Origin of the sequence: uncultured Streptococcus sp. (assembly GCF_963511325.1) — a bacterium.
Lineage (GTDB): Bacteria > Bacillota > Bacilli > Lactobacillales > Streptococcaceae > Streptococcus.
This window is the reverse complement of record NZ_CAUPII010000012.1, coordinates 1-44535: the sequence shown is the minus strand read 5'-3', so window position 1 is coordinate 44535 and position 44535 is coordinate 1. Positions and strand designations below refer to the sequence as shown.

Annotated in this window: 45 protein-coding genes and 2 pseudogenes; 36 read left to right on the top strand and 11 right to left on the bottom strand. The window is 38.6% G+C overall.

Annotated elements, in window-relative coordinates; genetic code table 11:
- Positions 1 to 55: 55 nt before the first annotated feature.
- The 5 genes and pseudogenes from RQ973_RS05100 to RQ973_RS05080 all read right to left on the bottom strand — a co-directional run.
- Positions 56 to 1090 (bottom strand): annotated as a pseudogene (locus tag RQ973_RS05100) (site-specific integrase); the annotation flags it as partial.
- 3 nt (positions 1091 to 1093) lie between these two features.
- Entirely contained in the window at positions 1094 to 1288 is a 195-nt protein-coding gene (locus RQ973_RS05095; protein WP_000598356.1) for a DUF3173 domain-containing protein, read from the bottom strand.
- A 59-nt stretch (positions 1289 to 1347) separates the two neighbouring features.
- A complete protein-coding gene (locus tag RQ973_RS05090) occupies positions 1348 to 1734 on the bottom strand; it encodes a hypothetical protein (RefSeq protein ID WP_001096843.1) in 387 nt (128 codons plus the stop codon).
- 2 nt (positions 1735 to 1736) lie between these two features.
- Complete coding sequence (locus RQ973_RS05085; RefSeq protein WP_045616578.1) at positions 1737 to 2933, bottom strand: replication initiation factor domain-containing protein; 1197 nt, start codon at positions 2931 to 2933, stop codon at positions 1737 to 1739.
- 40 nt (positions 2934 to 2973) lie between these two features.
- The gene (locus RQ973_RS05080; RefSeq protein ID WP_311523015.1) at positions 2974 to 3447 is read right to left on the bottom strand and encodes a hypothetical protein; all 474 of its coding nucleotides are present in this window, start codon (positions 3445 to 3447) and stop codon (positions 2974 to 2976) included.
- 319 nt (positions 3448 to 3766) lie between these two features.
- Between RQ973_RS05080 and RQ973_RS05075 the strand changes: the two genes are divergently transcribed.
- The gene (locus tag RQ973_RS05075) at positions 3767 to 4213 is read left to right on the top strand and encodes a helix-turn-helix transcriptional regulator (protein WP_000287814.1); all 447 of its coding nucleotides are present in this window, start codon (positions 3767 to 3769) and stop codon (positions 4211 to 4213) included.
- 163 nt (positions 4214 to 4376) lie between these two features.
- Here RQ973_RS05075 and RQ973_RS05070 read toward each other — a convergent pair whose 3' ends face one another.
- Positions 4377 to 4703, bottom strand: a complete 327-nt coding sequence (locus tag RQ973_RS05070) for a multidrug efflux SMR transporter (RefSeq protein ID WP_049518302.1) — start codon at positions 4701 to 4703, stop codon at positions 4377 to 4379.
- 172 nt (positions 4704 to 4875) lie between these two features.
- Here RQ973_RS05070 and RQ973_RS05065 point away from each other — a divergent pair, with 172 nt between their 5' ends.
- The 16 genes from RQ973_RS05065 (at position 4876) to RQ973_RS04990 (ending at position 19069) form a co-directional block, all read left to right on the top strand.
- Positions 4876 to 5274, top strand: a complete 399-nt coding sequence (locus RQ973_RS05065) for a hypothetical protein (protein WP_049496811.1) — start codon at positions 4876 to 4878, stop codon at positions 5272 to 5274.
- A 369-nt stretch (positions 5275 to 5643) separates the two neighbouring features.
- Entirely contained in the window at positions 5644 to 6795 is a 1152-nt protein-coding gene (gene nagA, locus RQ973_RS05060) for an N-acetylglucosamine-6-phosphate deacetylase (protein ID WP_060956243.1), read from the top strand.
- Positions 6796 to 6934: 139 nt separating this feature from the next.
- Positions 6935 to 7993 (top strand): zinc-dependent alcohol dehydrogenase family protein, encoded by a 1059-nt coding sequence (locus RQ973_RS05055; RefSeq protein ID WP_311523012.1) that lies wholly within the window; start codon positions 6935 to 6937, stop codon positions 7991 to 7993.
- Between the two features lie 137 nt (positions 7994 to 8130).
- Positions 8131 to 8508 carry a DUF1033 family protein gene (locus RQ973_RS05050; RefSeq protein ID WP_007555701.1) on the top strand — a complete coding sequence of 126 codons (378 nt, stop codon included), beginning with the start codon at positions 8131 to 8133 and terminating at the stop codon, positions 8506 to 8508.
- 58 nt (positions 8509 to 8566) lie between these two features.
- Positions 8567 to 9508 carry a competence type IV pilus ATPase ComGA gene (gene comGA / locus RQ973_RS05045; RefSeq protein ID WP_311523009.1) on the top strand — a complete coding sequence of 314 codons (942 nt, stop codon included), beginning with the start codon at positions 8567 to 8569 and terminating at the stop codon, positions 9506 to 9508.
- Positions 9429 to 10472 (top strand): competence type IV pilus assembly protein ComGB, encoded by a 1044-nt coding sequence (gene comGB, locus RQ973_RS05040; protein WP_311523007.1) that lies wholly within the window; start codon positions 9429 to 9431, stop codon positions 10470 to 10472. The genes comGA and comGB overlap by 80 nt, the downstream gene beginning before the upstream one ends.
- Positions 10473 to 10796 (top strand): competence type IV pilus major pilin ComGC, encoded by a 324-nt coding sequence (gene comGC, locus RQ973_RS05035; protein ID WP_311523006.1) that lies wholly within the window; start codon positions 10473 to 10475, stop codon positions 10794 to 10796.
- Complete coding sequence (gene comGD, locus RQ973_RS05030) at positions 10759 to 11193, top strand: competence type IV pilus minor pilin ComGD (protein ID WP_311523005.1); 435 nt, start codon at positions 10759 to 10761, stop codon at positions 11191 to 11193. Before comGC ends, comGD begins: the two co-directional genes overlap by 38 nt.
- Positions 11156 to 11458: a competence type IV pilus minor pilin ComGE gene (gene comGE, locus RQ973_RS05025; protein ID WP_311523004.1), complete on the top strand. Its 303-nt coding sequence runs from the start codon at positions 11156 to 11158 to the stop codon at positions 11456 to 11458. Before comGD ends, comGE begins: the two co-directional genes overlap by 38 nt.
- The gene (gene comGF / locus RQ973_RS05020) at positions 11421 to 11882 is read left to right on the top strand and encodes a competence type IV pilus minor pilin ComGF (RefSeq protein ID WP_311523002.1); all 462 of its coding nucleotides are present in this window, start codon (positions 11421 to 11423) and stop codon (positions 11880 to 11882) included. The genes comGE and comGF overlap by 38 nt, the downstream gene beginning before the upstream one ends.
- Positions 11860 to 12297, top strand: coding sequence for a competence type IV pilus minor pilin ComGG (comGG, locus tag RQ973_RS05015; protein ID WP_075230218.1), 438 nt, complete (start codon positions 11860 to 11862; stop codon positions 12295 to 12297). Before comGF ends, comGG begins: the two co-directional genes overlap by 23 nt.
- Positions 12298 to 12355: 58 nt before the next feature.
- Positions 12356 to 13057 (top strand): histidine phosphatase family protein, encoded by a 702-nt coding sequence (locus RQ973_RS05010; protein WP_075230219.1) that lies wholly within the window; start codon positions 12356 to 12358, stop codon positions 13055 to 13057.
- A 189-nt stretch (positions 13058 to 13246) separates the two neighbouring features.
- Positions 13247 to 14953, top strand: coding sequence for an ABC transporter ATP-binding protein (locus RQ973_RS05005; RefSeq protein WP_311523001.1), 1707 nt, complete (start codon positions 13247 to 13249; stop codon positions 14951 to 14953).
- A gap of 1 nt (position 14954) precedes the next feature.
- Positions 14955 to 16721: an ABC transporter ATP-binding protein gene (locus RQ973_RS05000; protein ID WP_311522999.1), complete on the top strand. Its 1767-nt coding sequence runs from the start codon at positions 14955 to 14957 to the stop codon at positions 16719 to 16721.
- 137 nt (positions 16722 to 16858) lie between these two features.
- Positions 16859 to 17548: a gamma-glutamyl-gamma-aminobutyrate hydrolase family protein gene (locus RQ973_RS04995; protein ID WP_004251575.1), complete on the top strand. Its 690-nt coding sequence runs from the start codon at positions 16859 to 16861 to the stop codon at positions 17546 to 17548.
- A 171-nt stretch (positions 17549 to 17719) separates the two neighbouring features.
- Entirely contained in the window at positions 17720 to 19069 is a 1350-nt protein-coding gene (locus tag RQ973_RS04990; protein ID WP_000018239.1) for a glucose-6-phosphate isomerase, read from the top strand.
- Between the two features lie 133 nt (positions 19070 to 19202).
- On the opposite strand, the gene RQ973_RS04985 is transcribed toward RQ973_RS04990, so the two are convergent.
- A complete protein-coding gene (locus RQ973_RS04985) occupies positions 19203 to 20459 on the bottom strand; it encodes an ISL3 family transposase (protein ID WP_311522996.1) in 1257 nt (418 codons plus the stop codon).
- 216 nt (positions 20460 to 20675) lie between these two features.
- Between RQ973_RS04985 and RQ973_RS04980 the strand changes: the two genes are divergently transcribed.
- The 15 genes and pseudogenes from RQ973_RS04980 (at position 20676) to nrdI (ending at position 36416) form a co-directional block, all read left to right on the top strand.
- Positions 20676 to 21476, top strand: a complete 801-nt coding sequence (locus RQ973_RS04980; protein ID WP_038804195.1) for an SDR family oxidoreductase — start codon at positions 20676 to 20678, stop codon at positions 21474 to 21476.
- A 62-nt stretch (positions 21477 to 21538) separates the two neighbouring features.
- The gene (locus RQ973_RS04975; RefSeq protein WP_311523021.1) at positions 21539 to 23365 is read left to right on the top strand and encodes a PTS sugar transporter subunit IIA; all 1827 of its coding nucleotides are present in this window, start codon (positions 21539 to 21541) and stop codon (positions 23363 to 23365) included.
- The gene (locus tag RQ973_RS04970; RefSeq protein WP_001086644.1) at positions 23365 to 23862 is read left to right on the top strand and encodes a transcriptional regulator GutM; all 498 of its coding nucleotides are present in this window, start codon (positions 23365 to 23367) and stop codon (positions 23860 to 23862) included. Before RQ973_RS04975 ends, RQ973_RS04970 begins: the two co-directional genes overlap by 1 nt.
- Positions 23859 to 24404, top strand: coding sequence for a PTS glucitol/sorbitol transporter subunit IIC (locus tag RQ973_RS04965; protein ID WP_001106813.1), 546 nt, complete (start codon positions 23859 to 23861; stop codon positions 24402 to 24404). Before RQ973_RS04970 ends, RQ973_RS04965 begins: the two co-directional genes overlap by 4 nt.
- Positions 24405 to 24417: 13 nt before the next feature.
- A complete protein-coding gene (locus RQ973_RS04960; RefSeq protein ID WP_000120696.1) occupies positions 24418 to 25398 on the top strand; it encodes a PTS glucitol/sorbitol transporter subunit IIB in 981 nt (326 codons plus the stop codon).
- 97 nt (positions 25399 to 25495) lie between these two features.
- The gene (locus tag RQ973_RS04955) at positions 25496 to 25867 is read left to right on the top strand and encodes a PTS glucitol/sorbitol transporter subunit IIA (protein ID WP_033585537.1); all 372 of its coding nucleotides are present in this window, start codon (positions 25496 to 25498) and stop codon (positions 25865 to 25867) included.
- A 196-nt stretch (positions 25868 to 26063) separates the two neighbouring features.
- Positions 26064 to 26540, top strand: a pseudogene (pgi, locus tag RQ973_RS04950) (glucose-6-phosphate isomerase); the annotation flags it as partial.
- Between the two features lie 130 nt (positions 26541 to 26670).
- Positions 26671 to 28131 carry a glutamate--tRNA ligase gene (gene gltX, locus RQ973_RS04945; RefSeq protein ID WP_311522991.1) on the top strand — a complete coding sequence of 487 codons (1461 nt, stop codon included), beginning with the start codon at positions 26671 to 26673 and terminating at the stop codon, positions 28129 to 28131.
- Positions 28132 to 28680: 549 nt separating this feature from the next.
- Positions 28681 to 29895, top strand: coding sequence for a pyridoxal phosphate-dependent aminotransferase (locus tag RQ973_RS04940; protein ID WP_311522990.1), 1215 nt, complete (start codon positions 28681 to 28683; stop codon positions 29893 to 29895).
- Between the two features lie 253 nt (positions 29896 to 30148).
- Positions 30149 to 30733, top strand: coding sequence for a DUF2625 family protein (locus RQ973_RS04935; RefSeq protein ID WP_311522988.1), 585 nt, complete (start codon positions 30149 to 30151; stop codon positions 30731 to 30733).
- Between the two features lie 998 nt (positions 30734 to 31731).
- Positions 31732 to 32346, top strand: coding sequence for a DUF624 domain-containing protein (locus RQ973_RS04930; RefSeq protein WP_311522986.1), 615 nt, complete (start codon positions 31732 to 31734; stop codon positions 32344 to 32346).
- Positions 32324 to 33997 (top strand): sensor histidine kinase, encoded by a 1674-nt coding sequence (locus RQ973_RS04925; protein ID WP_311522984.1) that lies wholly within the window; start codon positions 32324 to 32326, stop codon positions 33995 to 33997. Before RQ973_RS04930 ends, RQ973_RS04925 begins: the two co-directional genes overlap by 23 nt.
- Before the next feature lie 2 nt (positions 33998 to 33999).
- Entirely contained in the window at positions 34000 to 35286 is a 1287-nt protein-coding gene (locus tag RQ973_RS04920; protein WP_311522982.1) for a response regulator transcription factor, read from the top strand.
- A 61-nt stretch (positions 35287 to 35347) separates the two neighbouring features.
- Positions 35348 to 35875, top strand: coding sequence for an ABC transporter permease (locus RQ973_RS04915; RefSeq protein WP_311519708.1), 528 nt, complete (start codon positions 35348 to 35350; stop codon positions 35873 to 35875).
- 73 nt (positions 35876 to 35948) lie between these two features.
- Positions 35949 to 36416 (top strand): class Ib ribonucleoside-diphosphate reductase assembly flavoprotein NrdI, encoded by a 468-nt coding sequence (nrdI, locus tag RQ973_RS04910; RefSeq protein WP_075231883.1) that lies wholly within the window; start codon positions 35949 to 35951, stop codon positions 36414 to 36416.
- A gap of 316 nt (positions 36417 to 36732) precedes the next feature.
- Here the strand turns inward: nrdI and RQ973_RS04905 are convergent, their stop codons facing one another.
- Both RQ973_RS04905 and argS read right to left on the bottom strand, forming a co-directional pair.
- Positions 36733 to 36981 (bottom strand): hypothetical protein, encoded by a 249-nt coding sequence (locus RQ973_RS04905; RefSeq protein ID WP_006146258.1) that lies wholly within the window; start codon positions 36979 to 36981, stop codon positions 36733 to 36735.
- Positions 36982 to 37384: 403 nt separating this feature from the next.
- The gene (gene argS / locus RQ973_RS04900) at positions 37385 to 39076 is read right to left on the bottom strand and encodes an arginine--tRNA ligase (protein ID WP_311522980.1); all 1692 of its coding nucleotides are present in this window, start codon (positions 39074 to 39076) and stop codon (positions 37385 to 37387) included.
- Between the two features lie 143 nt (positions 39077 to 39219).
- Between argS and argR the strand changes: the two genes are divergently transcribed.
- Complete coding sequence (gene argR / locus RQ973_RS04895) at positions 39220 to 39666, top strand: arginine repressor (protein ID WP_001231485.1); 447 nt, start codon at positions 39220 to 39222, stop codon at positions 39664 to 39666.
- 47 nt (positions 39667 to 39713) lie between these two features.
- Complete coding sequence (gene mutS, locus RQ973_RS04890; RefSeq protein ID WP_311522979.1) at positions 39714 to 42245, top strand: DNA mismatch repair protein MutS; 2532 nt, start codon at positions 39714 to 39716, stop codon at positions 42243 to 42245.
- Between the two features lie 40 nt (positions 42246 to 42285).
- Here mutS and RQ973_RS04885 read toward each other — a convergent pair whose 3' ends face one another.
- Positions 42286 to 42744 carry a DUF3021 domain-containing protein gene (locus tag RQ973_RS04885; RefSeq protein WP_248034808.1) on the bottom strand — a complete coding sequence of 153 codons (459 nt, stop codon included), beginning with the start codon at positions 42742 to 42744 and terminating at the stop codon, positions 42286 to 42288.
- On the bottom strand, positions 42741 to 43181 hold the full coding sequence (locus RQ973_RS04880) for a LytTR family DNA-binding domain-containing protein (protein ID WP_248034809.1): 441 nt from the start codon (positions 43179 to 43181) through the stop codon (positions 42741 to 42743). The genes RQ973_RS04885 and RQ973_RS04880 overlap by 4 nt, the downstream gene beginning before the upstream one ends.
- A 343-nt stretch (positions 43182 to 43524) precedes the next feature.
- Between RQ973_RS04880 and rpsL the strand changes: the two genes are divergently transcribed.
- The gene (gene rpsL / locus RQ973_RS04875; protein WP_001142333.1) at positions 43525 to 43941 is read left to right on the top strand and encodes a 30S ribosomal protein S12; all 417 of its coding nucleotides are present in this window, start codon (positions 43525 to 43527) and stop codon (positions 43939 to 43941) included.
- 19 nt (positions 43942 to 43960) lie between these two features.
- Positions 43961 to 44431, top strand: a complete 471-nt coding sequence (gene rpsG / locus RQ973_RS04870; RefSeq protein ID WP_000087876.1) for a 30S ribosomal protein S7 — start codon at positions 43961 to 43963, stop codon at positions 44429 to 44431.
- Positions 44432 to 44535 lie beyond the last annotated feature (104 nt).

Sequence of the window (44535 nt, the reverse complement as noted above, 5' to 3'; positions counted from 1 at the left end):
AATAGGCTCCATAATATCTATAGGGGATTTACCCACTACAAATATTATAGAGCCATCTTTCTTTTACGACAAGATAATCTTCTCCTTGGTTTATTAGTAGGGAAGCATGTGAATGCCTGAAGTCATGAATTCTTATTTTTTTTAAAGAACTATCTCTTTGTAATATTTTTTTATATTGTTTTTCGATTGAATCCTTAGTTATCGTAATCGGGCTATTTTGAAATATCTGTAGATCATCTAGGTTGGTTGTAAATTCTTTTAATCTTTCATGCTGTGTTTGCCTCCATTCTTCTAGTGTCTCCACTAGTTTGGTGTTCATGATGATTCTTCGGGTTCCAGCTTTTGTCTTTGTACTACTAATGTGTTCTTCACCTTTTTTAACGTATATTGATTTACTTACATGGATTGTATTTGTAGAAAACTCTATGTCCTTCCACGTTAGAGCAAGAGCTTCTCCGAGTCTTAGACCAGTAAAAAATAGAACTGTGAATAGTAATTTTATATTGTATTCATCGTTGCTAAATAGTGTTAAGAAATGCTTAAATTCTTTTACTGTCCAGAAATTTAATTTTACTTTTTCTATGGGTAATTTTTTCAGTAATCCTACGGGATGTTCCTTGTAAAATCCCTTTCTTAATCCAACATCCAGAATTTTCTTTAGTAAAATTATAATTTTATTAATAGTGTTTGGACTTAGCTTCTTTTCTGAGTTTTGAGTATTTTTATCTCTTAGATGTTCTCTGAATTGATAGATATCTTCATAAGTTAATTTAGCTACATCATCAACTTTTTCAAAATAGTTTTTTATATGCCTGTTATAGTTGTTTTCTTGTGTATCTATATAGCTTTGTTTTCTGTTGTTTATTCTATCCTCTTCTTTTAAGAGATCATAAAGGATATCAATTGATATTTTTGAGTTGAAACTTTTTTCTTTAAGTTCGACACTTCGTAAGTATTGTTCGGCCTCCAATGCTTCTTTTTTAGTTTTGAATCCTTTTCTTACAATTCTACGTTGTTTTAGAGATATTGGATTTATACCATTGGAAACATCAACAATCCAAGTTCCGTCTCTACTTTTACGTAAAGCCATAAGCTACGCTTCTTTCTGGAGTTCAATTCCTAATAGTTCTTCTGCGACACTGGCTGGAATTGTACCAATCCTTTTGTTATCGTAGATGTTAAAACCACGATTCACTAATAGTAATTTGCCGGTATGGATAATCTTTCTTGCAGTTCCTGGAGCAAATCCAAGTTCGATAAGGTCATCTTTTGTTACAGTTTTAATCATGTGATCTCCTTTTCTAATTAGATTAACTAAGGGGAGGATTAACTCCCCTTGTATTTTACTTATTTTTGTTTTACATCTACTAAATGGATAGCATCAGCCTTGTAATACATTGTCGTGCTAATCATAGTAGCTTGTAAATTGTCAAATGTAACTGGTACTTCATCCATTGCTTGGATATAGTCATTATCAACCAAGGCATCTGGATTGTCTACTGAGACTTGGGTTGATTTCTTTTTGAATTGTCCATCCTTGATTGTTACATTGTATTTCCAACCAATGATTTTATCGGTATTAAAACGTCTTTCGCTACCATCTCGGTTTTTGATAATTTCTCCGTTTGCATCTGCTCGGACTTCCGTTTCAAATTTTGGAATGACTTCATCCAATTCAAATTTTGTTCCAATGTTATTAAAATTCCAGTCATTTTGTGAAAGCATTTTTGCCATAGTTAATTTCTCCTTTTAATATTTTCTTTGATTGTAGGGATCAAATCCTCTCGTTTAAAGAGTATTGCTCTTTCTATTAATCCACTTGCTAAATCTGGTGGATATTCCATATTGTTGAGTGCGAGATAGTTAGCTTTCTCATACTCATGCAGTAAGTTATTGTCGTATAGAAATTTATACGCTTTTAGAATAGCTCCTGAACCTTTATAGGTAAACCATTCTAATTTTTGTTCTAGTTCTGTTTTTGATTTTGAAATAATGATAGAGACGGGTTTTGAATGGCCTAAAAACTTTTCCCAAGATCTCAAAGGTTTTGAGAAATAGCTATCACTATAGAACCTCACTTTTTCTTTGAGATATCCCTTGGTAAAGTTGAGAAGATCTATTTCTGAATGCAACCATTCTTGAATGAAGTAGTGAGCTTTTTCTTTCCTAAGTTCTAACTCAGTTCTTATCCAATTTTCTATATACCGCTTGCTGATACCGAGCTTCTCAGCTCGTTCTAAGCGTTTATCGTAAATTCTAAGTCTTTCGTCATCATTGGGTTTTCTCAAATATAAGGTCTGGCCGATTGTTTCATCTCCGTAGGTATTGTAGTAGGTGCTTTTTCCATATATAAAGCGTTTCTTCTGACAAATCTTTAGAAGCTGATTAGGAGTGAAATAGGGTGTTTCATTAAAATCATCTATTGCAATATCAATTCGTCTTACTGAAAAATGATTGTAATTGTAGTAGAGGTTGTTCAAAAACTGTCTTTCGGACAGACTATTTGGATCTAATACCATATCTCTATAGAACTCGAGTGCCTGTCCTGACATGACAAGCATGTAGGACGACTCTTTCGCTCCATAGTAGATACGGATATTCCCATAATGAAGCTGGCTATCATAGTTATAGTATTTAAGGCTCCCTTTATTCTCAATAAATAGGTCATAGTCAAGAAATAGAATGTCTTCGATTATTTCTCTTGGCGAAAATTCAGTCTTATCAAACTGAATTTGAATCCAGTCAAATACAGAACGTAAATGTTCATTTTTTGCCATAGATTTTGATTCAACTTTTTGCTTAATTTTGCCACCCTTAAAATCTCCGAAACCCTTGGAAATACTGAATTCTTTCGATGGTACACCTAACTTGCAGAGGGTGGTGTTACTACACACCCTATCGGTCAAAAATGGTCCGTCCGCATCTACGCTCATTTTCGGCTTTCTGCCTCATGGCTCAGCCGAAAACTCGCTATTAGCCGAACCTATTTTTTGACCTCTTGTTAACAAACCCTAGTAAGCCGGTTTGCATCGACTCTTCAATATCTTGGATTTTCTTTTTTAGGTTGGAATTCTCAATTTTTATCAGTCGTATTTCTCGTTTAAATTCCTGTTTCAAGGCGCTCAGTTCATCGTAGAGCTCATCTATTACTTGGTTTAGGGATTCATGTTCATTGTCTGCTAGACTCCCAAATACGGCTTGTATAGCCTCTTTGAGACCTATTTCAAGTTTTAGGTTAGCTAACTTTTGAAATTGTCTAAGGTCTTCGTCTGTAAAGTCATAGGCAACTGTATAACTTAATTGATGAGTTCTTGGATTTCTACTGATAGGAATTTTAATTTTCTTAAATTCCTTGCCACTTATCTCTCTAATCAGTTGAATCCAATTTTTAAGAGTAGAGGTAGAGTTTAGGCCAGAAATTTGATTGACTAACTCTTTATTGGTCATCTTTTTGTGAAACCTCCGAAATTTTCTTGTGCAACTGAAGAGTTTTCTGTGGTATAATTGTTACATAATATGTTTTGATCTTGGAACGAACGGCACATTTGTTTCAAGATTTTTTATTTTGTCGAATCCTACCTCCTTTATTAAAATTTTTTAAATCGACTACTAGTTACATACGCTTTTACCTCCTTTTATGCTATAATATTCTCAATGGAATATTCAATCTCAAAATAAATATTCCTTATGGAATAATTCTATTTTATACCGTTTGGAATATTTTGTCAAGCTAAAATATACGAATAAGAATATCTATAGGAGAATTATGTATACAGAGGATTATAAATTTTCAGAGAGGTTAAAAACTCTCAGAAAATCAAAAAAGTTAACTCAAGTACAAATATCGGAATTAATTGGAGTTCAACAAGGGACATATTCTCGGTGGGAGAATGGAACGTTAGAACCAGGATTAGAATTCGTTGTGAAATTGGCAAATATCTTTGGGACTACTACAGATTATTTGCTGGGACAAAAACCTTATTCAATTATCAGTAGTTTACCTCTAGAACAATTAGATCTTACCAATATTGCAAACTTTTCAAAGGATGAGTTTGATATTTTGAAACATTCAATAGCAGTTTCGGTGGCAAGAAATAAAATAAAGGCAACAGAACTAAAAGATAGAGTTATAGAAAAAAATCAGTTGTCAGAAAAAGATGCAGAACTTTTGAATAAGATTTTTGAAGAAGTTAAAACTTATTGGGAAAATTAGGAGGACGCTAGTCTTCAAAATTCCCTCCCAAAATGTGTCCAAAATATTGACAGAATCCTAGCTTTTCATTATAGTTCTTATGGAACTTTTTTTCTACAACAAAATAGGCTCCATAATATCCATAGGGGATTTACCCACTACAAATAGTATAGAGCCGGTTTTATTAATGTCCTGCATTTCCTAATAAGTTAACCATGACAACACCAATGATAATCAAAATTAAACCGATAATGCTATAAACATTTAGTGTTTCTTTGAAAATCATTACTGCGATAGAGGCTATCAAAACTAAACCGACAGCTGACCATGTTGCATAAGCTATTCCTACAGGAATTTTTTGCATTGCTAGTGATAAGAAATAGAAACAAACGCCATAGCTAAGTAGGGCAGAAACGGTTGGAATAGGCTTTGTAAAACCGTCTGATAATTTCAAAAGGTTAGTTCCCAATATCTCTCCTACAATGGCGATAAAAAGATAAAAGTATGACATGTCTTTAACCTCCTATATGTCATGTTTTTGCTCTAAGAGCTATTATAGCTATCCGTTTTTTATAAATCTTGGCACAAGTCATGAGAATTTGTAGTAAAACTGTGGCAGACACTTTTTCAGAACCAATAGCTGATAAGTTTAGTATATCATAAGATAAATTTTAAATAAAGTCTTGATTTATTTCAATGTCTTGCGTGGTCTCGATTTTACTGGTAAAATTACTTTTAAGAACTTTAAAAAAGAGGCTTCTATATTTGACAAAACAATGACTTGTTGTCCCGAATGTGGGCATCCTTTGGAGAAAAAATTTTTAAAAGATGAGGGAGATATTCCTTATTGTTCACAATGTGCGAGTTTTCGTTTTCCAGTCTTTAATACAGCAATTAGTGCGATTTTATTTAATGAAAAACATGATAAGATTCTCTTGATTAAGCAATATGACATGGCTGAGCATATTTTGCTAGCTGGTTATGTGTCTAATGATATTCACAACCAATTTCTACAATCATTAAAGGCAATTAATTTAGCCTCTCTTATTACGGATATGGGTAATAAAATTGCACAAAACTAGTCCAAAACTCTTTTTAATAAGGAGTATACTTTCTAGCATTTTATAGTTACTAAAAAGTATCTAAACTTTGGAAGTGATACTAAGTTTTAAAAAATATTATGGAAAAAAAGCTTATAAAATCAATATTTCTGAGATTTAAAACTAATAATATTAGACTCAAAATCCAGTGTCCGCAAGGACGTGCCGGTTCGACCCCGGCCGCCGGTATAGTATGAAAGACAAGGTTTTCGGACCTTGTCTTTTTTTTTCAAATAAAGTTTAAAAAAATTTTACTAAAAATAGGTCTATACCATTTACAAATTCTTTTGAAAGGTTTATAATGTAATTGACATAATAAATAGTAGATTATTTCTTAAGGGGGTTATCATTATGCCTAAGTATATTAAAGCTGATCAATTTTTCTATCCACATGGTATTCGTCGTGGAGGTTATTTGGAACTTATTGATGGCAAGTTTGGTAAGCATGTTGAAGAGATTTCGGATGATGCAGAAATTTTAGACTACTCTGGTTACAGCATTGCACCGGGTCTAGTTGATACACACATTCATGGTTTTGGTGGTGTGGATGTCATGGATAATAATATTGAAGGAACTCTTCATACGATGAGTGAAGGTCTTCTTAGCACAGGTGTTACTAGTTTCCTACCAACTACACTAACTTCATCATACGAACAATTGCTGGCTGTTACTGAAAACATTGGTGCACGCTATCAAGAAGCATCTGGTGCTAAGATTCGTGGTATTTATTTTGAAGGACCTTACTTCACCGAAGAATTTAAGGGGGCTCAAAATCCTGCCTATATGAAAGATCCACGTATGGATGAGTTTCGCGCTTGGCAGAAGGCTGCTAATGGTCTTCTTAATAAAATTGCTCTTGCACCTGAACGTGATGGGGTTGAGGACTTTGTACGTACTATTACTGGTGAAGGTGTAACTGTTGCTCTTGGTCACTCTAATGCTACATTTGATGAAGCTAAAAAAGCTGTTGATGCCGGGGCTAGTGTTTGGGTTCATGCCTATAATGGAATGCGTGGCTTAACACACCGCGAACTTGGTATGGTTGGTGCGATGTATGAATTACCACACACTTATGCAGAATTGATTTGTGATGGTCATCACGTGGATCCTAAGGCTTGCGAAATTCTTCTGAAACAAAAAGGAACTGAAAATATTGCCCTTATCACTGACTGTATGACAGCAGGTGGTTTGCAAGATGGCGATTATATGTTAGGTGAATTTCCAGTTGTAGTTGCAAATGGGACTGCTCGCCTTAAATCTACAGGTAACTTGGCAGGTTCCATTCTCAAACTTAAAGATGGTTTGAAAAATGTCGTTGAGTGGGGAATTGCAAATCCTCATGAAGCAGTCATGATGGCTAGTCTGAACCCAGCTAAATCAGTTCATATCGATGACGTCTGTGGACAAATTCGTGAAGGCTACGATGCAGACTTTATCGTGTTAGATAAAGATTTGGAATTAGTAGCAACTTATCTAGATGGTGAAAAACGTTATCAAGCATAATCTAAAAAGTAGAAACGATTTTCGTTTCTTCTTTTTTTAAATAAATTTGTTATTTCTTTCACAAATTACTTGATTTTTGTATCGGAAAGGCTTACAATTATGATATAAATAATACAAATAAAAAAACGGAGGATTGCTTATGAAAGCTTATACTTACGTTAAACCAGGCCTTGCGTCATTTGTTGATGTAGACAAACCAGTTATTCGCAAGCCAACAGATGCTATTGTGCGTATCGTTAAGACTACTATTTGTGGTACAGACCTTCATATTATTAAAGGGGATGTTCCTGCTTGTAAGAGTGGAACTATCCTAGGACATGAAGGAATTGGTATTGTAGAAGAAGTCGGAGCAGGAGTTTCAAACTTCAAAAAGGGTGATAAGGTTTTGATTTCTTGCGTTTGTGCATGTGGCAAGTGTTACTATTGTAAAAAAGGAATCTATGCTCACTGTGAAGACGAAGGTGGATGGATTTTTGGACATTTGATCGACGGTATGCAAGCAGAATATCTTCGTGTGCCTCATGCTGATAATACTCTTTATCATACTCCATCTGACTTGTCTGATGAAGCCTTAGTTATGTTATCTGATATCTTGCCAACTGGCTATGAAATTGGTGTCTTAAAAGGGAAAGTTGAGCCTGGTTGTAGTGTAGCTATCGTTGGTTCAGGGCCAGTCGGATTAGCAGCTCTTTTGACGGCACAATTCTATTCACCAGCTAAATTGATTATGGTGGACCTAGACGATAACCGCTTGGATACTGCAGTTTCTTTCGGTGCTACTCATAAGATTAATTCTTCAGATCCTGAAAAGGCAATTCAAGAAATTTATGATCTGACAAATGGTCGAGGTGTAGATGTCGCTATTGAGGCGGTAGGTATTCCTGCAACGTTTGATCTCTGTCAAAAGATTATCGGTGTAGATGGAACAGTAGCCAACTGTGGTGTGCATGGTAAACCAGTTCAGTTTGATTTGGACACTCTTTGGATTCGTAACATTAATGTTACTACTGGATTGGTTTCTACCAATACAACTCCTCAGCTTTTGAAAGCCTTAGAAAGTCATAAAATTGAACCTGAAAAATTGGTAACTCATTATTTCAAACTTAGTGAAATAGAAAAGGCCTATGAAGTATTTAGTAAGGCCGCCGATCATCATGCGATTAAAGTGATCATTGAAAACGATATTTCAGAAGGTTAATCTTGTTTTTAAATCCAGTTATTCGTTTTTGAATAGCTGGATTTTTTGAAAATGTTATATAATTCGTGAAAATGAGCAAAATTCTTTCATTGTTCTCAAAATTTCGCTATAATATACGGTACAAAGGAAGTTAAACTATGTATCGAGTTATAAAAATGTACGGAGATTTTGAACCGTGGTGGTTTATAGAAGGCTGGGAAGACGACGTCATTGCGAGCAAAAAATTTGATAACTATTATGACGCCTTGAAATATTATAAGTCTTGTTGGTTTGAGTTAGAAAAGGAAATTCCCCTTTACAAAAGTAGAGGAGATTTGATGACTATTTTTTGGGATCCAGAAGATAAACGCTGGTGTGAAGAATGCGATGAATTTCTTCAGCAATATCATTCCTTGGCTTTGTTGGAAGATGGTCAAGTCATTCCTGATGAAAAATTTAGACCTGGGTACGAAAAGCAGACTGGTTTAGAAATCCACCGTACTTGTCGCATAAAAAAAGAAGAAACAACTTTTTAATGAAGTTGTTTCTTCTTTTTTGATATTTTCTTCGAATAATAAGAATGAGGAGGAAGATATGGTACAAATACTTGCACAAGAATTGATTACACTGGCCAAAAAACAGGGAGCTCAGGACATCTATTTTATTCCTAAAGAAAAGATTTACGAGCTACATATGCGAGTTGGAGATGAGAGACATTTGATTAACACCTATGACTTTGAAAAGTTGGGGGCTGTCATTAGTCACTTTAAATTTGTTGCGGGGATGAACGTTGGAGAAAAACGCCGTAGTCAGCTTGGTTCCTGTGATTATCAGCATGGAGACAAGGTTTCTTCATTACGTTTATCGACGGTGGGAGATTATCGTGGTCATGAGAGTCTAGTAATCCGACTTTTGCATGATCAAGAACAAGAGTTGCGCTTCTGGTTTCAGAATCTTATGGAACTGGAAAATGGCTTTAGGCAACGCGGACTTTATCTTTTTGCAGGCCCCGTAGGAAGTGGTAAAACTACTTTGATGCATGAATTAGCCAAGTCATTGTTTAAGGGACAACAGGTCATGTCTATTGAAGATCCGGTTGAGATTAAGCAAGAAGCAATGCTACAATTACAGCTCAATGAAGCTATCGGACTTAACTATGAGAACTTGATCAAACTTTCCCTACGACATCGTCCAGATCTTTTAATCATTGGAGAAATTCGAGATAGCGAAACAGCCCGTGCCGTTGTACGAGCTAGTCTGACAGGTGCCACGGTATTCTCGACAATCCATGCCAAGAGTGTTCGTGGGGTCTATGAGCGTCTTTTAGAACTTGGTGTTAGTGAAGATGAACTCGCAGTTGTTTTACAAGGTGTTTGCTACCAGAGACTAATCGGGGGAGGAGGAATTATTGATTTTGCAAACCAAAATTATTCAGAACACCAGGCAGAAAAGTGGAATGAGCAAATTGATCAGCTTCTTAAAGACGGACATATCACTGCCCTTCAAGCTGAAACGGAGAAAATTAGCTACCAGTAAGCAGAAGAAAATCATCACTCTCTTTAACAATTTGTTTTCTAGTGGTTTTCACTTGGTAGAAATCATTTCCTTTCTTGATAGAAGTCTTTTGTTGGAGAAGGAATATGTTTCGCAGATGCGCCTAGGACTATCGAAAGGAAAATCTTTCTCGGAAATGATGGGGAATTTAGGTTTTTCGAGTGCGATTGTCACTCAGCTTTCATTGGCTGAAGTTCATGGAAATCTCCATTTGAGTTTGGGGAAAATTGAAGAATATTTGGATAATCTTGCTAAGGTCAAGAAGAAGTTAATTGAAGTTGCGACCTACCCACTTATTTTGCTTGCTTTTTTACTGTTAATTATGCTAGGATTGCGGAATTATCTCTTGCCCCAACTGGATAGTAGTAACATAGCTACCTTAGTGATAAGTAAGCTGCCACATATTTTTCTTGGGCTTGTTCTAGCGTTAGGTCTACTATCTTTAACAGGGCTGATTTTCTACAGGAAATCTAAGAAGATACAAGTCTTTTCTTATCTGGCTAGAATCCCCTTTTTAGGTGTGTTTGTTCAGTATTATCTAACTGCCTATTATGCTCGGGAATGGGGAAATATGATTGGACAAGGTTTAGAGTTGACACAGATTTTCCAGATGATGCAGGAGCAAGGGAATACTCTTTTCAAGGAAATTGGATACGATTTAGATCAAGCTTTGCAAAATGGGCATGAATTTTCTAAGGTTGTTCAGACCTATCCCTTCTTTAGAAAGGAGTTGGGATTAATCATTGAATATGGAGAGGTTAAATCCAAGTTGGGAAGCGAATTGGAAATCTATGCGGAAAAAACTTGGGAATCCTTCTTTACTCGAGTCAATCGGACCATGAACCTTGTTCAACCACTGGTCTTTATTTTTGTAGCCCTGCTAATCGTTTTATTGTATGCAGCTATGTTGCTGCCAATGTATCAAAATATGGAGGTAAATTTTTAGATGAAAAAAATGATGATGAAATTAAAAGAAACGAAGGTAAAAGCTTTTACACTGGTAGAAATGTTGGTGGTGTTGCTTATCATTAGCGTCCTACTTTTGCTTTTTGTGCCAAATCTTACTAAGCAAAAGGATGCAGTCAATGATAAGGGGAAAGCAGCTGTCGTCAAGGTGGTAGAAAGCCAAGCAGAACTCTATAGTCTGGATAAAAATGAAGATGCTAGTCTAGGTAAATTACAGGCAGATGGACGCATTACTGCTGAGCAAGCAAAAGCCTATAAGGAATATAATGCAAAACAAAAGACAAGTCAAACAGTTTCGGATTAGGGCTTTTACTATGCTAGAAAGTTTATTGGTCTTAGGAATAGTCAGCCTATTAGCCTTGGGTTTGTCAAGTTCAGTTCAATCAACTTTTGCAGCTGTGGAAGAGCAAATTTTCTTCATGGAGTTTGAGGAACTTTATCGAGAAACCCAGAAACGAAGTCTGGCTAGTCAACAAAAGATGAATTTAATGTTAGAAGAGAGGAGCATTAGTAATGGTTATCAAAAGTTAGCCATTCCTAAAGGGATTCAGCTTCAGTCACATCAGTCAATAACATTTGATAAGGCTGGAGGTAGTTCATATCTGGTTAGCATCAGATTTCAAACAAGGAAAGAAGTAGTTCGCTATCGACTAAATATAGGAAATGGAAAGATTAAACGTATTCAAGAAGCAAAAAATTAAGGCGGTTATTTTACTGGAAGCAGTGATTTCACTAGCCGTTTTTGCCAGTATTGCAACCCTCTTGCTAGGGCAGATTCAAGAAAGTAGAAAAAGAGAAGCAGAGCTTCTAAAACAGGAAGAAGTTTTGCGAGTGGCTCGTATGGCTTTGCAGACTGGACAAAAGCAGTTGACTGTCAATGGGCTTACGGTTCATGTTGTCTCGAATGAGCGAGGTTTGGAGGTATACCATGGAACGGAGAAATTGCTGGCGATTCAAGACAAGTAGGGTCAGAGCTTTTACACTTTTAGAATCCTTGGTTGCCCTTATCGTTATTAGTGGTAGCTTGCTTCTTTTTCAATCTATGAGCCGACTCTTGGTTTCAGAGGTTCGCTACCAGCAGAGAAGTGAGCAAAAAGAATGGCTCTTATTTGTGGATCAGCTAGAAGCAGAGTTGAATCGAGCCCAGTTTGAAAAAGTTGAGAATGATAGACTTTTCCTCAAACAGGATGGGAAATCTATTTCCATGGGTAAATCAAGGTCAGATGATTTTCGGAAAACAGATGCTAGTGGACGTGGTTATCAACCCATGGTCTACGGTCTAAAATCAGCTCGAATTCAAGAAAAAGGGCAGGGGCTGCACTTTCACTTTCAGTTTGAAAAGGGACTAGAGAGGGAATTTATCTATCGTGTTGAAAAAGAAAAAAGTTAGAGCAGGAGTTCTCCTATACGCTGTCACTATTGCTGGAATTTTTAGTCTTTTGTTGCAGTTTTATCTAAATCGGCAAGTAGCACATCATCAGGATTATGCCCTCAATAAAGAAAAACTCCTTGCATTTGCAATGGCTAAGAGGACCTATGAAAAAGCTAGTTCTGAGAGTGGTCAGCAGTCGTTTAATGTAGGGAAGTCAACTTATCGAAATGACGAAAAATTCTTCACAACGACTATTGACACAGGAAAAAATAAGTTTGAATTTCACTTTTCTCCTTTGAAAAAGACCGGCCAAAAGTCAGAGAAAACAGAAAACAAGCCCAAAGAAGGAGATGAGGAGAAAAAAGAAGAAGGGGTAAAAAAAGAGACGGCTATTTCTTCCAAATTAGCACCGTCAAAGAACGGCACAGAGTAGTTTGGACGAGGTTTTTACCTGAAATCATGCTATAATAGATACATATGGAGGACAGAATATGTCAAGTGTAAAATTGTATCTAGTGCGTCATGGGAAAACAATGTTTAATACGATTGGGCGTGCTCAAGGTTGGAGTGATACTCCTTTAACAGCTGAAGGTGAGCGAGGCATTCACGAATTGGGAATTGGTTTGCGTGAGTCTGGCTTAACCTTTGAGCGTGCTTATTCAAGTGATTCTGGGCGGACCATTCAGACAATGGGAATTATCCTTGAAGAACTTGGTTTGACAGGGCAAATTCCTTATCGTATGGATAAGCGAATCCGTGAGTGGTGCTTTGGTAGCTTTGATGGTGCTTATGATGGGGACCTATTTATGGGCATCATTCCTCGTATCTTTAATGTCGATCATGTGCATCGTTTGTCCTATGCGGAGCTAGCTGAAGGTTTGGTAGAAGTGGATACAGCAGGCTGGGCTGAAGGATGGGAAAAACTAAGTGGTCGTATCTGGGAAGGCTTTGAAGCCATTGCCAAGGAAATGGAAGCCAATGGCGGAGGGAATGCCCTCGTAGTCAGCCATGGAATGACTATTGGAACTATTGTTTACCTCATTAACGGCATGCATCCGCATGGTCTTGACAATGGGAGTGTTACGGTCCTCGAGTATGAAGATGGTCAGTTTTCAGTCCAGGTTGTTGGGGATCGTAGCTACCGTGAAATTGGACGAGCTCAATTATACGAGCAAGATAGTTCAGAACAATAAAATTCAGTACTAAATGTAGAAGAATTTTTAAAGGATTGATAGAATGCTAATGTCGTGCTTGCACAAGCTTCTGATAGCTGAGTGCTTTGACAATAGCATTCTTTTTTGTTAGAATAGTATCAACATGAAAGCATAAGAAGGGACTGACAGAACTGTAGTCCCCTTTTGTCTATCTTATAAGGGGGAAATATGCTGTTTCAGAAAATAAAAGCCTATAAATGGCAGGCCCTGGCTTCCTTGGTTATGACAGGTCTAATGGTAACGAGTTCACTCTTGCAACCACGTTATTTGCAGGAGGTTTTAGAGGCACTGCTAATAGGTGATAATGAAGCTATTTATACTATCGGTTTTTGGTTAATCCTTGTTGCCTTGATTGGTTTGATTGCAGGTGGCATCAATGTTGTGTTAGCCGCCTACATTGCTCAAGGAGTTTCGTCAGACCTAAGGGAAGATGCCTTTCGTAAGATTCAAACTTTCTCATACGCTAATATTGAGAAGTTTAATGCAGGGAACCTTGTTGTTCGTATGACCAACGATATCAATCAGATTCAGAACGTAGTCATGATGACCTTCCAAATTCTCTTTCGACTACCACTTTTGTTTATCGGTTCCTTTATTCTAGCAGTTGTCACCCTACCTTCTCTGTGGTGGGTGCTAGTTCTTATGGTCGTTCTGATTGTTGCCATAATGGGTTTTATGATGGGAGTGGTGGGACCACGCTTTTCAAAGTTCCAGACCTTACTAGAGCGTATCAATGCCATTGCTAAAGAAAATTTACGTGGTGTACGCGTGGTTAAGTCTTTTGTCAGAGAAAAAGATCAGTTTGATAAGTTTACGCAGGTGTCAGATGAATTATTGGGAGAAAACCTTTATATTGGTTATGCCTTTTCTGTTATGCAACCTGCAATGATGTTGATTTCGTATGGGGCTGTTTTTCTCTCAATCTGGCTTGTAGCAGGTATGGCAGAGTCAGATCCATCAGTCGTTGGTTCCATTGCTTCCTTTGTGAACTATCTGAGTCAGATTATCTTTACTATCGTTATGGTTGGATTTTTGGGGAACTCAGTTACTCGTGCCATGATTTCCCTCCGTCGTATTCGTGAAATCCTAGATACAGAACCGGCTATGACCTTCAAGGATGTGGAAGATGAAGAATTAGAAGGAAGTCTCAGTTTTGAAAATGTAACCTTCACCTATCCAAATGATGAAGAACCTATCCTAAAAGATGTATCTTTCGATATTGCAGCTGGTGAAATGGTTGGGGTTGTCGGAGCAACTGGTGCAGGGAAATCAACCTTGGCTCAGTTGATTCCACGACTGTTTGATCCTCAGCAAGGTTCGATCAAATTGGGCGGAAAGGACATTCGTACAGTTAGTGAAGGAACGCTTCGCAAGACTGTCTCTATCGTCCTACAAAGAGCCATTCTCTTTAGTGGAACCATCGCAGATAATCTCAGACAAGGAAAGGGAGATGCAACAGTTTCAGAGATGGAACGCGCAGCTCGTATCGCACAAGCTAGTGAATTTATCAGTCGCATGGACTTGGCTTTTGAAAGTCCGGTTGAGGAACGTGGAACTAACTTTTCCGGTGGACAAAAACAAAGAATGTCTATTGCGCGTGGGATTGTCAGCAATCCTAAAATATTGATTTTCGATGATTCAACCTCTGCCCTTGATGCCAAATCAGAACGCTTGGTTCAAGAAGCTCTCAACAAGGACTTGAAGGGTACGACTACGATTATCATAGCGCAAAAAATTAGCTCTGTTGTTCATGCTGATAAAATTTTAGTGCTTGACCAAGGGCGCTTGATTGGTCAAGGCAAGCATGCTGACTTGGTTGCAAAAAACCCAGTTTATCGTGAAATTTACGAAACGCAAAAAGGAAAGGAGGAGTAGGATGAAGACATTTGAATTTTTTTGGAACTATTTTAAAGTTTACAAGATATCCTTTATCGTTGTCATTGCTATGATTATCATTGCAACGATTGCACAAGCCCTCTTTCCAGTTTTTGCAGGTCAAACAGTCACAGAGCTGGCTAATTTGGTTATAGCCTATCAAAATGGAAATCCAGATATGGTTTGGCAAAGTCTATTGGGACTCCTGATTAATCTTGCTTATATTTTGATAGTTTTAGTAGTGTCTAGTCTCATCTATATGGTCTTGATGAGCCGCATTATTGCCGAATCTACAAATGAGATGCGTAAGGGACTTTTTGGCAAGCTTTCTCGCTTGACAGTTTCCTTCTTTGACCGCCATCAAGATGGAGACATCCTGTCTCGTTTTACCAGTGATTTGGATAATATTCTCCAAGCTTTCAACGAAAGTTTAGTGTCTGTCATGACCAATATTGCCCTTTATATTGGCTTGCTGATTGTCATGTTCGCAAAAAATGTCACCTTGGCTTTAATCACAATTGCCAGCACTCCAATAGCTGTTATCATGTTGTTCTTTATCCTGAAGCTAGCGCGGAAATATACCAACCTCCAACAAAAAGAAGTTGGGAAGCTCAATGCTTATATGGATGAGAGTATCTCTGGACAAAAAGCAGTTATCGTTCAAGGGATCCAAGAAGATGTGATTGCTGGTTTTGTCGAGCAGAATGAACGGGTTCGAAAGGCCACTTTCAAGGGAAGAATGTTCTCAGGAATTCTTTTCCCTGTTATGAACGGGATGAGCTTGGTCAATACAGCAGTAGTTATTTTTGTTGGTTCAGCTGTCTTACTGAATGATAAGAACATCGAGACAGCAACTGCTCTGGGTTTGATTGTCATGTTTACTCAGTTTTCGCAACAGTATTACCAGCCCATTATCCAATTAGCGGCGAGCTGGGGAAGTTTGCAATTGGCCTTTACAGGTGCAGACCGTATCCAAGAAATGTTTGATGCAGAGGAAGAAATTCGTCCTCAAGATGCTCCAGCCTTTAGCGAATTAAAAGAGGGTGTGGAGATTCGTAACGTAGACTTCTCCTATCTCCCAGGGAAACCGATTCTAAAAGATGTCAGCATCTCAGCTCCAAAAGGAAAAATGATTGCAGTTGTTGGTCCGACAGGTTCGGGGAAAACAACCATCATGAACTTAATCAATCGCTTTTATGATGTGGATGCAGGTGGTATCAGCTTTGATGGTAGGGATATTCGCGAGTTTGATTTAGACAGTTTGCGAAGTAAGGTAGGAATAGTCCTACAGGATTCTGTTTTGTTCAGTGGAACTATTCGGGACAATATTCGATTTGGAGTACCAGATGCCAGTCAGGAAATGGTCGAAGCAGCTGCTAAGGCTACGCATATCCATGAATATATCGAAAGTCTACCAGACAAGTATGATACATTGATTGATGATGACCAGAGTGTCTTCTCGACCGGTCAAAAGCAGTTGATTTCTATTGCTCGTACCTTGATGACAGATCCACAGGTCTTAATCTTGGATGAGGCAACATCAAACGTTGATACTGTAACAGAAAGTAAGATTCAAAATGCCATGGAGGCAATTGTAGCTGGAAGAACGAGTTTTGTGATTGCTCACCGCTTGAAAACCATTCTTAATGCAGATCAGATTATTGTCCTTAAGGATGGTGAGGTTATCGAACAAGGGAATCATCACGAATTACTCAAGCTTGGAGGCTTTTACTCCGAACTGTACCATAATCAATTTGTCTTTGAATAAGCAAAAAAGTTGTCCTAATTTTGGGCAACTTTTTCTGATAAAAAAATTTTATCACGGACTTAAAAAATACATATTAGACAGGAGTGGGTAAGGGTGATAAGATAAGATTATCAATGGAGAACGAAAGGAAATCAGTGATGGCAAGAACAGTTGTTGGAGTAGCGGCAAATCTATGTCCTGTGGACGCAGAAGGAAAAAATATTCATTCATCAGTCTCTTGTAAATTTGCTGAGAGTATTCGTCAGGTTGGCGGACTTCCTTTGGTCATCCCAGTTGGTGATGAGTCAGTTGTGCACGACTACGTAGAAATGATAGACAAGCTTATCTTGACTGGAGGGCAAAATGTCCATCCTCAGTTTTATGGTGAGGAAAAAACAATTGATAGCGATGACTATAACCTAACTCGCGACGAGTTTGAGCTAGCTCTTCTACAAGAAGCCTTGCGTCAGAACAAGCCAATCTTAGCCATTTGCCGTGGCGTTCAGCTTGTCAACGTTGCCTTTGGTGGGACACTCAATCAGGATATTGAAGGTCATTGGCAAGGTCTACCTTTTGGGACTTCACATTCTATTGAGACAGTGGATGGCAGTGTAGTGTCTAAATTATTTGGTAAAGAAAGTCAGGTTAATTCAGTGCATCGTCAGAGCATTAAAGATTTGGCACCCAATTTCCGTGTGACGGCTGTGGATCCACGTGATCAAACTGTTGAAGCAATCGAATCTATTGATGAGCACCGTATTATTGGTCTCCAGTGGCATCCAGAATTCTTGGTCAATGAAGAAGATGGCAACTTAGAATTATTTGAGTATTTATTGAATGAATTATAACGACTGGAAACCTAGTCGTTTTTTTGTCTTATTTCGTTCAAATTTTAATATTGTAACATTTTTTACGCAAATGTTTAAATTATGATAAAATTTGGAAAAATTCAGTATAAAAACTTGAAAAAATCTAAGGTAAGGGTTATGATAGAAGAGAAGAAATTTTGGAGGAATATTATGTCACATATTAAATTTGATTATTCAAAAGTATTAGATAAATTTGTTGCACCACATGAACTAGATTATATGCAGCCTCAAGTGACTGCAGCAGATTCTGCTCTGCGAAATGGTACAGGTCCTGGGGCAGAAATGACTGGCTGGTTGAACTTACCTGAAGAATATGACAAAGATGAATTTGCTCGTATTCAAAAGGCTGCTGCTAAAATCCAATCTGATAGTGAGGTATTGATCGTAATCGGTATTGGTGGTTCCTATTTAGGAGCTCGTGCAGCTATTGATTTCTTGAATAATTCATTTGTAAACTTGCAAAGAAAGGAAGAACGCAAGGCACCTCAGATCCTCTATGCTGGAAACTCTATCTCTTCAAGCTATTTGGCTGATTTGGTAGACTATGTATCAGACAAAGATTTCTCAGTAAACGTGATTTCTAAATCAGGTACAACAACTGAACCGGCTATTGCTTTCCGTGTCTTCAAAGAACTCTTGGTTAAGAAGTACGGTCAAGAAGAAGCTAACCAACGTATCTACGCAACTACAGACCGCGCTAAAGGTGCAGTTAAGGTTGAAGCAGATGCTAATGGCTGGGATACTTTTGTAGTGCCTGATAGTGTAGGTGGTCGTTTTACAGTATTGACAGCAGTGGGGCTCTTGCCAATCGCAGCTGCAGGAGCTGATATCAGCAAGTTAATGGAAGGAGCAAATGCTGCTCGCAAGGCTTATGCTTCTGATAAGTTGGCTGAAAATGAAGCATATCAATATGCAGTTGTACGCAATATCTTGTACCGTAAAGGTTATCTGACAGAAGTTCTAGCTAACTATGAACCATCTCTGCAATACTTCTCTGAGTGGTGGAAGCAACTGGCTGGTGAGTCAGAAGGGAAAGACCAAAAAGGGATTTATCCAACTTCAGCTAACTTCTCAACAGACTTGCACTCTCTGGGACAATTTATCCAGGAAGGTACCCGTATCCTCTTTGAAACAGTTATCCGTGTAGATAAACCTCGCAAAAATGTGCTGATTCCTGAATTGGCAGAAGACTTGGACGGTCTTGGCTACTTGCAAGGAAAAGATGTTGACTTTGTCAATAAAAAAGCTACAGATGGAGTGCTGTTAGCACACACTGATGGTGGAGTTCCAAATATGTTTGTGACACTGCCTGAGCAAGATGAGTTCACTTTGGGCTACACTATTTACTTCTTTGAGTTGGCTATTGCTCTTTCTGGCTACCTGAATGGTATCAATCCATTTGACCAGCCTGGAGTTGAAGCTTATAAGAAAAACATGTTTGCTCTTCTTGGGAAACCAGGCTTTGAAGAGCTGGGTGCTGAGTTGAATGCACGCCTTTGATTCTCATATGCTTTGAGTTCATTTAGAATATAAAAAGATCCACAAGTTCATTTCTTGTGGATTTTTAGTACAAGCCTCTTAATTAGTTTATTATTTTTTGGCTCTTTGTCAACTGTAGTGGGTTGAATAAAAGCTAACATCTGGAGAGGACAATCGTTGTCCTCTCCATTTTTATATTCAGAGCGATGAAAATTCGTTTCTTAAAGTTGTCAAAGTTCCTAAAACCAAAGGCATTTCGTTTGATGAGTTTAATGAGATTATTGGTTGCTTCCAATTTGGCGTTGGAATAAGGTAATTGAAGGGCGTTGACGATTTTCTCCTTGTCCTTTAGAAATGTCTTAAAGACAGTCTGAAAAAGAGGATGAACCTTCTTTAGATTGTCTTCAATAAGTCCGAAAAATTTCTCGGGCTCTTTATTCTGAAAATGAAAAAGCAAGAGCTGATAGAGATTATAGTGGTGTTTCAACTCTTCTGAATAGCTCAAAAGCTTGCCTAGAATTTCTTTGTTCGTTAAGTGCATGCGAAAAGTAGGGCGATAAAATCGCTTATCGCTGAGTTTACGACTATCTTGTTGGAAGAGTTTCCAGTAACGTTTGATAGCCTTGTATTCATGGGATTTTCGCTCAAATTGGTTCATGATTTGAACACGAATACGACTCATAGCACGGCTAAGATGTTGAACAATGTGAAAACGATCTAGAACGATTTTAGCATTGGGAAAAAGCTGTTTAGCCAAGTCATAGTAGGGACTAAACATATCCATAGTAATGATTTTCACCTGACAGCGAACGGTTCTATCGTAGCGAAGAAAGTGATTTCGGATGATAGTTTGTGTCCTGCCTTCAAGAACGGTGATGATATTGAGTTTTTCAAAATCTTGTGCAATGAAACTCATCTTTCCCTTAGTGAAGGCATACTCGTCCCAAGACATAATCTCAGGAAGACGAGAAAAATCATGCTTAAAGTGAAAGTCATTGAGTTTACGAATGACAGTTGAAGTTGAAATGGATAGCTGATGGGCAATATCAGTCATAGAAGTCTTTTCAATTAACTTTTGCGCAATTTTTTGGTTGATAATACGAGGAATTTGATGATTCTTCTTGACGATAGAAGTCTCAGCGACCATCATTTTCGAGCAATGATAGCACTTGAATCGACGCTTTCTAAGGAGGATTCTAGTAGGCATACCAGTTGTTTCAAGATAAGGAATTTTCGACGGTTTTTGGAAGTCATATTTCTTCATTTGACATCCGCACTCAGGGCAAGATGGAGCCTCATAATCCAGTTTAGCGCTGATTTCTTTGTGAGTATCCATATTGATGATATCTACAATCTTGATGTTTGGGTCTTTAATATCAAGGAGTTTTGTGATAAAATGTAATTGTTCCATATGAATCTTTCTAATGAGTTGTTTTGTCGCTTTTCATTATAGATATTATGGGACTTTTTTTCTACACAAAAATAGGCTCCATAATATCCATAGGGGATTTACCCACTACAAATATTATAGAGCCTATTTTTTTTAAAAGTGTAAAAAAGAGTGTCTTAATTCTTTTATGAAAGCGCTGTATAATTGCCTTGTAAATAAAATTTGAGAGGTATCAAAATGAATGATTGGTTAAACATAAAAGGCAAAACAGTTCTTGTGACTGGCGCGTCATCTGGGATCGGTAAGGCAATCGTTGAAGAATTGCTGGAATTAGGAGTCAATGTAGCGAATTTTGATCTTAGCGACAACGATTTGCGTCACCCGAATCTATTATTTGTAAAAGTTGATGTAACTTCTCGCTCTGAAGTAGAAGAGGGTGTTGCCAAAATAGTTGAAAGATTTGGCAATATTGATGCGGTAGTCAATAATGCAGGGATTAATGTTCCCAGATTATTAATTGATGCAGAAAATCCTAAAGGTCCTTACGAGTTAGACGATGAGACGTTCGAAAAAGTAACGATGATTAATCAAAAAGGTTTGTATCTGGTTAGTCAGGCAGTGGGACGTATTTTAGTGAAAAATGGAAAAGGTGTAATTGTGAACATGGCTTCAGAAGCAGGCTTGGAAGGTTCTGAAGGACAAAGTGCCTATGCTGCCACAAAAGCAGCAGTCTATAGTTACACTCGTTCATGGGCAAAAGAGCTGGGTAAGCATGGTGTACGTGTGGTTGGAATTGCTCCAGGAATTATGGAAGCTACGGGACTTCGAACTCTTTCTTATGAGGAAGCTCTTGCTTATACCCGTGGAAAGACGGTAGAAGATATTCGAGCTGGTTATGCTTCAACTTCAACAACTCCTTTGGGACGAAGTGGTAAACTACGGGAAGTAGCTGACCTTGTAGCATTCTATATTTCAGACCGTTCTAGCTATATAACTGGAGTCACTACAAATATTGCCGGGGGGAAAACTCGCGGTTAAAAAAATGAAGGTGAGGAAGAGAGTTGACCATAGTAAATCGATGGTATAACATTTTAGAAAAAATGGTCTCACAGCCAACTTATTCCTTGGTAGATATGCGCTCAGAGCTGGATATTAGTATGCAAACCTTGCAAAAGAGTATCCAACAATTAAATGATGTTTTGGCTCCGAGTATCCAGATTATCTCACAAGATGATAAGTTAATGTTAGAGGTGTATGACTATACTGAGTTGGAAAGGATTTTATCTGGTAGTTTAAAACGGGAGAGTGACTTCAATTCTTCCAGTAAAAGAATTGCCTATTTACTAAAACGTTTAATTAAGTCAACCTCCCCTCTTCTTATTGACGACTTGGCTGAGGAGGCAGGTGTTAGTAGAAGTACCCTTAATAAGGATTTAAAACAAGTAAAATCTTTGGCAGAGAGTTACTCTATCACTATTTCAGGAAAGCCCAACCGTGGGCTGGAGGTCTTGGGGTCCGAGCTGAATTTGCGCTTGCTCTATATTCACCAAGTGGCCCCTTACTTTGAAGGAAAGACACTCACCGAGGCAACATCTTCTTTTCTGGAGACGCTACTCCAGGAGTATAAAATCCCGAAAGAAACAAAGGAACTCCTTCGAAAGACAATTTCAATTATGGTGGAGCGTATTTATGCATCTAGGGTGTTGAGTTGCCCTATTCCTTACTATAGGAATGATTTAACAGAGACACCTTTGGTTGAAAAATTAATCTATCATATTGAGATGACTTATAAGATTTCCCTCAGTCAGTTTGAAATAGACTTTTTGTGTTTTCCGTTTAATATCCGTTTTATTGACACTTTAAGCAAGCCGTCTTATCAATCTGAACAGCTTGCAAACATTTTTCAAGGGATTGTCAAGAAAGTCAAAGAAACAATGTTGGTTAACTTTGATGATGAAGAATTATTTGAAGAAATCAAGTCTCATCTAGGCCCCTTAATCAATCGACTGATTTTCCATGTGCAAGCTAATGATATATTCCATGGCGAGGTTCAAACTCAATATCCTTTTGCTTTTGAAATGGCGAAAATTGCTGGAGAAGAACTGTCTGCAATTTTTGGTTCTGAATTGGAATTATCTGAAATCGGATATCTGGCTTTGTATTTTGAAATGATTTTAAGAAAGCAAAACTCTGTTGTAAATGGTTCTCGCAAGCAGATAGCAGTAGTTTGCACAACAGGAAGAGGAACTGCTGCGATGATTATTCAGCAACTCAGACGAATCCTTGGAAATGATGTAGACATTACTCAGTATTCTGAAGAGGATTTTAATCTGGATTTGAATCAGGACTATTTCGCGATTTTTACGACAGTTCCTCTAAAATATAAAGATTCTAAATCTCCAGTCATTCAAGTTAATCATCTTTTTGATGATCAATGGCTGCGGGAAGAATGGCAGAGGGCCAATGCTTTTCATCAAAAAAATCTAGAAACAGTCAGCTTACGTTTTCTTCGGTTGAGTCCCCAAAAAACCTATCAGCAATACTTGCTAAATATGGTTGCAGAGTTAGAGAAACTTCAGATGATTGATGAAGGTTTTAGAAATCGGATAATTGATAGGGAGAAAAAACAATCAACCGTTTTTGGCGGAGGAATTGCTTTTCCCCATACAATTAACCAGGGTTATGCAAAAACTATTTTAATGTTTGGAAAACTAGAAGAGCCTTATCAAAAAGGAGATGATTGGATTGAATTTATCTTTCTAGTCGCTATACCCTCAGAAATTGAAAGAAAAATGGAAAGTGAATTGCTGGAATTGTATGACGACATTTTTCGAATTGCAGGAGAGCCTTCTCTAAAAGAAGCATTGAGGGCTGTAGAAACAGAGACAGAATTTCTATCATTTTCTAAGAGCAAAGGAGTATTTTAATGAATTCGCTAATAATTTTCGCTGTATTTATCATGGCAGCTTATATATTTCAAATGTTCCTCGGCTGGCAGCAACTCAAAGACTTCAATAAGACCTATACGATGCTCCGGAAACTGGGGCGCGTAGCGATTGGCAGAAAATCCGGAAGAATCAAATCCGGTACGATTGTCATGTTCGCGGTTGATGAAAACGGTCGGGTTCTTAAAGCTAGCAAAATGCAAGGAGTCACAATCTTAGCGCGTTTTCAAAATATGGACGATTATGTTGGAGAAGACATCCATTATTTTGACAAGTATAATCCTCTTGTGAGAAAAGAAAATAAGTTGATGCAATCAGCTATAGAAGATGCTAGAAAAGTCTATCTTTGGCATGAGGCAGGTATTGAGAAAGAGACAAGTTCTTCTGATTCTTTTCTGGGATTCGGCTTTTATGCGGATTACTTACAATTATCTATTAAACAGTTATTTAAAAAAAATAAGAAAAGGAGTTCCTTATGAATTACATTACAGAATTTGCAGAGAGTTTTATGAAACTCTTCCAATTAGGTGGAGAAACCTTTATTAGCTGGATGACAAATATTGTACCTCTTGTCTTGATGCTATTGATTGCAATGAATACCCTTATCGCTTTCTTGGGAGAAGAGAAGGTCAATTCCTTGGCTAAGATTTCTGCCAAAAATCCTGTTAGCCGGTATATGATTTTACCTTTCATTTCAGCTTTTATGCTGGGAAATCCGATGGCAATCAGTATGGGACGTTTCTTACCAGAATATTATAAACCTAGTTTTGTAGCAGCTCAGATGCAGTTTTGCCATACTTCAAATGGTGTATTTCCACATATCAATCCTGGGGAATTATTTGTATGGATGGGAATTGCGACAGGAATTCAAACTTTAGGTTTAAGTCAAATGGACTTAGCCATTCGTTACATGCTTGTTGGGCTTGTCATGAACTTTGTAGGTGGTTGGGTAACCGATTTTACAACTGCTTATGTAGCAAAACAGCAAGGTGTTACCTTGAGTAAAACATTTGATTTATAGAAAGAGTGAAATTATGTCATATAAGAGTATAAAAGTTGTTAAAGGAAATGGCGGTTTCGGAGGACCTTTGGTCATTACACCTAGTGAAGCTAAGCATAAATTCATCTATATTACTGGTGGCGGAGAAAAGCCAGATATTGTAGATAAAATTGCTGATTTGACCGGTATGGAAGCTGTTAATGGGTTTAAAACTTCTATCCCAGATGAGGAAATTGCTTTAGCAATCGTGGATTGTGGCGGTACTCTTCGCTGTGGTATTTATCCTAAAAAGGGAATCCCTACAATAAATATTGTCGCTACAGGGAAAAGTGGGCCTCTAGCTCAATATATAACCGAGGAAATCTATGTGTCAGCAGTTGGCCTTAATCAAATTTCTGCTGCTAATGAAGACGAAAAAGCGACAACTGTGGTAACTGAAAAGCCAACTTACGATACTAGTAAAAAAATTACAGAGCAAAAAGCTGAAACAAGTATTGTAGCACGAATTGGGATGGGGGCTGGTAAGGTCGTTGCAACTTTCAACCAGGCTGCTCGTGAAGCCATCCAAACAATGCTCAATACAATAATTCCTTTCATGGCCTTTGTTTCCTTGCTGATTGGGGTTATTCAAGGATCTGGTGTTGGAAATTGGCTGGCAAAATTAATGGTTCCCCTAGCGGGGAACATCTGGGGACTCGTTTTAATTGGCTTTATCTGTTCCTTACCATTCCTATCTCCTTTGTTAGGTCCCGGAGCTGTTATTAGTCAGATTATTGGAACTTTAATTGGAGTCGAAATCGGAAAAGGGACTATTCCGCCCCAAATGGCTCTGCCAGCTTTATTTGCTATCAACACTCAAAACGGTTGTGATTTCATTCCTGTAGCACTCGGCCTATCTGAAGCCAAGGCTGAAACAGTTGAGGTTGGTGTCCCTTCGGTACTTTATTCACGCTTTCTCAATGGTGTTCCGCGGGTGCTAGTTGCTTGGATAGCTAGTATTGGTCTTTATCAGTAGACCTTTGATAGATGCCTGAAAACAGAGAACTATTATGTTAAACTTATCTATAAGCCTAAGTTTATGACAAATTAGAGAAAGTATGAATAGAAATCAGATGAAGAAAATTTTTGAAACTAAAGTAATTCAAGTAGGGTCTGAAGCTCAGAATATGATTCAAGATGCCAATATGCTCATTTTATTTGGAGAAGAAGCACCAGAAGATTTATCAGAGTATTGTTTTAAGATTGATAACAAAAATCTGCTAGGTTCAATACTAGAAGGTGGCAAGCTGGTGGTAGATAATCAGGAATATTCGATTAGTTCCGTAGGAAATGTAGTAGAAAAAAATTTAACTGGACTGGGACATATCACGATTTCTTTTGATGGTTCAAAAGAGGGGAGCCTTCCTGGTACACTCCATGTTGTAGCAGATCAAGCGGTAGTAATTGATAAAGATTCTACCATTCAGATTTTTGAAACTGCTTAACCATAATAAAATTTCAAATCAAGCAATTTAGAAAAATAAAAGTCTAAAAAATTGATTCAGAGCCTGGACCAAAAGTCCAGGCTTCTGGGTCTAAATTAGAAAAAATAGATGACGCAGTGGTTGATTGGCAAGTCAATCAAACTAGCCAGTCAGTGCAAGGGAATTTCCAGCAGATGCATCCACAAGGGGTGCCTGAACAGAAGGGAAAGACCAAAAAGGGATTTACCCAACTTCAGCTAACTTCTCAACAGACTTGCACTCATTGGGTCAATTTATCCAAGAAGGAACTCGTATCATGTTTGAAACAGTTGTCCGCGTTGACAAACCTCGTAAGAACGTGATCATCCCTACTTTGGAAGAAGACCTTGACGGACTTGGCTACCTTCAAGGAAAAGACGTTGACTTTGTAAACAAAAAAGCAACTGACGGTGTTCTTCTTGCCCACACTGACGGTGACGTGCCAAACATGTACGTAACTCTTCCTGAGCAAGATGCCTTCACTCTTGGTTACACAATCTACTTCTTCGAATTGGCAATCGCCCTTTCAGGTTACTTGAATGCCATCAACCCATTTGACCAACCAGGTGTTGAAGCATACAAACGTAACATGTTTGCCCTTCTTGGTAAACCAGGATTTGAAGAATTGAGCAAAGAACTCAACGCTCGTCTATAATAGAGCTGAAAAGAGTGGTTTTACCACTCTTTTTGCTTTTTCTCGAAAAGAGAAATTGGACTCTGGCAAGACTTGTGATATAATATAGAGAGCAAAAAGGCAGACGCCTAGAGATTTTATAGGAGAAGATATGTCAAAAGATATTCGTGTGCGTTATGCACCAAGTCCAACAGGACTATTACACATCGGAAATGCCCGTACAGCATTGTTTAACTACTTGTATGCACGCCACCATGGTGGAACTTTTATCATCCGTATCGAAGATACTGACCGTAAGCGCCACGTCGAAGATGGAGAACGTTCACAGCTTGAAAACCTTCGTTGGTTAGGCATGGATTGGGATGAAAGTCCAGAAACTCATGAAAACTACCGCCAGTCTGAGCGTTTGGAACTTTATCAAAAATATATTGACCAACTCTTGGCTGAAGGAAAAGCCTACAAATCTTACGTTACAGAAGAAGAGTTAGCAGCAGAACGTGAACGCCAAGAAGCCGCTGGTGAAACACCTCGTTACATTAACGAATACCTTGGTATGAGCCAAGAAGAAAAAGCAGCTTATGTGGCTGAACGTGAAGCGACAGGTATCATCCCGACTGTTCGTTTGGCAGTTAATGAGTCTGGTATCTATAAGTGGCATGATATGGTCAAAGGTGATATCGAATTTGAAGGTGGCAATATCGGTGGGGACTGGGTTATCCAAAAGAAAGATGGCTACCCAACTTACAACTTTGCCGTTGTGATCGATGACCACGATATGCAAATTTCTCATGTTATTCGTGGAGATGACCACATTGCTAATACACCAAAACAACTTATGGTTTATGAGGCACTTGGTTGGGAAGCTCCAGAGTTCGGTCATATGACCTTGATCATCAACTCTGAAACTGGTAAGAAGTTGTCTAAACGTGACACCAACACCCTTCAGTTCATCGAAGATTATCGTAAGAAAGGCTACCTGCCAGAAGCAGTCTTTAACTTTATCGCTCTTCTTGGCTGGAACCCTGGTGGAGAAGACGAGATCTTCTCTCGTGAAGAACTCATCAAGCTCTTTGATGAAAACCGTCTTAGCAAGTCTCCAGCAGCCTTCGACCAGAAGAAACTTGATTGGATGAGCAATGATTATATCAAGAATGCGGACCTTGAGACTATTTTTGAAATGGCAAAACCATTCCTTGAAGAAGCAGGACGTTTGACAGACAAGGCTAAAAAATTGGTGGAACTCTACAAACCACAAATGAAGTCAGTGGACGAAATCGTTCCATTGACAGACCTTTTCTTCTCAGACTTCCCAGAATTGACAGAAGCTGAGCGAGAAGTTATGGCTGGTGAAACTGTTCCGACTGTACTTGAGGCCTTTAAGGCAAAACTTGAAGCTATGTCAGACGATGAGTTTGTGGTAGAAAATATCTTCCCACAAATCAAAGCGGTCCAAAAGGAAACAGGTATCAAAGGGAAGAATCTCTTCATGCCAATCCGTATCGCTGTTTCAGGTGAGATGCATGGGCCAGAACTACCAGAAACCATCTACTTGCTTGGACGTGAAAAATCAATCCAACACATTGAAAAAATGTTGGCAGAGATTGCAAAATAAGCTAAGTTTCGACTACTTTTAATTATAGTAATTGTAGGACTTAGTTAAGAGAGAATCAGATGGTTCTCTCTTTTTTGTTGCCAAAGTAGAATCATATTCAATTAAATGTTTAGGTGGCACTTTAAAAAAGAGTTCCTTTTATATGTACTTATTTGAAAATGCAAAAGTTTTAGTGTATAATATTAAGTGACAGGGCAGGGGAAAGAAGTCAGTGATATGGTAAAATTCTTTACAAACAGACTCGAATTAGCCCAGACATCGTCTATGTTGTTTGTTGAGTCGACTTATTTTTTCTTTGCGTTTTGCTGATCACAGGAAGAAATTCGTGCGTTCATGCAACTATCATCCATAACGATGCCTTCGTTTTCGATTCGTAGTTGATATGCAATTGTCTAGCTACTCTTTCTTTTCCCTAGAATAGAAAGAAATCGACCTTGCTCTGTTTACCTTGCGTTAAGCAAGGTTTTTTTGTGGAATGCTATCGCGAAATTTACGATTTTTCTATCAAGTGGTATAATATTAAGTATCCTGATGAATTGAGGAACTCAAATGAAAGAATTTAACAAATCAATCAAATTAGAGCATGTGGCTTACGACATCCGTGGACCAGTCCTTGAGGAAGCCATGCGTATGCGAGCAAATGGAGAAAAAATTCTCCGTTTGAATACAGGAAACCCAGCTGAGTTTGGCTTTACAGCACCAGATGAGGTCATCCATGATTTGATTATGAATGCGCGTGATAGTGAAGGTTATTCGGACTCAAAAGGGATTTTTTCAGCCCGCAAAGCAATCATGCAGTACTGCCAGCTCAAGAAATTCCCCAATGTTGGTATTGACGATATTTACCTTGGAAATGGGGTCAGTGAGCTGATTGTTATGTCCATGCAAGGTCTCTTGGACAATGGCGATGAGGTCTTGGTTCCTATGCCTGACTATCCGCTTTGGACTGCTGCAGTTAGCTTGGCTGGGGGAAATGCCGTTCACTACGTCTGTGATGAAGAAGCTGAATGGTATCCTGACTTAGATGATATCAAGTCTAAGATTAGTTCAAATACTAAGGCTATCGTTTTGATCAATCCCAATAACCCAACTGGAGCCCTCTATCCTAAGGAACTCTTGCTAGATATTATTGAGATTGCTCGTCAAAATGACTTGATCATCTTTGCGGATGAAATCTACGATCGTATGGTTATGGATGGGAATGTTCATACACCGGTAGCTAGTCTAGCACCAGATCTTTTCTGTGTCAGCATGAATGGTTTGTCTAAATCTCACCGTATCGCAGGATTCCGTGTAGGTTGGATGGTCTTGTCTGGACCTAAACATCATGTAAAAGGCTATATTGAAGGTCTCAACATGCTTTCAAACATGCGCCTCTGTTCTAACGTCCTTGCCCAGCAGGTGGTTCAGACTTCACTAGGTGGACACCAGTCGGTGGATGAACTTCTTCTTCCTGGCGGTCGCATTTATGAACAAAGAAACTTCATTTATAATGCCATTCAGGAAATCCCAGGATTGTCAGCGGTTAAACCTAAAGCGGGTCTTTATATCTTCCCTAAAATTGACCGCAATATGTATCGTATTGACGATGATGAACAATTTGTCCTTAATTTCTTGAAGCAAGAAAAGGTGCTTTTAGTTCATGGACGAGGATTTAACTGGAAAGAGCCAGATCACTTCCGTATCGTTTATCTGCCACGTGTAGATGAGTTAGCCCAAATCCAAGAAAAGATGACCCGTTTCTTGAAGCAGTATCGTAGATAAGAACGATCTAGGTTTCGAGTACAATCAGTAAATTTTATCTCAGAGAAATCAAATGTTTTGATGATTTTAACATTGTTTCTCTGAGTTTTTTCATGTTATTAAAAAATGTATTGATTATCTGCAATATCCTGAGAAGTTTGAATTTGTTGATTTAGATAATGAAGTATCTGCGATTGAACTTCTTTAATGTTGTGCATATAAATAAAAATGAAGCAAGAGTGTAAAATTGAATGGGATAGGGTAGACGAATAAAATGTTAACTACGAAAAAGATTATTGCAGAATTTGATAAAAGTTCTAATGATATTAAATTCCTTGAATTTAACAAAAAACTAACGGATAGTATAGAAAGACCACAAGAACTGAAGTTTATCTTAGAACATTTTTCTTATGTAACTGTGAATGGTTATTTAAAAATCTTGGGGAATGATTCAGAGAATGGATTCAGCTACTGTAATGAATTGTTTTCAAAATGTTATAACTCGAGTCGTTGTTTGATAGCTTATGATATCTTGGGTGGTCTATTTGCAATAAATATTGAAAAATTTAATGCAATAGAATATTTCGCTCCCGATACATTAGAATGGGAGGATTTGGAGATAGATTATAAGGACTTTTTATTTTGGGTGACGACAAATCAGTTAGACACATTTTATCAAGAACTGATAGTACCAGATTTGTTCACATTAGATTTATCGCTTGAATCAAATGAAGTTGTTTTGACCTATCCTTTTATTTGGTCAATGGAGTACACTCCATCAGGTGCAGCTAGAAAAATAGTCCCTTTTAAAGAATTGTTAGAAATGAATGCTGATTTTTATAGACAGTTAAGGATGTGATAAATAAAGGGTACAATGCATGAAAAATATATTTGAAATTGGTACATACAGTAAAATAGTATTAAATGGAAAATAATCATAAATGTAAACTGCTATTATTAAAGACTTCCGTAGCAAAAAGCTTTTTTGTATAAATGTGTATTACGAATGTGTGACTGATAGACAAACATTTAAATATATGATAAACAAAAATAGAAAAAAATTAAAAGGAGAATCCTTATGTCAGTAATTTCATCAGTGGGCCTCACATATTGCTTGATAAAAGAAAAGCATATTATTAGATGTTTAAAAAACTTGATTTAACGCGATTCTTGAATTTTAAAATTTCGATGTATTGCAATAAAAATTAACCGAAAAACTACATTCTTTGTGAAATAAATTGGATGTTCGGATATATAGAGAAACGCTCTAGACACATTGTCTAGAGCGTTTTTATCTTGTTTTGAAATTACATATCAATTTTATCAACTTGTCATTTATTTGATCAATGTACATTTGGCAGAAAAAAAGAATACAGGACAAATAACTTCCTGTATTCTTAAAATGACTTAGAACAGATATGTTAATGATACGACTAACATGATTATAGTGCAAATTATTTTTACGATTTTTGCATGTTGTTTGAACAATTTATCAGAGAAAAGACTCAAAATAAGAGCAATCCAAAACACGGTAGTTCTTAAAATAAAAATAGTCATGGTCCATACTCCTTTCGTTATTTTACCAAGCCAATAATTAAGTTGAATAGCAATGAACTAATCTTCAAATATGTCCATCTGTCCTGGGGGAAAAGTTTGCTTTTTGATCATCAATCGGTATTTCTATATTTATTATAGTACAAATACCTTTATTAAACAACTATATATACTTATTTATTTGTACACCTTTGACAAGGACAGATGCTTACTTCGGACTTGCTACCTTTTCTCTCCTCTTCTTTTTTGAGAGCGCTTGAAATATGTTATAATAGTTCTAGATTATTTTTTTGGAGGCAAACCGTGGGAAATTTTATTGAGCTAGTCTTTCATCGTTTCTTTTTGGGGATGATAGCTACAGCTTATTTTTGGTTATTGACATTAGCGGGAGGTGTGGTTTTTGGTATAGCGCCAGCTAGTGCGACTATCATGAGTTTATTTGCGGAACACGGCTATTCTTACCGTGCCTATGGTTTTAAAGAGGCTTGGACTCTCTACAAAAGCAATTTTATCAAAAGCAATCTGAGCTTTTATACCTTTTTGGGACTTGACTTGATCTTGATTTATGGTTTGTATCTCATGATCCAATTGCCGCATCAGACCATTATCCATTTGGCAGCAACATTTTTAAATATCTTTTTGGTAGCCTTGGTATTTTTGGCTTATACAGTTTCTCTAAAATTGCAAGTTTATTTTGACTTATCCTATCAAAATACCTTAAAGCTTGCCTTTATCGGAATTTTTATGAGCTTGTCAGCAGTGGCTAAAGTTCTTCTTGGTAGCGTCTTGTTAGCCATTATTGGGTTCTATATGCCAGCCCTTATCATTTTTGTAGGGATTGGTATGTGGCATTTCTTTATTAGTGATTTATTGGAGCCTGTTTATGAAAACATTCATGAAAAATTGGCGTCCAAATAGAATGAAACAGTTTTGGCTTCATTCACTCCTTCGAACCTATAGCTGGGTGATGATTGTTATCATTGCCAGTTTTGCCCTTTTGATTTCCTATGTAAACTGGGATAATCGCGAAAAAGAAGCGGAGCATGTTTCCCAGCGGGTTTTAACACGGACAGTGAGTGAGGTTGAATATTATTATCGTGAGTCAGCTCGTTTAGCTCAAGATTTAGTAGAAAATCAGGCACGCATCGAAGGGATTTATAAGTACTTTAGCCTCAGCACCCCCGATTATTTTTATTGGCAACTAGAGCGTAAGGCGTCACCTTATATTTCGGTATCCATCTATGAAAATATCGATGATCTCTATGTGCGCAATGATTTTGTAACAGGCGTAGCCATCGTTTTACAGGATTCGACAGAAGTTTATGTCTCCAAAAGAGACAATCGAAGTGGCTATAAAGTACCTGCTGATGGTTTCAAGCCAGAAGCTAATAGTTTTGCCATCCCAGTATCGGACCCAGTATCAGACCTACCTTTAGGTGTGATCTACATTTCTGTGACTTCTGATGTTTTTTATAAGGCTATTGACAATACCAGAGGAACCATTCCCATTGCTGTGACCATTACTTCCCCTTTTGAAACGGATATGTTTCATCTGGGTGAAAAAAGTGATCGTGAAAATTGGTTGCTTGCTGTAACATCGCATGGCTATCAGGTTCAAGTTGCTGTTCCTAGAGATTATGTACTTAGTGGCAGTATGGCTAGTTCAGGCATCATCCTTGCCCTGAGTGCCCTCTTTATCGTCATTTTATATGCGACTTTGAAGAAGACATTCTCCAAGTATCAAGCACAAGTTGTTGACCTAGTGGAGACAATCCATGATATTGCGCAGGGGGAACAGGGCAAAAGAATTGATCTTAAGAAGAAAGATCAGGAATTACTTTTAATTGCGGAAACGACAAATGATATGTTGGATCGACTAGAAAAAAACATTCACGATATTTACCAGCTGGAGCTTAGTCAAAAAGATGCCAATATGCGAGCATTACAAGCTCAGATTAACCCGCATTTTATGTACAATACCCTCGAATTTTTACGAATGTACGCAGTCATGGCAGATCAGAACGAATTGGCAGATATTATCTACGAATTCAGTAGTCTCTTGCGCAACAACATCTCTGATGAACGAGAAACGACGCTCAAGCAAGAAGTAGAGTTTTGTCGCAAATATAGCTATCTCTGTATGGTTCGCTATCCCAAGTCAATCGCCTATGGCTTTAAAATTGATCCCAAGCTAAAAGAAATGCGGATTCCAAAATTCACCCTCCAGCCCTTGGTGGAGAATTATTTTGCCCATGGAGTTGATCACAGAAGAACGGATAATGTTATCAGTATCAAGGCTTTGAAACAAGAGGGCTATGTCGAAATTTTAGTGGTGGATAATGGTCGCGGGATGTCTGCTGAAAAATTAGCAGAAATTCAAACTAAATTAGCCCAAAGAACGTTTGAACACACAGTGGATTATAGTGGAAAACGACAGTCCATCGGGATCGTCAATGTTCATGAACGTTTTGTTCTCTATTTTGGGGACCGCTATAACATTAGTGTAGAATCAATGGAACATCAAGGTGTTCGTTATCGAATTACTATTCAGGATGAGGAGAAAGGATAAAGATGTATAAAGTACTATTAGTGGACGACGAGTACATGATTACCGAAGGTCTCAAGCGTTTGATTCCTTTTGATAAATGGGATATGGAAGTCGTCGCTACAGCCAATCATGCTGACGACGCTCTTGACTATGTCCGAGAACATCCTGTGGATATTGTGATATCTGACGTCAACATGCCTGACAAAACAGGACTTGAAATGATTCAGGAAATGAAGGACTTGTTGCCAGATGCTTATTATATCCTACTATCGGGCTATCAAGAATTTGACTACGTCAAAAAAGCTATGAATCTCAGCGTGGTTGATTATCTGGTTAAACCAGTCGATAAGGTCGAGCTGGGACATTTACTTGAAAAAATCGTCACTCAACTTCGTGAGAAGGTTCAAGAGCCAGAAATCTTGAGCCAGCAATTAGATGAAGAAGCATTCAAGACTCATCTCACACAAAAAGAAAACTGGTGGATCGGGCTTTCAAAAGAAAAACAAGGGGATTTTGTCATTCCCTACTATGTTCTAGGTCAGGACTGGCAAATAGTCCTTGCAGATCAGGAATTTGAGGGTTTGCTAGTCATGCCTTTTGAAGCTCCTTATCAAATCAACTTTGAAAAGTGGAAGCGTGATGTTGAAAAGACTCTCTTTTATGGTTCGGTCAATTTAGATCAGTCTGAAAGTCTCTTTTCTTACTACGAACCTATCTATCGAGTGATTATTCAAGGAAATCTCCAGCAAATTATTGATGAATTGACCTTGCTTGAGAAGATTGTCCTTGAAAACACACCGAGAGTATCTATCACAAAGCAGCTCTTTACCCAGTTTGTCATGGATGTCTTCCATCTTTTTGAACATTTGAAAGCAGACGATATGACAGATATTGTCAAGAACATTCATGCTATAACAACTTTTGAGGATTTAGTCGCTTATACCAAGGAAACCTTGACATCCTTCTTCGGCCAATATCGAATGAATGAAAATGTGGTCAGTGTACTTGAAGTTATTGGTAGAGATTACCAAAAAGAGCTTTCTCTTAAGGATATCAGTAAGGATCTCTTTATCAATCCCGTTTATTTGGGGCAGTTGATCAAGAAGGAAACCAATTCCACCTTTGCAGAGCTTCTCAATAAGCAACGTATCAAGGCCGCTCAGCAGCTCTTGCTATCTACAAATGATAGTATCGAGGATATCTGCTATACGGTTGGATACAGTAATGTTGGTTATTTCTATAAGGTTTTTCGAAAACTGTGTGGGAAGTCTCCTAAAGCCTACCGTAAACAGGTGGAAGCCAACTTGTAATAGTTGTTTTCCATTGTAAAATATGCTATAATAAACTAAAAAACATAAGGAGGTTGCTTTGATGAAAAAGAAACCAATCTATCTATGGGTATTACTGATTTTTTCAGCCTTACTCTCAGCAATATCGCTATTTGGGCTCATCTCTCCAGTACCTACTGCAGAAAGTATGGGTAATATTGAGTCGTCAGGTGTAGATGCTACTTATGCTAAGGAGCTCGTTGATTACACTATTAAGGTATCGGAGCATGGTCATTCAATTTTCAACATGATTTTAGTTGTCTTATCAGCTATTTTAGTTGTTGTTGCTTTGGTCTTCCTCGTTCGTAAAAACATCCAGTTGGCCAATTATACCTATATCGGCTATGTCTTTCTAGCTATCCTTGGTTCTATCTACAACTTTGTAGGAGTCCAAGATGCACTTTCACTTTTTACAGACCCTAACGTCCGTATGGGAGCTGAACTAGGTGCTAAAGGTTATGCGATTTTTGGGATTGTACTCAATGTTATCTTCCTAGCAATCGTCTTCTATAAGATGTGGCGTCAGCAGAAAGAATTAACAGAAACTCAAGAAGAGGAAGAACTTGCCTAAGAGTTGACAAAGCATAACTATCAAGATACAATCTTGGTAGTTATTTTTTATGATTCAAAAAAAGGAGGAGAAAATGAAAAAAATTTCCTTAGTCTATATCAGTCTGAGCGGAAATACGGAGAGTTTCGTAACACGATTGAAGGCTTACCTATTAGAACAGTATGAGAACATTGAAGTAGAAAAAATTCATATTAAAGATTTGGTCAAGGAGGGGGAAGACTTTTTTGAAATGACCAACCCATATGTGGCTTTCCTACCGACTTATCTAGAAGGTGGCAATGGTGTTGACAATGGAGATGTGGAGATTTTGACTACTCCAGTAGGTGATTTTATCGCCTATGGAGACAATGCCAGTAAGTGTTTTGGTGTCGTAGGATCAGGCAATCGTAACTTTAACAACCAATACTGTTTGACGGCTAAACAATACAGCCAACGCTTTGGTTTCCCTGTATTGGCTGACTTTGAGATGCGTGGAATGCTGGGAGATATCAAAAAAATTGCAGGGATTATTGCAGAACTCTATGAATTAGAAGCTTTGTAAGAGGCCAGATTTTCTAAGGAAGAAATTTATTCTATGGATAAAGGATTTACTTCAAAAGGGAACAATCGAAATGAGTAAACTACAGAGATCATTTTTAAAGTATATAAAACGCAAACCAAGCTTCAAGGATATTATGCTATGCAGTGCCTTGCTACTCTTAGAGTTCGCTCTGTTGCAGTTCTCCAAGAAATTTCTTGATGAAAGTTTGTCAGCATACGGAACCATGGCATCACTAGGGATTGTTATACTGGTGGGAATCGTAGTTCTCAGGAAAAAATAGAAAAGGACTCGAGAAATATCATCTCGAGTCTTTTTGTTAGTTGCGAATTTCGTCAACGATTTCTTTTGAAATGGGGATCCCTAAACGGTAGCCTTTATTCACGTAATCAATGACATCGTTGATATTTTCTATCGTTTGGATCTTTTCTTTGATAGTTGCACGAAAATCTTGATCTTTCAATAGTTGGTCCTGAAGCAGTCTTTGAAGTTTCTCTTTCTCATATTTGTTGACAAGAAAGAGAAAAAGAAGACTAATAACAACTAAGATATAAGCGTATTGGCTCATAAAAATTCTCCCTAAGTGATAAAGAAATGAATAGCAAGAGAAAAGCGAAGAGTCTCCGCTTTTCAAGTCATTCTAGTGAAGTAGTTAGCTAGTCCGCTTAAAATCGGCTAGCGTATAACAATTAGGAACTTTAGTTCCTATGACTTTAAGATTATGACGTCTTTCGGTAGAACTTGATAATATTTCTATCGAAAGACTAGTGAAGCGCCTAGCCAAATCCCTTATAGGATTTGGCGTTAGTTATTTAGACTGCATTACAATAAAGTGATTAAAAGCCTACGACATGAGCCTAACCAAATCGATATTATTTGGTTAGGTGAATTAGTGAAGCGTTTAGGCAATTCGCCATATAGCGATTGCCGTCAAGAGACTAGGAACTTTAGTTCCAGTCTCTTGTAACGAATCACATCTTCTCTGGTGCCTCTACACCCAGCAGACGAAGTGCTTCTTTGAGGACAACTGCTGTTGCATAGCTAAGAGCTAGGCGACTGTCGCGTTCTGGACTTTCATCCAAAATACGAGTGTGAGCGTAGTATTTATTGAAGGCTTGAGCCAAGTTGATTGCAAATTTAGCAATGATAGAAGGTTCAAAGTTATCTGCCGCACGGTTGATAATACGTGGGAAATCTTGGATGAGTTTAATGATTTCCCAGCTTTCAGGATCATTCAAGCTATAGTTGGCAGCTGTTTCTGGTTTGAAATCTGCTTTGCGTAAGATAGATTGGATACGAGCGTAAGCATATTGAACGTAAGGTCCAGTTTCCCCCTCGAAGGATACCATAGCCTCTAGGTCGAAATCGTATCCATTTGTACGGTCGGTCTTGAGGTCATAGAATTTAATGGCTCCAACCCCAACAGCATGCGCTACCTGGTCTTTATTTTCCAGTTCAGGATTTTTAGCCTCGATTTGGGCCTTGGCACGGCTAACTGCCTCTGCAACAGTAGGCTCTAGTAAGATGACATTCCCTTTACGAGTAGAGAGTTTCTTCCCTTCTTTTGTAACCAAACCAAAAGGAACATGAGTAATGTCTTCACTCCAGTCGTAGCCCATTTCTTTCAAGACAGCTTTGAGCTGTTTAAAGTGGGCAGATTGCTCTTGACCAACGACATAGATAGATTTGGCAAATTGGTATTCGTTTTTACGGTAAAGGGCTGCAGCCAAGTCACGTGTAATATAGAGAGTTGCACCATCAGATTTCTTGATAAGGGCTGGATGTTCAATTCCGTATTTCTCAAGATTGACAACTTGGGCCCCTTCTGACTCAACAAGAAGTCCTTTTTCAGAAAGAATGTCTACAACTGCATCCATTTTATCATTGTAGAAGGCTTCCCCGTTGTAGCTGTCAAATTCGACTTGCAATTCATTGTAAAGGCGGTTAAATTCCACCAAACTTTCATCACGGAACCATTGCCAAAGTGCGAGAGCTTCCTCGTCTCCATTTTCCAGTTTACGGAACCATTCGCGTGCTTCTTCATCCAAACTTGGGTCATTTTCAGCTTCAGCATTGATACGAACGTAGAGTTTAAGAAGTTCATCAATTGGATGAGCTTTTACAGCCTCTTCGTCGCCCCATTTTTTGTAGGCAACAATCAGCATTCCAAACTGTTTACCCCAATCTCCCAAATGGTTGACCTTGACTGTTTGATAACCGATTTTTTGGAAAATATGTGACAAGCTATCTCCGATAACAGTTGAGCGTAGGTGGCCAATAGAAAATGGTTTAGCGATATTGGGACTAGACATGTCGATAACAACATTTTCTTGTTTGCCAATAGTTTGGTCAGCATAGTGTTCTTTTTCAGTGATAACAGCTTGCAATACTTGAGCAGAAATGGCAGATTTATCAAGGAAAAAGTTGACGTAAGGTCCTGTTGCAACAACCTTTTCAAAGGCTTGGCTGTTAATTTTTTCAGCCAGTTCAGCCGCAATCATTTGAGGTGCTTTACGTTCGACTTTTGCAAGTGAAAAAGCAGGGAAAGCAATGTCTCCCATTTCTGAGTTTTTAGGGGTTTCCAGTAAATTTAAAATAGCCTCTTGATCCAGACTGTCAATGACGCTAGCCAATTCGCTAGCGATCAATTGTTTTGTATTCATTATAAACTCCTTTGGACTTTTCTTCTATTTTATCACAATTTTGAGGAATGATAAGAATTTTTTTTGAAATATTCAGTTTTTTTGGTATAATGTTCTTATTAAATAGTTGTAAAATGTTATAAATATTCACTAGAGAGGATGTTATGAGAAAAAGAGAACGTCATCAGTTGATCAAGCAGATGATCACTGAGGAAAAATTAGGGACTCAAAAAGAGATCCAGGATCGGTTGGAAGCACGCAATGTTTTTGTGACGCAAACGACCTTGTCGCGTGACCTTCGCGAACTGGGCTTGACCAAGGTTAAGAAAAATGATAAGGTCTACTATGTACTAGCAAATGAGACAGAGAAGATTGACCTGGTTGAGTTTTTGTCCCATCATTTGGAAGGTGTAGCAAGAGCTGAGTTTACCTTAGTTTTGCACACTAAATTGGGTGAAGCCGCAGTTTTAGCCAATGTTGTCGATGCCAACAAGGATGAATGGATTTTAGGAACAGTTGCGGGTGCCAATACTCTCTTGGTAATCTGCCGAGATCAGCATGTTGCTAAACTCATGGAAGATCGTTTGTTAGATTTGATGAAGGATAGATAAGGTCTTGGGAGTCTCTCTCAAGACTATTTTTAACAAGGAGAGAATGGATGACGACAGAAAAATTATCACCTGGCATGCAACAGTATGTGGATATTAAAAAACAATATCCAGATGCTTTTTTGCTCTTTCGTATGGGTGATTTTTATGAGTTATTTTACGAAGATGCAGTCAATGCTGCCCAGATACTAGAAATTTCACTAACCAGTCGCAATAAGAATGCTGAAAATCCTATTCCCATGGCTGGAGTTCCCTATCATTCAGCGCAACAGTATATCGATGTCCTAGTTGAGCGTGGCTACAAGGTTGCCATTGCTGAGCAGATGGAGGATCCTAAGCAGGCAGTAGGGGTTGTTAAGCGCGAGGTTGTGCAGGTGATTACCCCTGGTACAGTCGTCGATAGTAGTAAACCAGATAGTCAAAACAACTTTTTGGTGGCTATTGACCGTGACGGTCAGCAATTTGGCTTGGCATACATGGACTTAGTGACGGGTGATTTCTATGTGACAGGCTTATTGGATTTTACTCTGGTATGTGGTGAAATTCGGAACCTCAAGGCCAGAGAAGTCGTCATCGGCTATGCCTTAACTGAAGAGGAAGAACAGATTCTCAGCCGTCAAATGAATTTGGTACTTTCTTATGAGCAAGAATCATTTGAAGACATCCATCTGCTGGATCCACGATTGGCACCTGTTGAACAGACTGCCAGCAGTAAGCTTCTCCAGTATGTCCATCGGACTCAGATGAGAGAACTCAACCACTTGAAGCCAGTTGTTCGCTATGAAATAAAGGATTTCTTGCAGATGGATTATGCGACCAAGGCTAGTTTAGATCTAGTAGAAAATGCTCGTTCTGGCAAGAAACAAGGGAGTCTTTTCTGGTTGTTAGATGAAACTAAGACTGCCATGGGAATGCGTCTTTTGCGCTCTTGGATTCACCGTCCCTTGATTGACAAGGATCGTATCCTTGAACGTCAGGAGGTTGTGCAAGTCTTTCTGGACTATTTCTTTGAGCGTAGCGATCTAACGGAAAGCCTCAAGGGAGTCTACGATATCGAGCGTCTGGCCAGTCGCGTTTCTTTCGGGAAAAGCAATCCTAAAGACCTCTTGCAATTAGCGACTACCTTGGTCAGTGTTCCAAGGATTCGCGCAATTTTAGAAGGAATGGAGCAACCAGCTCTAGCTTATCTGATTGAACAACTGGATGCTATCCCTGAGTTGGAAAGTCTTATTAGCGCAGCCATTGCTCCTGAGGCTCCTCATGTGATTACCGAAGGTGGTATTATTCGGACGGGCTTTGATGAGACCTTGGACAAGTATCGTCGGGTACTGAGAGAAGGAACCAGCTGGATTGCTGAAATTGAAGCCAAGGAAAGAGAAAACTCTGGCATCAGTACGCTCAAGATTGACTACAATAAAAAAGACGGTTACTATTTCCATGTCACCAACTCGCAGCTAGGTAATGTACCAGCCCACTTTTTCCGTAAGGCTACGTTGAAAAACTCTGAGCGTTTTGGAACAGAGGAGTTGGCGCGTATCGAGGGAGAAATGCTAGAGGCGCGTGAGAAGTCAGCCAGCCTTGAATATGAAATCTTTATGCGTATCCGTGAAGAAGTTGGTAAGTATATCCAACGTCTACAAGCCCTGGCCCAAGGAATCGCTACTGTCGATGTCTTACAAGGACTAGCGGTAGTAGCAGAAAATCAGCACTTGATCCGTCCAGAGTTTGGTCAGGATTCGCGAATTGACATTCAAAAAGGTCGTCACGCTGTCGTTGAGAAGGTCATGGGAGCCCAAACCTATATTCCCAATAGTATCCAAATGGGTGAAGATACTAGCATCCAGCTGATTACAGGACCTAATATGAGTGGGAAGTCAACCTATATGCGTCAGCTAGCTATGACAGCTGTCATGGCCCAGATAGGGTCTTATGTTCCGGCAGAACGCGCCCGCTTGCCAATCTTTGATGCTATTTTTACCCGTATCGGGGCGGCAGATGACTTGGTTTCAGGACAATCTACCTTTATGGTAGAGATGATGGAAGCTAATAATGCCATTTCTCATGCTACCAAGGACTCTCTCATTCTCTTTGATGAGCTAGGCCGTGGAACCGCAACTTATGATGGGATGGCTTTAGCCCAGTCTATCATCGAGTATATCCATGAGCATATTGGAGCCAAGACTCTCTTTGCGACGCACTACCATGAATTAACCAGTCTGGAAGCTAGTTTGAAACATCTGGTAAACGTTCACGTGGCTACGCTTGAGCAGAATGGCCAGGTCACTTTCCTTCATAAGATAGAACCAGGACCAGCAGACAAATCATACGGTATTCACGTTGCTAAGATTGCAGGTTTGCCAGCAGACTTACTAGCAAGGGCAGATGCGATTTTAACTCAACTAGAAAGCCAAGGTCAGGAAAGTCCAATTCCTACCAAACAAAATACTGTCAATGAGCAGATGTCTCTCTTTGATGAAAAAGAGGAAAATCCAATCCTGACAGAATTGGCGAATCTAGATGTTTACAATATAACACCTATGCAAGCTCTGAATCTCTTGTTAGAGCTGAAGCAAAAATTATAAGTCAAAACCCACTCAGTCCTGTGAGTGGGTTTCTTGTATATTAGTGTTTTTGAGCCAATAGTTGATTGATGTGTGCAACCTTTTTGGATTCTCTCTTGTAGAGAATAACCCAGATGATGAGGTAGACGATTGCAAACTCTGGGATGAGCTGAAGGATGAAAGTCCAGTGAAGCGGGAACCAGCCTGCTAGGATTGCTAGAGGGACAAAACCAAGCAACATAAGGAAGAAGTGAGTGACAGTAGCTCGAAGGAGACTCCAGTCTTGAGCAAAGAGACGACCGCCAAAACTAAAGAGGACTCCAATCGCTGCCCAGATAAGCAGACAGTAAAGTAAGACGAGTGATCCATGCACCTGATGTTGGGTCATGAATTGACCGATCAAAGAGTTGGGGCTTAGAGGTGCGTAGTTACTTGGTGAGTGGATAAACGAAAAGATAATAGATAGGATGAGGCCGATGAGGATACCAGTTGTGGCATCGTGAAATACTTGTTTTTTCATAGTTCTAATTTCTCCTTAATAGCTTTGAGGTAACGGCGAGATGAGTAGGTGAAACTGTCATTTTTTAGATAGATTTCAATCAAGCCGTTAGAGGTTAGTTTTAGATGACTAATAGCATCAATGTTGACAATTTCCGATTGGGAAATTTGGATAAAGGAAGCAGGTAGAATTTCACTTGCTTGGTAAAGACGGATGTCGAGAGCGTAGGTTCGACTATCAGTTTCAGCCAAAACTTTACGATTTTCAATGTAAATTCGCTGGATCTTGCTAATCTGAATCAAGTAGACCTGGTCTTGAAATTTTCCTTTGATGGTCTCCTTTTGATCCAGAGATTGGACAAAGTCCTGAACTTTTTGAACTCGAGTGGACAAGGTTGGCGCTTCGATTATGATTTGTTCTTCAGTATGTTGTGCATCAATGTTAAGTCTGACTTTCATAATTTCTCCTTTATAAAGTTGTAATAGAGATCTCTTGATTACAAATCTATTAAACACCATTTTGTCAACAAATACAAGAAGGTTTGTCTATGTGGTCGGTTGAAGAGCCTATCTGGTAGGTGACCGTTTTCATAGAATTTTTAGAGTAAAGAAGTCAAAAAATAAGAAGAAATATATTGACAAAAATAGAAAAAACGTGGTACAATAATAGACGGTACTTTTTACTTTTGGTCTCTCAAGAGTGTACAGGGACGTGCTGACAAATGTTGCAAAAGTACACACAGATGATAGCTGTCACCAAGTGTATCATCACCAAAAATAAAAAAAACACAGGAGAATGTAGATGCCTACAATTAACCAATTGGTTCGCAAACCGCGTAAATCAAAAGTAGAAAAATCTAAATCACCAGCTTTGAACGTTGGTTACAACAGTCATAAAAAAGTTCAAACAAACGTTTCTTCACCACAAAAACGTGGTGTTGCAACTCGTGTTGGAACAATGACACCTAAAAAACCTAACTCTGCCCTTCGTAAATTTGCTCGTGTACGTTTGAGCAACCTTATCGAAGTTACTGCCTACATCCCAGGTATCGGACACAACTTGCAAGAGCACAGCGTGGTGCTTCTTCGCGGTGGACGTGTAAAAGACCTTCCAGGGGTACGTTACCATATCGTCCGTGGTGCACTTGATACTGCAGGTGTTAACGATCGTAAACAAGGCCGTTCTAAATACGGTACTAAACGTCCGAAAAAAGCATAAGGAAAGGGGATAAAGAGAAATGAGTCGTAAAAATAGAGCTCCAAAACGTGACGTATTGCCAGATCCGCTTTACAATTCACAATTAGTTACTCGTCTTATCAACCGCGTTATGCTTGACGGTAAACGTGGTACAGCTGCTTCAATCGTTTACGGTGCTTTTGAACAAATCAAAGAAGTTACTGGTAACGATGCACTTGAAGTATTTGAAACAGCTATGGAAAACATCATGCCTGTACTTGAAGTACGTGCACGTCGTGTTGGTGGTTCTAACTACCAAGTCCCAGTTGAAGTTCGTCCAGAACGTCGTACAACACTTGGACTTCGTTGGTTGGTAACAATCGCTCGCCTTCGTGGTGAACACACAATGCAAGACCGTCTTGCAAAAGAAATCTTGGATGCTGCTAACAACACTGGTGCAGCAGTTAAGAAACGTGAAGACACTCACCGTATGGCTGAAGCTAACCGTGCCTTCGCACACTTCCGTTGGTAAAATCATGATGCTGGGAACGGCAAGGATGCAAAGTGAAAATAGGAAACTAACGCAGTATTCGATGAATACAAGGAAGTTTATCTTTTTCACACAGCATCCCGTTC

Coding starts and splice junctions, on each gene's coding strand:
- RQ973_RS05095 (WP_000598356.1), bottom strand. CDS start 1,288: ATGATTAAAACTGTAACAAAAGATGACCTTATCGAACTTGGATTTGCT.
- RQ973_RS05090 (WP_001096843.1), bottom strand. CDS start 1,734: ATGGCAAAAATGCTTTCACAAAATGACTGGAATTTTAATAACATTGGA.
- RQ973_RS05085 (WP_045616578.1), bottom strand. CDS start 2,933: ATGAGCGTAGATGCGGACGGACCATTTTTGACCGATAGGGTGTGTAGT.
- RQ973_RS05080 (WP_311523015.1), bottom strand. CDS start 3,447: ATGACCAATAAAGAGTTAGTCAATCAAATTTCTGGCCTAAACTCTACC.
- RQ973_RS05075 (WP_000287814.1), top strand. CDS start 3,767: ATGTATACAGAGGATTATAAATTTTCAGAGAGGTTAAAAACTCTCAGA.
- RQ973_RS05070 (WP_049518302.1), bottom strand. CDS start 4,703: ATGTCATACTTTTATCTTTTTATCGCCATTGTAGGAGAGATATTGGGA.
- nagA (WP_060956243.1), top strand. CDS start 5,644: ATGCCTAAGTATATTAAAGCTGATCAATTTTTCTATCCACATGGTATT.
- RQ973_RS05055 (WP_311523012.1), top strand. CDS start 6,935: ATGAAAGCTTATACTTACGTTAAACCAGGCCTTGCGTCATTTGTTGAT.
- RQ973_RS05050 (WP_007555701.1), top strand. CDS start 8,131: ATGTATCGAGTTATAAAAATGTACGGAGATTTTGAACCGTGGTGGTTT.
- comGA (WP_311523009.1), top strand. CDS start 8,567: ATGGTACAAATACTTGCACAAGAATTGATTACACTGGCCAAAAAACAG.
- comGB (WP_311523007.1), top strand. CDS start 9,429: ATGAGCAAATTGATCAGCTTCTTAAAGACGGACATATCACTGCCCTTC.
- comGC (WP_311523006.1), top strand. CDS start 10,473: ATGAAAAAAATGATGATGAAATTAAAAGAAACGAAGGTAAAAGCTTTT.
- comGD (WP_311523005.1), top strand. CDS start 10,759: ATGCAAAACAAAAGACAAGTCAAACAGTTTCGGATTAGGGCTTTTACT.
- comGE (WP_311523004.1), top strand. CDS start 11,156: ATGGAAAGATTAAACGTATTCAAGAAGCAAAAAATTAAGGCGGTTATT.
- comGF (WP_311523002.1), top strand. CDS start 11,421: ATGGAACGGAGAAATTGCTGGCGATTCAAGACAAGTAGGGTCAGAGCT.
- RQ973_RS05010 (WP_075230219.1), top strand. CDS start 12,356: ATGTCAAGTGTAAAATTGTATCTAGTGCGTCATGGGAAAACAATGTTT.
- RQ973_RS05005 (WP_311523001.1), top strand. CDS start 13,247: ATGCTGTTTCAGAAAATAAAAGCCTATAAATGGCAGGCCCTGGCTTCC.
- RQ973_RS05000 (WP_311522999.1), top strand. CDS start 14,955: ATGAAGACATTTGAATTTTTTTGGAACTATTTTAAAGTTTACAAGATA.
- RQ973_RS04995 (WP_004251575.1), top strand. CDS start 16,859: ATGGCAAGAACAGTTGTTGGAGTAGCGGCAAATCTATGTCCTGTGGAC.
- RQ973_RS04990 (WP_000018239.1), top strand. CDS start 17,720: ATGTCACATATTAAATTTGATTATTCAAAAGTATTAGATAAATTTGTT.
- RQ973_RS04985 (WP_311522996.1), bottom strand. CDS start 20,459: ATGGAACAATTACATTTTATCACAAAACTCCTTGATATTAAAGACCCA.
- RQ973_RS04980 (WP_038804195.1), top strand. CDS start 20,676: ATGAATGATTGGTTAAACATAAAAGGCAAAACAGTTCTTGTGACTGGC.
- RQ973_RS04975 (WP_311523021.1), top strand. CDS start 21,539: ATGGTCTCACAGCCAACTTATTCCTTGGTAGATATGCGCTCAGAGCTG.
- RQ973_RS04970 (WP_001086644.1), top strand. CDS start 23,365: ATGAATTCGCTAATAATTTTCGCTGTATTTATCATGGCAGCTTATATA.
- RQ973_RS04965 (WP_001106813.1), top strand. CDS start 23,859: ATGAATTACATTACAGAATTTGCAGAGAGTTTTATGAAACTCTTCCAA.
- RQ973_RS04960 (WP_000120696.1), top strand. CDS start 24,418: ATGTCATATAAGAGTATAAAAGTTGTTAAAGGAAATGGCGGTTTCGGA.
- RQ973_RS04955 (WP_033585537.1), top strand. CDS start 25,496: ATGAAGAAAATTTTTGAAACTAAAGTAATTCAAGTAGGGTCTGAAGCT.
- gltX (WP_311522991.1), top strand. CDS start 26,671: ATGTCAAAAGATATTCGTGTGCGTTATGCACCAAGTCCAACAGGACTA.
- RQ973_RS04940 (WP_311522990.1), top strand. CDS start 28,681: ATGAAAGAATTTAACAAATCAATCAAATTAGAGCATGTGGCTTACGAC.
- RQ973_RS04935 (WP_311522988.1), top strand. CDS start 30,149: ATGTTAACTACGAAAAAGATTATTGCAGAATTTGATAAAAGTTCTAAT.
- RQ973_RS04925 (WP_311522984.1), top strand. CDS start 32,324: ATGAAAAATTGGCGTCCAAATAGAATGAAACAGTTTTGGCTTCATTCA.
- RQ973_RS04920 (WP_311522982.1), top strand. CDS start 34,000: ATGTATAAAGTACTATTAGTGGACGACGAGTACATGATTACCGAAGGT.
- RQ973_RS04915 (WP_311519708.1), top strand. CDS start 35,348: ATGAAAAAGAAACCAATCTATCTATGGGTATTACTGATTTTTTCAGCC.
- nrdI (WP_075231883.1), top strand. CDS start 35,949: ATGAAAAAAATTTCCTTAGTCTATATCAGTCTGAGCGGAAATACGGAG.
- RQ973_RS04905 (WP_006146258.1), bottom strand. CDS start 36,981: ATGAGCCAATACGCTTATATCTTAGTTGTTATTAGTCTTCTTTTTCTC.
- argS (WP_311522980.1), bottom strand. CDS start 39,076: ATGAATACAAAACAATTGATCGCTAGCGAATTGGCTAGCGTCATTGAC.
- argR (WP_001231485.1), top strand. CDS start 39,220: ATGAGAAAAAGAGAACGTCATCAGTTGATCAAGCAGATGATCACTGAG.
- mutS (WP_311522979.1), top strand. CDS start 39,714: ATGACGACAGAAAAATTATCACCTGGCATGCAACAGTATGTGGATATT.
- RQ973_RS04885 (WP_248034808.1), bottom strand. CDS start 42,744: ATGAAAAAACAAGTATTTCACGATGCCACAACTGGTATCCTCATCGGC.
- RQ973_RS04880 (WP_248034809.1), bottom strand. CDS start 43,181: ATGAAAGTCAGACTTAACATTGATGCACAACATACTGAAGAACAAATC.
- rpsL (WP_001142333.1), top strand. CDS start 43,525: ATGCCTACAATTAACCAATTGGTTCGCAAACCGCGTAAATCAAAAGTA.
- rpsG (WP_000087876.1), top strand. CDS start 43,961: ATGAGTCGTAAAAATAGAGCTCCAAAACGTGACGTATTGCCAGATCCG.